General features: G+C 69.5%; 54 protein-coding genes, 1 tRNA gene and 1 pseudogene (2 of these 56 running past the window's edge). 31 read left to right on the forward strand and 25 right to left on the reverse strand.

What is annotated here, in order from left to right:
• Positions 1-437 carry the 5' portion of an outer membrane protein assembly factor BamE gene (locus ACMT1E_RS13360; protein WP_414900843.1) on the reverse strand. The gene continues 52 nt to the left of window position 1, outside the view, so 437 of the gene's 489 nt are visible here — the first part of the coding sequence; its start codon is at positions 435-437; its stop codon lies off the left edge, out of view.
• 106 nt (positions 438-543) lie between these two features.
• Between ACMT1E_RS13360 and ACMT1E_RS13365 the strand changes: the two genes are divergently transcribed.
• Entirely contained in the window at positions 544-1,065 is a 522-nt protein-coding gene (locus tag ACMT1E_RS13365) for a ubiquinol-cytochrome C chaperone family protein (protein ID WP_414900845.1), read from the forward strand.
• On the forward strand, positions 1,062-1,583 hold the full coding sequence (locus tag ACMT1E_RS13370; protein ID WP_414900847.1) for a YceD family protein: 522 nt from the start codon (positions 1,062-1,064) through the stop codon (positions 1,581-1,583). Before ACMT1E_RS13365 ends, ACMT1E_RS13370 begins: the two co-directional genes overlap by 4 nt.
• 27 nt (positions 1,584-1,610) lie before the next feature.
• Here the strand turns inward: ACMT1E_RS13370 and ACMT1E_RS13375 are convergent, their stop codons facing one another.
• The 4 genes from ACMT1E_RS13375 to gspL form a co-directional block, all read right to left on the reverse strand.
• Positions 1,611-2,831, reverse strand: coding sequence for a type II secretion system F family protein (locus ACMT1E_RS13375; protein WP_414900848.1), 1,221 nt, complete (start codon positions 2,829-2,831; stop codon positions 1,611-1,613).
• A 385-nt stretch (positions 2,832-3,216) separates the two neighbouring features.
• Complete coding sequence (gene gspE, locus ACMT1E_RS13380) at positions 3,217-4,677, reverse strand: type II secretion system ATPase GspE (protein WP_414900849.1); 1,461 nt, start codon at positions 4,675-4,677, stop codon at positions 3,217-3,219.
• Positions 4,674-5,126, reverse strand: coding sequence for a type II secretion system protein GspM (gene gspM, locus ACMT1E_RS13385; RefSeq protein ID WP_414900850.1), 453 nt, complete (start codon positions 5,124-5,126; stop codon positions 4,674-4,676). The genes gspE and gspM overlap by 4 nt, the downstream gene beginning before the upstream one ends.
• Positions 5,123-6,235, reverse strand: a complete 1,113-nt coding sequence (gspL, locus tag ACMT1E_RS13390) for a type II secretion system protein GspL (protein ID WP_414900851.1) — start codon at positions 6,233-6,235, stop codon at positions 5,123-5,125. Before gspL ends, gspM begins: the two co-directional genes overlap by 4 nt.
• 59 nt (positions 6,236-6,294) lie before the next feature.
• On the opposite strand from gspL, the gene gspG reads away from it, so the two are divergent.
• The 8 genes from gspG (at position 6,295) to ACMT1E_RS13430 (ending at position 16,910) form a co-directional block, all read left to right on the forward strand.
• Positions 6,295-6,771, forward strand: coding sequence for a type II secretion system major pseudopilin GspG (gene gspG, locus ACMT1E_RS13395; protein ID WP_414900852.1), 477 nt, complete (start codon positions 6,295-6,297; stop codon positions 6,769-6,771).
• A gap of 3 nt (positions 6,772-6,774) precedes the next feature.
• Entirely contained in the window at positions 6,775-7,257 is a 483-nt protein-coding gene (locus ACMT1E_RS13400) for a prepilin-type N-terminal cleavage/methylation domain-containing protein (RefSeq protein WP_414900853.1), read from the forward strand.
• Entirely contained in the window at positions 7,254-7,607 is a 354-nt protein-coding gene (gspI, locus tag ACMT1E_RS13405; RefSeq protein ID WP_414900854.1) for a type II secretion system minor pseudopilin GspI, read from the forward strand. Before ACMT1E_RS13400 ends, gspI begins: the two co-directional genes overlap by 4 nt.
• Positions 7,604-8,248 carry a type II secretion system protein N gene (locus ACMT1E_RS13410; protein ID WP_414900856.1) on the forward strand — a complete coding sequence of 215 codons (645 nt, stop codon included), beginning with the start codon at positions 7,604-7,606 and terminating at the stop codon, positions 8,246-8,248. Before gspI ends, ACMT1E_RS13410 begins: the two co-directional genes overlap by 4 nt.
• Before the next feature lie 8 nt (positions 8,249-8,256).
• The gene (gene gspD / locus ACMT1E_RS13415) at positions 8,257-10,293 is read left to right on the forward strand and encodes a type II secretion system secretin GspD (protein WP_414900857.1); all 2,037 of its coding nucleotides are present in this window, start codon (positions 8,257-8,259) and stop codon (positions 10,291-10,293) included.
• 431 nt (positions 10,294-10,724) lie between these two features.
• Positions 10,725-12,113: an amidohydrolase family protein gene (locus ACMT1E_RS13420; protein ID WP_414900859.1), complete on the forward strand. Its 1,389-nt coding sequence runs from the start codon at positions 10,725-10,727 to the stop codon at positions 12,111-12,113.
• The gene (locus ACMT1E_RS13425) at positions 12,110-13,546 is read left to right on the forward strand and encodes an amidohydrolase family protein (RefSeq protein ID WP_414900860.1); all 1,437 of its coding nucleotides are present in this window, start codon (positions 12,110-12,112) and stop codon (positions 13,544-13,546) included. The genes ACMT1E_RS13420 and ACMT1E_RS13425 overlap by 4 nt, the downstream gene beginning before the upstream one ends.
• Positions 13,547-13,946: 400 nt before the next feature.
• Complete coding sequence (locus ACMT1E_RS13430) at positions 13,947-16,910, forward strand: TonB-dependent receptor domain-containing protein (RefSeq protein WP_414900862.1); 2,964 nt, start codon at positions 13,947-13,949, stop codon at positions 16,908-16,910.
• A 140-nt stretch (positions 16,911-17,050) separates the two neighbouring features.
• Here ACMT1E_RS13430 and ACMT1E_RS13435 read toward each other — a convergent pair whose 3' ends face one another.
• The 5 genes from ACMT1E_RS13435 to ACMT1E_RS13455 form a co-directional block, all read right to left on the reverse strand.
• Complete coding sequence (locus tag ACMT1E_RS13435) at positions 17,051-18,922, reverse strand: 2OG-Fe(II) oxygenase family protein (RefSeq protein ID WP_414900864.1); 1,872 nt, start codon at positions 18,920-18,922, stop codon at positions 17,051-17,053.
• Between the two features lie 61 nt (positions 18,923-18,983).
• Positions 18,984-19,418 (reverse strand): hypothetical protein, encoded by a 435-nt coding sequence (locus ACMT1E_RS13440; protein ID WP_414900865.1) that lies wholly within the window; start codon positions 19,416-19,418, stop codon positions 18,984-18,986.
• A complete protein-coding gene (locus ACMT1E_RS13445) occupies positions 19,415-19,894 on the reverse strand; it encodes a hypothetical protein (protein ID WP_414900866.1) in 480 nt (159 codons plus the stop codon). Before ACMT1E_RS13445 ends, ACMT1E_RS13440 begins: the two co-directional genes overlap by 4 nt.
• Positions 19,891-20,655, reverse strand: coding sequence for a hypothetical protein (locus ACMT1E_RS13450; RefSeq protein WP_414900867.1), 765 nt, complete (start codon positions 20,653-20,655; stop codon positions 19,891-19,893). The genes ACMT1E_RS13445 and ACMT1E_RS13450 overlap by 4 nt, the downstream gene beginning before the upstream one ends.
• Positions 20,656-21,681: a hypothetical protein gene (locus ACMT1E_RS13455; protein WP_414900868.1), complete on the reverse strand. Its 1,026-nt coding sequence runs from the start codon at positions 21,679-21,681 to the stop codon at positions 20,656-20,658.
• Between the two features lie 179 nt (positions 21,682-21,860).
• Here ACMT1E_RS13455 and ACMT1E_RS13460 point away from each other — a divergent pair, with 179 nt between their 5' ends.
• Entirely contained in the window at positions 21,861-22,652 is a 792-nt protein-coding gene (locus tag ACMT1E_RS13460) for a DUF2189 domain-containing protein (RefSeq protein ID WP_414900869.1), read from the forward strand.
• Here the strand turns inward: ACMT1E_RS13460 and ACMT1E_RS13465 are convergent, their stop codons facing one another.
• The 4 genes from ACMT1E_RS13465 to ACMT1E_RS13480 form a co-directional block, all read right to left on the reverse strand.
• A complete protein-coding gene (locus tag ACMT1E_RS13465) occupies positions 22,653-23,999 on the reverse strand; it encodes an efflux transporter outer membrane subunit (protein WP_414903436.1) in 1,347 nt (448 codons plus the stop codon).
• Between the two features lie 59 nt (positions 24,000-24,058).
• Positions 24,059-27,220, reverse strand: a complete 3,162-nt coding sequence (locus tag ACMT1E_RS13470; RefSeq protein WP_414900870.1) for an efflux RND transporter permease subunit — start codon at positions 27,218-27,220, stop codon at positions 24,059-24,061.
• A 3-nt stretch (positions 27,221-27,223) separates the two neighbouring features.
• Positions 27,224-28,384 carry an efflux RND transporter periplasmic adaptor subunit gene (locus tag ACMT1E_RS13475; protein WP_414900872.1) on the reverse strand — a complete coding sequence of 387 codons (1,161 nt, stop codon included), beginning with the start codon at positions 28,382-28,384 and terminating at the stop codon, positions 27,224-27,226.
• Positions 28,385-28,627: 243 nt separating this feature from the next.
• Positions 28,628-30,157, reverse strand: coding sequence for a M23 family metallopeptidase (locus tag ACMT1E_RS13480; protein ID WP_414900873.1), 1,530 nt, complete (start codon positions 30,155-30,157; stop codon positions 28,628-28,630).
• 199 nt (positions 30,158-30,356) lie between these two features.
• Here ACMT1E_RS13480 and ACMT1E_RS13485 point away from each other — a divergent pair, with 199 nt between their 5' ends.
• The 6 genes from ACMT1E_RS13485 (at position 30,357) to ACMT1E_RS13510 (ending at position 35,932) form a co-directional block, all read left to right on the forward strand.
• Entirely contained in the window at positions 30,357-32,861 is a 2,505-nt protein-coding gene (locus ACMT1E_RS13485) for a helicase-related protein (protein WP_414900874.1), read from the forward strand.
• A complete protein-coding gene (locus ACMT1E_RS13490) occupies positions 32,851-33,120 on the forward strand; it encodes an RNA-binding S4 domain-containing protein (RefSeq protein WP_414900876.1) in 270 nt (89 codons plus the stop codon). The genes ACMT1E_RS13485 and ACMT1E_RS13490 overlap by 11 nt, the downstream gene beginning before the upstream one ends.
• An 86-nt stretch (positions 33,121-33,206) precedes the next feature.
• A complete protein-coding gene (fdxA, locus tag ACMT1E_RS13495; protein WP_414900877.1) occupies positions 33,207-33,545 on the forward strand; it encodes a ferredoxin FdxA in 339 nt (112 codons plus the stop codon).
• Positions 33,546-33,773: 228 nt separating this feature from the next.
• Positions 33,774-34,316: a CarD family transcriptional regulator gene (locus ACMT1E_RS13500; RefSeq protein WP_414900879.1), complete on the forward strand. Its 543-nt coding sequence runs from the start codon at positions 33,774-33,776 to the stop codon at positions 34,314-34,316.
• Between the two features lie 117 nt (positions 34,317-34,433).
• A complete protein-coding gene (locus tag ACMT1E_RS13505; RefSeq protein WP_414900881.1) occupies positions 34,434-35,168 on the forward strand; it encodes a head GIN domain-containing protein in 735 nt (244 codons plus the stop codon).
• A gap of 50 nt (positions 35,169-35,218) precedes the next feature.
• A complete protein-coding gene (locus ACMT1E_RS13510; protein WP_414900883.1) occupies positions 35,219-35,932 on the forward strand; it encodes a GIN domain-containing protein in 714 nt (237 codons plus the stop codon).
• Positions 35,933-35,955: 23 nt separating this feature from the next.
• Here ACMT1E_RS13510 and ACMT1E_RS13515 read toward each other — a convergent pair whose 3' ends face one another.
• A complete protein-coding gene (locus ACMT1E_RS13515; RefSeq protein WP_414900885.1) occupies positions 35,956-38,349 on the reverse strand; it encodes a TonB-dependent receptor in 2,394 nt (797 codons plus the stop codon).
• A gap of 179 nt (positions 38,350-38,528) precedes the next feature.
• On the opposite strand from ACMT1E_RS13515, the pseudogene ACMT1E_RS13520 reads away from it, so the two are divergent.
• A pseudogene (locus tag ACMT1E_RS13520) lies at positions 38,529-38,897 on the forward strand (IS3 family transposase); the annotation flags it as partial.
• 502 nt (positions 38,898-39,399) lie between these two features.
• Here ACMT1E_RS13520 and ACMT1E_RS13525 read toward each other — a convergent pair.
• Positions 39,400-39,612, reverse strand: coding sequence for a helix-turn-helix domain-containing protein (locus tag ACMT1E_RS13525; RefSeq protein WP_414900887.1), 213 nt, complete (start codon positions 39,610-39,612; stop codon positions 39,400-39,402).
• A gap of 105 nt (positions 39,613-39,717) precedes the next feature.
• Here ACMT1E_RS13525 and ACMT1E_RS13530 point away from each other — a divergent pair, with 105 nt between their 5' ends.
• Positions 39,718-40,341 carry a hypothetical protein gene (locus ACMT1E_RS13530; protein WP_414900888.1) on the forward strand — a complete coding sequence of 208 codons (624 nt, stop codon included), beginning with the start codon at positions 39,718-39,720 and terminating at the stop codon, positions 40,339-40,341.
• 140 nt (positions 40,342-40,481) lie between these two features.
• Here ACMT1E_RS13530 and ACMT1E_RS13535 read toward each other — a convergent pair.
• The 6 genes from ACMT1E_RS13535 to ACMT1E_RS13560 form a co-directional block, all read right to left on the reverse strand.
• A tRNA-Lys gene (locus ACMT1E_RS13535) sits at positions 40,482-40,557 on the reverse strand.
• Between the two features lie 67 nt (positions 40,558-40,624).
• Positions 40,625-41,734, reverse strand: a complete 1,110-nt coding sequence (rodA, locus tag ACMT1E_RS13540) for a rod shape-determining protein RodA (protein ID WP_414900889.1) — start codon at positions 41,732-41,734, stop codon at positions 40,625-40,627.
• A complete protein-coding gene (mrdA, locus tag ACMT1E_RS13545; protein ID WP_414900890.1) occupies positions 41,731-43,683 on the reverse strand; it encodes a penicillin-binding protein 2 in 1,953 nt (650 codons plus the stop codon). Before mrdA ends, rodA begins: the two co-directional genes overlap by 4 nt.
• Positions 43,680-44,195 (reverse strand): rod shape-determining protein MreD, encoded by a 516-nt coding sequence (locus tag ACMT1E_RS13550; protein WP_414900891.1) that lies wholly within the window; start codon positions 44,193-44,195, stop codon positions 43,680-43,682. Before ACMT1E_RS13550 ends, mrdA begins: the two co-directional genes overlap by 4 nt.
• Positions 44,195-45,082, reverse strand: a complete 888-nt coding sequence (gene mreC / locus ACMT1E_RS13555) for a rod shape-determining protein MreC (protein ID WP_414900893.1) — start codon at positions 45,080-45,082, stop codon at positions 44,195-44,197. The genes ACMT1E_RS13550 and mreC overlap by 1 nt, the downstream gene beginning before the upstream one ends.
• 135 nt (positions 45,083-45,217) lie before the next feature.
• Positions 45,218-46,261: a rod shape-determining protein gene (locus ACMT1E_RS13560; RefSeq protein ID WP_414900895.1), complete on the reverse strand. Its 1,044-nt coding sequence runs from the start codon at positions 46,259-46,261 to the stop codon at positions 45,218-45,220.
• A 135-nt stretch (positions 46,262-46,396) separates the two neighbouring features.
• Between ACMT1E_RS13560 and mutL the strand changes: the two genes are divergently transcribed.
• Both mutL and ACMT1E_RS13570 read left to right on the forward strand, forming a co-directional pair.
• Positions 46,397-48,151, forward strand: a complete 1,755-nt coding sequence (gene mutL / locus ACMT1E_RS13565) for a DNA mismatch repair endonuclease MutL (protein ID WP_414900897.1) — start codon at positions 46,397-46,399, stop codon at positions 48,149-48,151.
• A complete protein-coding gene (locus ACMT1E_RS13570) occupies positions 48,148-48,480 on the forward strand; it encodes a YnfA family protein (protein ID WP_414900899.1) in 333 nt (110 codons plus the stop codon). Before mutL ends, ACMT1E_RS13570 begins: the two co-directional genes overlap by 4 nt.
• A gap of 7 nt (positions 48,481-48,487) precedes the next feature.
• On the opposite strand, the gene ccmB is transcribed toward ACMT1E_RS13570, so the two are convergent.
• From ccmB to ACMT1E_RS13585, 3 genes are read right to left on the reverse strand one after another with little or no spacing between them, the layout of a single operon-like run.
• Complete coding sequence (gene ccmB / locus ACMT1E_RS13575) at positions 48,488-49,129, reverse strand: heme exporter protein CcmB (RefSeq protein WP_414900901.1); 642 nt, start codon at positions 49,127-49,129, stop codon at positions 48,488-48,490.
• Positions 49,126-49,713, reverse strand: coding sequence for a heme ABC exporter ATP-binding protein CcmA (ccmA, locus tag ACMT1E_RS13580; protein WP_414900903.1), 588 nt, complete (start codon positions 49,711-49,713; stop codon positions 49,126-49,128). Before ccmA ends, ccmB begins: the two co-directional genes overlap by 4 nt.
• A complete protein-coding gene (locus ACMT1E_RS13585; RefSeq protein WP_414900904.1) occupies positions 49,710-50,123 on the reverse strand; it encodes a metallopeptidase family protein in 414 nt (137 codons plus the stop codon). The genes ccmA and ACMT1E_RS13585 overlap by 4 nt, the downstream gene beginning before the upstream one ends.
• Positions 50,124-50,165: 42 nt before the next feature.
• On the opposite strand from ACMT1E_RS13585, the gene ACMT1E_RS13590 reads away from it, so the two are divergent.
• The 10 genes from ACMT1E_RS13590 to tolB form a co-directional block, all read left to right on the forward strand.
• The gene (locus ACMT1E_RS13590; protein ID WP_414900905.1) at positions 50,166-50,456 is read left to right on the forward strand and encodes a 4a-hydroxytetrahydrobiopterin dehydratase; all 291 of its coding nucleotides are present in this window, start codon (positions 50,166-50,168) and stop codon (positions 50,454-50,456) included.
• Between the two features lie 93 nt (positions 50,457-50,549).
• A complete protein-coding gene (locus ACMT1E_RS13595) occupies positions 50,550-50,957 on the forward strand; it encodes a hemerythrin domain-containing protein (protein WP_414900906.1) in 408 nt (135 codons plus the stop codon).
• 309 nt (positions 50,958-51,266) lie between these two features.
• Positions 51,267-51,455, forward strand: a complete 189-nt coding sequence (locus ACMT1E_RS13600; protein WP_414900907.1) for a PspC domain-containing protein — start codon at positions 51,267-51,269, stop codon at positions 51,453-51,455.
• A 76-nt stretch (positions 51,456-51,531) separates the two neighbouring features.
• Positions 51,532-52,071 (forward strand): peroxiredoxin, encoded by a 540-nt coding sequence (locus ACMT1E_RS13605; RefSeq protein ID WP_414900908.1) that lies wholly within the window; start codon positions 51,532-51,534, stop codon positions 52,069-52,071.
• A 32-nt stretch (positions 52,072-52,103) separates the two neighbouring features.
• On the forward strand, positions 52,104-53,135 hold the full coding sequence (gene ruvB / locus ACMT1E_RS13610; RefSeq protein ID WP_414900909.1) for a Holliday junction branch migration DNA helicase RuvB: 1,032 nt from the start codon (positions 52,104-52,106) through the stop codon (positions 53,133-53,135).
• A 32-nt stretch (positions 53,136-53,167) separates the two neighbouring features.
• The gene (locus tag ACMT1E_RS13615) at positions 53,168-53,626 is read left to right on the forward strand and encodes a YbgC/FadM family acyl-CoA thioesterase (RefSeq protein WP_414900910.1); all 459 of its coding nucleotides are present in this window, start codon (positions 53,168-53,170) and stop codon (positions 53,624-53,626) included.
• A gap of 6 nt (positions 53,627-53,632) precedes the next feature.
• Complete coding sequence (tolQ, locus tag ACMT1E_RS13620; RefSeq protein ID WP_414900911.1) at positions 53,633-54,325, forward strand: protein TolQ; 693 nt, start codon at positions 53,633-53,635, stop codon at positions 54,323-54,325.
• Between the two features lie 28 nt (positions 54,326-54,353).
• Positions 54,354-54,782, forward strand: a complete 429-nt coding sequence (locus tag ACMT1E_RS13625) for an ExbD/TolR family protein (protein ID WP_414900912.1) — start codon at positions 54,354-54,356, stop codon at positions 54,780-54,782.
• Positions 54,779-55,636 (forward strand): hypothetical protein, encoded by an 858-nt coding sequence (locus ACMT1E_RS13630; RefSeq protein WP_414900913.1) that lies wholly within the window; start codon positions 54,779-54,781, stop codon positions 55,634-55,636. Before ACMT1E_RS13625 ends, ACMT1E_RS13630 begins: the two co-directional genes overlap by 4 nt.
• On the forward strand, positions 55,636-56,116 hold the 5' end (the start) of the coding sequence (gene tolB / locus ACMT1E_RS13635; RefSeq protein ID WP_414900914.1) for a Tol-Pal system beta propeller repeat protein TolB. The gene runs 881 nt beyond the window's last position; only the first 481 of its 1,362 coding nucleotides appear in the window; the start codon lies at positions 55,636-55,638; its stop codon lies off the right edge, out of view. Before ACMT1E_RS13630 ends, tolB begins: the two co-directional genes overlap by 1 nt.

Genomic DNA, 56,116 nt, shown 5'->3' on the forward strand with positions numbered 1-56,116 from the left:
ACGCGGCCGATATTGCCGAACAGGTCCTCGAAGAAGCCGCGCTTGCGGCCCAGTGTCGGCGTGGTCTTGCCGAACGGCTTGATCGATGCGATCTGGTCCAGCCCGGTCTTTTCGACCCCGACGACGTTGCCGGCCGGGTCGAATCTGACGTGCAGCACTTCCTGCGCGGTCGGCCGCGGCTGGGAAAAGGCGAGCTGGCGGGTATCGCGCGAGAAATAATACCAGTCATTGTCGGTGAACTGACCGACAAAGGTCGGACGACCGAGCGTCTTGTCGACCGATTCCTTGTTGTCGATGCCGGGCTGGACGGTCGCAACCAGCGTCTGGTCGAGAAAATAGCCCTGGTGCCCGCGAATCTGCGCCGCGCAGCCGCCCAGCGTGCCCGCCGCCAGCAGCAGCGCGGCCAAGGGGGCTGCCCGTCGGGTCATCGAAACCATGCCTGTCTCCACCTCACACGCGGGCTGTTGCATCCTGCGCCCGCAGCCTCAATATGCGCGGATGCGTGCTCTCACAAGAGCGCCTTCCCAGCCGGAGCCGCCACCCTTGTCGATTCTCGACCGCCTGTTCCGCCGCCGCGACGATCGCTCGGCGCTGGTTCCCCTCTACCATAACATCGTCATGGCCGCGCGCCAGCCCCACTGGTACCGTGACGGCGCGGTACCGGATACGATCGACGGCCGTTTCGACACGCTGTCGACGCTGCTCGCGCTCGTGCTGCTGCGGCTGGAGGACGACTCGGCGGCGCGGGCGGAAACCGCGCAGCTGACCGAACTGTTCGTCGCCGACATGGATGGGCAATTGCGCGAAATCGGCATCGGCGACCTTGTCGTCGGCAAGCATGTCGGCAAGATGATGGGCGCGCTCGGCGGCCGGCTCGGCGCGCTGCGCGATGGGCTGGCGCCCGACGGCGCCTTCGCCGACGCGCTGGTCCGCAACCTGTGGCGGGGTGAGGCACCGCCGCCCGCCGCCCTCGCCACGGTCGAGGGGCGGCTGCGCGCCTTTTCCGCCGCGCTCGCCGCGACCGATACGCCGGCACTGCTCGCCGGTGCGCTGCCGACGCCATGACCGCGCCGGAATTCTCCCGCCCGATCGCGCTCGACACGATCGGAGACGTGCCGCGCACGGTGACGGTCGAAGCCGACGAAGCGGAGCGCGCCGCGCTGGCCGCCCGCTTTGGCCTGGCCAGCATCGCCCGGCTGGCCGCGCGCGCAACCGTGTCCCTCCGCTCCGGCTTCCCTTATGCCGAAGGAGCCGTCACCGCCGCCGTCACCCAGAATTGCATCGTCACCGGCGACCCGCTGCCGGTTGCGGTCGAGGAGCCGTTCGCCCTGCGCTTCCTGCCGACGGACATGGCCAGCGATTCGGAGGTGGAGCTCGACGCCGCCGCCTGCGACACGATGTTCCACAGCGGCGGCGCGATCGACCTTGGCGAAGCGGCGGCGGAGACGCTGGCGCTGGCGCTCGACCCGTTCCCGCGCGGCCCCGGCGCCGACGCCGCGCTGAAGGCGGCCGGGGTGATCGGCGAGGACGCCTACACCCCCCTCAACGCCTTCGCCGCGCTGCAGGCCCTGAAGAAGACGTAACGCCCGCCACCGTCACCGCCGCGCGCTCTACCCCGCGACCAGGTCGTTCAGCCCGATGATCGGCAGCAGGATCGCCAGCACCATCAGCAGCACGACGCCGCCCATCAGCAGCAGCACCGCCGGCTCGACCAGCGCGACGATCGTCGCGACCAGCGCGTCCAGTTCGCGTTCCAGCTCGGCGGCGGCGCGGCCCAGCGCCTCGCCCAGCTGGCCGCTATTCTCGCCGCTGGCGACGATCGCGACAAGCATCGGCGGAAAGGCGTCGGCCTCGCCCATCGCTCGCGACAGGCTCGATCCCTCCGTCACCCGCTGCGCCACCGCCAGCGCCTGCGCGCGGATGAAATGGTTCGGCGTCACCGCCGCCGCCGCCGCCAGCGCGTCGACCAGCGGCACCGCGCTCTGCACCAGCGTCGCCAGCGTGCCGCCGAACCGCGCCGCGTTCATCTGCCGGCTCAGCCGCCGGAACGGCTTGCGCGTCGCCAGCGCCCGGTGCAGCCGCAGCCGGTTGTCCGGCACCCGCAGCCAGCGCAGCCAGAAGAACCCGCCGATCAGCAATGCCAGCAGCAAATACAGCCCGTAATTCTGCAGGCCGGAACTGAGCGCGATCAGCAGCCGGGTCAGCAGCGGCAATTCCGCCCCGCGCGACACGAACACGCGGACAATGTCGGGCACGACATACAGCATCAGCAGCACGACCATGCCAAGCGCGACGCTGGCGAGCAGCGCCGGATAGAGCAGCGCCAGTTGCACCTTCTGCTGGGTGCGGTGCCGCCGTTCGACGAAATCGGCGAGGTGGGCCAGCACGTCGGACAGCCGGCCGGACTGCTCGCCGGCGGCGATCGAGGCGCGGTAATATTCGGGGAAGGCGGCCGGGTGGTCGCCCAGCGCCTGCGCGAACGTCCGCCCTTCCAGGATCGCGCCGCGCACATTGACCAGCAGCGTGCCGACCGCGGCGCTTTCCGCCTGTCCAGCGACCAGCGCCAGCGCCTCCTCGATCCGGACGCTGCTGCCGATCAGGGTCGAAAGTTGCCGCGTTGCCGTCGCCAGCGCGCGCGGGCTGATCCGCTTGCGGGAAAACAGCGCCAGCCCCGACGCCGCCGTGGTCGCCTCCCGCGTCGGCGCGATCGCGGTCGGCAGCAACGCCCGCTCGCGCAGCGCCCGCCGCGCCCCGGCCTCGCTCGCCGCCTCGATCACCCCCTTGCTCGCCTTGCCCCGCGCGTCGACCGCCCGATACAGAAACGCCGGCATCAGCCCGCCCCCCGCCCGGCGCGGGCGCGGCCGATCGGCAAGCCCATCAAGCCTCCCGCCCGCCCGCGCCCCACATTCCCGTCCATCCCGAACCCGGCCAGAGACCGCACTGCCCCCCAACCGCCCGCAAACCGAGCCAACCCCACACCGTCCATCCCGAGCGCAGTCGAGGGACGCACAGACCCACGGCCCCCCAGCGCCAACCCACCCCCACACCGTCCATCCCGAGCACAGTCGAGGGACGCACGCTCCCGCGCGAACCCGCTCCCTCGACTGCGCTCGGGATGGACGGAGAAGCCGGGTCCATAATACCCCAAAGCCCAGGCCCCCCGCGCCCCGACCGCGCGCGGAACGGGCAGGGCCGCGCAAGGCACCACGCCCGCCATCACCCTTCGTCCCGCACCGCGCGCGCCACTTCCTCGGCGGTGGTCAGCCCGGCGCGCAGCTTCGCCACCCCGTCGTCGAGCAGGCTGGGCGAATGGCGCCGCGCCGCCTGGGTCAGCTCCGCCTCCGACGCGCCGTCGTGGATCAGCGCGGCGAACGCATCGTCGACGGCGACCACCTCGTAAATAGCGGTGCGGCCGCGATAGCCTTCATTGTGGCAGGCCGGGCAGCCCACCGCCCGCCACAGCGGTTCGCCGACCGCGATCTCCCCGCCGGTCAGCACCCGGTCGGCTTCGCCCGCGGTGTCGGCGCGGCGGCAATCGGGGCACAGCCGGCGGACCAGCCGCTGGGCGATCAACCCGACGACCATCGGCGCCAGCAGATAGCGTTCCACCCCCATGTCGATCAGCCGGGTGACGCTGCCGACCGCGCTGTTAGTGTGGAGGGTGGACAGCACGAAATGGCCGGTCATCGACGATCGCACCGCCGTTTCCGCCGTCTCCTGATCGCGGATCTCGCCGACCATGATGACGTCGGGGTCCTGCCGCAATATCGCGCGCAGCCCGCGGGCGAAGCTCATGCCGGTGCGGCTGTTGACCTGCGTCTGGCTGATGCCGGGCAGCTCGTACTCGATCGGGTCCTCGACCGTCATGATGCTGCGCTTGCGGTCGTTCAGCCGGTTCAACGCGGCATAAAGCGTCGTCGTCTTGCCCGATCCGGTCGGCCCGGTGACCAGCAATATGCCGTTCGGCCGCTCGAGCAGCCGGGCGAACACCGCCTCGTCGCGCGCGCTCATCCCCAGATTCTGCAGGTCGAGCCGAACCGCGTCGCGGTCGAGCAAGCGCATCACCACCCGCTCGCCATGCTGGGTGGGCAGGGTGGAAACGCGCACGTCGATCTCGTGCCCGCCGACGCGCAGGGTGACGCGCCCATCCTGCGGCACCCGCTTCTCGGCGATGTCGAGCCGCGCCATCACTTTGATCCGGCTGACCAGCAGCGGCGCCAGCGCCCGCTTCGGCTCGATCATGTCGCGCAGCACGCCGTCGATGCGGAAGCGGACGACGACGCGCTTCTCCTGTGTCTCGATATGGATGTCGGACGCGCCCTCGCGGCTCGCCTCCAGCAGCAGCGCGTTGATCAGGCGGACGACCGGCGAATCGTCGCGCTGGTCGAGCAGGTCGTCGACCGTCGCCGCGCTCTCCGCCAGTGCCGCCAGATCGGTGTCGAGCGCGGCGGCAAAGCCAGCGGCGGCGTTGGCGCTGTCCTGATAGGCGTCGCGCAATGCCGCATCGAACGCCGCCTCGTCGAGCGGCACGAAACGGATCGCCGGGCCGAACAACCGCTGCACCTCCAGCCGGGCCGCAAGCGGCGCGTCGGCCAGGTGCGCGCATTCGGCGCCGTCGTCGCGGACGATGACGCCATGCCGCCGGGCATAGCCATAGGGCAGGGTGGCCGCGCTCACCGGAACACCAGCGTCACGGAAACCACGCCCGGCGCCGCGCCGCGCGCGATCCGCGTTTCGGCGACGGTCACGCCGGCCTGCGCGTCAAGCGCCGCCAGCCACTGCATCACCGCCGGAAACGGCGCTGCCTCCACGATCGCGCGGGTCCGCGCCCCGTCCGCTTCCGATCGGGCTACGGTCACCCCGGCCTGCGCGGCGGCGGTCTCGACGATCGTCGCCGGCGGGCCGGACAGTTGCGCCGGCCCCTGTCCCGTCGCAGGCGCGCTGCGCAGCCGCGCGTTCAGCCGCTCCAGCGTCGCGATCTCGGTCCGCGTCTCGGCGCGGGCGGTGAAGAGCGGCTTGACGATGCCCAGCCACAGCACGCTCGCGGCCAGCAACCCGCCAAGCACGCCAAGCAACAACCGCTCGCGCGGTTCGCGGTCCCTCCACCACATCAGCAGCGCGCTCATCGCCCGCCCCCCGCGCCTTCGGCGCTCAGCGTCACCGTCGCCAGCATCCGGCCGCCCTCCTGCGTGACACCGCCCGGCGCCGCCTTCAGCCCGGCATCGGCCAGCGCCGCGCTGACCGCCGCCAGCTTCGCCGGGTCTCCGGCGGCAACGCCCAGCGTCACCGTCCCCGCCGCCTCGTCGAGCACCACCGTCTCGATCGTCGCCGCGTTTTTGACCGGAGCCAGCGCCTGCCCCAGCCGCGCGAACAGCGGCAGCGCCCGGCCCGGCGCCGTGTTGCCGCCGGCGGGCAGCAGCGCGCTCGCCTGGGCGATCAGGTCGTCGGTCGGCGCCGCGCCCGGCGCCCGCCCCTGGATCAGCGCCGCCGTTTCCGCCCGCGCCGCCGCCGCCGTCCGCTTCAGCGCGATCAGGTCGGCGCCGGCGATCAGCAGATGGGCGGCGGCGCCCACACCGACGATGATCGCCAGCCGCCGCGCCCAGCCGGGCAGGCCGGTCCGCGCCGCAGCATAGGCCCCTTGCCGCAGGTCGAGCGCCGGCGCCGTCACGCCGCCTCCCGCCGCCGCCCGGTCGATCCCTGGCTGCCCGGCCGCCTGCCAGGCCGCATCGAACGCCGCCTCCGCCAGCGCAAAGCCGCCGCCATCGTGGGTGCGGACCAGAACCCGCCCGTCCGCCGCCGCCACCGTCCAGCGCCCGTCGTCCGGCACCGGCAGGGTCAGCGCGTCGGGCACGAAGGCGGCATTGCCCAGCCCGGCGGCCGCCGCCCGCGCCAGCCAGTCGCGCATCACCGTGTGCCGCACCACTGCGGCCAGCCAGCGCCCGTCGCCCGCCGCATCGCCCAGCGCGATATGAACGGCGTCGATCGGCTCGGCGATCTGCTCCTCCAGCGCGAAGGGCAGCGCCGCCAGCCGCTTCGTCCGGTTCGGCAGCGGCAGCGATACCACGCTCAACAGCACCTGCTCGGTCGGCACCAGCACCGTCGCCGAACTGTCATAATCCGGGTCTACGGCCACCGCGCGGTCGGCCTCCAGCCGCCACAAACCGCCGCGCGGCCCGGCATCCGGCGGGACCGGGGGCGGCGCGGATGCCGGGATCGGGCGCGCTGGCGTTTGCATGCGGAGGCTCTATACAGAAGGCCATGACGGTGTTGCCAGAGTTTCTTTGTGACAGTTCCGTGTCAGACCCGCGGAAAACCGCCACAAATCCGCCTGCCCGCACGCCGGGCGCACCCCCCGCCGAACGCGGCCTGACCCTTGTCGAGATGATCGTCGTGCTGGCGATCATCGCGCTGGTCGCGGCGCTGATCGTCCCCAACGTCATCGGTCGGCCGGATCAGGCGCGGGTGACCGTCGCCAATACCGATCTGAAAACGATCTCGGCGGCGCTGAAGATGTACCGGCTCGATACCGGCGGCTACCCGACGACCCAGCAGGGCCTCGCCGCACTGGCGAAACAGCCGCAGGGCGCCGACGCACCGGCCAACTGGAACCCGGAAGGCTATCTGGCTGACGTACCGGTCGATCCGTGGGACCGGCCCTATCTTTATAAAAGCCCCGGCGATTCGGGCGCCGGTTTCGAACTCGGGTCGCTCGGCCGCGACGGCAAGCCGGGCGGCGAGGGCGTAGACGCCGACCTTGGGGTGGTCGGCTGAACCATGCGCCCCGCCGCTGCCGAGCGTGGCCTGACCCTAGTCGAAATGCTGGTGGTGCTGGCGATCATCGGCATCGCGTCGGGTATTGCCGTGCTCGGTTTCGGCAGCGGGCGCGGCGTCAATGTTCAGGCGGAAGCGCGCACGATGGCCGCCCGCCTGTCGCTCGCCGCCGATATCGAAATGGTGCAGGACCGCCGGTTGCTGCTCGCGTGGGACGATCACGGCTACAGCTTCCTCGGCTGGGATCCGAATACCCGCCGCTGGCTGCCCGAAACCGGCAACAGCCTTGCCGGCCGGCATAGGATGCCACAGGGCTTCCGCTTCGCGGTCGACGGCGCCTCGCCGGCACCGCTCGCCAGCGACGGCACCGGCCAGGGCATCGTCGCGCGGATCAGCGATGGCGGGCAGGCGTGGCAGGTGCTGTTCGACGGATTCGTCGCGGTCGCGGTGCCCGCACCGGCGGGAACGGCAGCGGGCGCGGCATGACCGAACGGGGCTTCTCGCTGATCGAAACGCTGGTCGCGCTGCTCGTCCTCGGCGTCGCCAGCGTCGGGCTGATCCGCGCGACCGAAGGCCATGTCGACGCGACGCGCGGGCTGGAGGACCGGGCGATTGCCGGCTGGGTCGCGGAGAACCGGCTGGCGGAACTGGCGCTGCCCGGCTCCCCGCCCGCCGGCCCGGTGACGATGATGGACCGGCGCTGGACCATCGCCGTCACCGAACGCCCAAGCGCGGACCCAGCGCTTCACGCCGTCACCGTCGCGGTCACGCCGGAAGGCGGCAAGGCGCCGCTCGCTACACTCGACGGCTTTGTCGATCGTGGGGCCATCCAATGAACGCGACGCTCACCCCACGCCGGATCGGCCGTGCGCTCGACCTCCTCGCGCTCCTCGTCGTCGTCTCGGTCGCGCTCGCGCTCGCCGCGCTAACCTGGCGGCTGGCGCTGGGGGCTGGCGCTCCGCCCACCGCCGTCGCCGCGCCATCGCCCGCCCCGGCACCGGTCGACATCGCGCCGCTCGTCGCACTCGCCCCGTTTGGCAATCCGGGCGCCGGTGGCGGACCGGCGGCGCCGCCGACCACCCTGCCGCTGGTGCTGAAGGCGCTGTTCTACGCGGCGCCGCCCGCTCCGTCCGCCGCGCTGGTCGCCGCCGGGGGCAAGCCGCCGCTGCGCGTCGCGCCGGGCGATGCCCTCGACGGCGCGACCGTCGTCGCGATCGCCACCGACCATGTCGAGCTGACGGTCGGCGGCCAGCGTCAGGCGCTCTATTTCCCCGGCCGGATGCAAAGCCTGCTCGCCGCCAGCGGTGCCGCGCCGGCCGCCACCGCGCCGCCGTCGCCTTCCGCGCCCGCCCCGGCGCCAGTCGCACAGCCGGCGGCGGCAGCCTCCGCGCCCGTTCTTGACTCGCCGCCCGCCCCGCCTGCAAACCGCACCGAGGCGGGCACGGAACCGCCCCGGCCCCACCCGGATTCGCGTTGAGGGGAAGCATGTTCACCCGTTCCGGCCTCCTGACCACGGCGCTGGCCGTCGCGCTGGCGCTGCCCGCCCCGCTGCTCGCGCAGCCCGGTGACTCCACCGTGTCCGGCGATGTCGTCGTCAACATGCGCGACATCGACATCGCCGACGTCGCCGAACAGATTTCGCGGATCACCGGCCGCACGCTGATCCTCGACCCGCAGGTGCGCGGCACCGTCAACGTTTCGTCGGCGACACCGCTCAGCCCGGAGGGCGTTTGGGACCTGTTCCAGTCGGTGCTGCGCGCGCAGGGCTTCGCGGCGATCCGCAGCGGCCGGGTCTGGCGGATCGTCGGCCAGGCCAACGCCGCGCGCGACGGCGGCATCGGCACGCGCGGTCGTGGCGCAGAGGTCGTCACCCGGCTGATCCGCCTGCACACCCTTGCCCCAGATCAGGCGGTCAGGGTGTTCAAGCCGCTGGTCGCCCAGTTCGGCAGCGTCGAGGCGCTAACCTCGCCCAACGCGATCGTCGTCACCGACTATGCCGACAATGTTCGCCGCATTCAGGGCCTGGCCGCCGCGCTCGACGGCGGCGCCGGCGCGGAATTTCAGGCGATCAGCCTGAAATACGGCACGGCGGAAGATGTCGTGAACGCGATCCGCGCCGTCCTCGGCGACGGCGGGCAGGCCGGCGGCCCGCGCATCGCCGCCGACGCGCGCTCCAACATCGTGCTGATCCGGGGGGAGGCGAGCGCGATGCGCGAGGCGCGGCGCATCGCCACCGCGCTCGACCAGCCGGGCGGCGCGGCGCCGACCACCCGCGTCTTCCGCCTCGCCAACAGCGATGCCGAATCGCTGACAGAGGTGCTGCGCGGCCTGCTCGGTGAAGGCGCGGCGGCAACCAATCCGGTCGCCCGCGCCCTCGCCGGCGGGCGCACGACGCGCGGCCTCGGCACTGGCCGCACCGCCGCCACCGCCGCGACCCCGTCGAGCGCCAGCCTGGCGAGCAGCATCGCCAGCGGCGCGCCGCCCGCGGCCGCCGATGCGGCCAAGCCGACGCCGGAGGGTTTCGCGACGCCGGATCTGGCGATCCAGCCGGCGCCGGAACTGAATGCCATCGTCGTGCGCGGCACCCCGTCGGCGATCGCCCAGCTCGAACCGATCATCACCGAACTGGACGTCCGCCGCCCGCAGGTGATGATCGAGGCGGCGATCGTCGAGATCAACAGTGACGATGCCGAACAGCTCGGTGTCCAGCTCGGCCTTGGCAGCGCCGCGCCGCCGGGCATCGGCTCCGGCGGCGCCACCAATTTTTCCAGCCTCGACGTGCCGTACCGGACGCTGCTGTCGGCGCTCGGCTCACCGGCCGCCGTCGGCGTCGGCAACGGCCTCAACGTCAATGTCGGCAACAGCGACTTCCGGCTGCTGATCCAGGCGCTCGGCACCTCGACCCGCGCCAATCTCTTGTCCACGCCCAGCCTGACCGTGCTCGACAACGAACCGGCGGAAATCGTCGTCGGCCAGAACGTGCCGTTCCGCACCGGCAGCTTCGGAACGGATGGCAACAGCGTCAACCCGTTCACCACCATCGAACGGCAGGACGTCGGCATCACCCTGCGCGTCGTGCCGCGGGTCAATTCCGGCGACGTGGTCAAGCTGGAGGTCAGCCAGGAAGTCTCTGCGCTGACCAACGCGGTCACCGGCGCCGCCGATCTCGTCACCAACCGCCGCAGCATCCAGACGACGGTGCTCGCCGACAATGGCGAGACGATCGTGCTCGGCGGGCTGATCAGCGACGACAGGATGCGGGTCAACAGCAAGGTGCCGCTGCTCGGCGACGTGCCGCTGCTCGGCGAACTGTTCAAGGCGCGCAAGGAAAGCCAGGCGAAGAAGACGCTGTTCGTGTTCCTGCGCCCGACGATCCTGCGCGACACCGCCGCCGCCGTCGCCGCCACCCGCGCCAAATATGGCCGCCTGCAGGGGGAGGAGGCGAACCTGTCCCGCACCCGCAGCCTGCTGCTCAGCCCGCCGCCGCCACGCCTGACCGTCGAGATCGACGGGCTGTACTGAACCGCCCCCGCACGACTCGGCCGGCACCGCGCCGACGCCTCCCCGCCCCGCCAACCCGGATTCGGCACCGCCTTTTCCGGCGCGCGGGCCTGCGTGCGCGCGGATTCCGGGCAGCTTGAAGATACATAGCATTTTCATATTGTTTTTCATGAATTGACCGGTCATAACATGTGCGGGGCCGGCGCTGCGGGCGCGGTGACGGCTACCGCGTGACAAGGCAGGCGCCCGTGTCGCCATGAAGCGTGTTCCGACGGGGCCGGGGCATGAAAGCAATGACATAGCAGAATGCAGGTCCGCTCCCCCAGCCCGTCGGCAGGATCGCCCGGTCATGCCGGAACAGGGGGGCAGGGCGTCGCAGAAGGGCCGATTTATTTTAAACCTATAGCAATTCCGGCGGTAGATCGGATTGCTTGGCAAGAAGGGGATCTGACATGCGCCTATCCATTCTCCTGTCAGCGGCGGCATGCCTGACGCTGGGCGTCGCGGCGCCGGCCACCGCCGAGCGCGTCGTCCAGCCGGGTCAACCGCCGCAGCCGACACCGCGCACCGCCACAACGGCGATCATCCACGCCGGAAAGCTGATGACGGAGCCGGGCAAGCCGGTGCTCAATCAGGCGACACTGGTGACCGACGGCGGCAAGATCCGGTCCGTCCATCAGGGTTTCGTCGATGCCGCCACGCTCGGCCTGCCGGCCGACACCCAGGTCGTCGATCTGTCGAACAAATTCGTCCTGCCCGGCTTCATGGACCTGCACGTCCACATCACCGGCAGCGGGCTGGTCGGGCGGATGTCCGGGTTGAATCTGCGCCAGGAAAATGCGTTTTTCGCGCTGAACGGCGCGACCAACGCGATGACCACGCTGCAGGCCGGCTTCACCACCATCCGCGATCTCGGCGCGACCAACGAGGCGATTTTCTCGCTGCGCGACGCGATCAACCTCGGCATCGTGCCCGGGCCGAAGATCGTCGCGGCGGGCGAGGGACTGAGCCCGACCAACGGGCACGGCGACGCCCATAACCTGAAACGCGCCTTCCTCGACGCCTCGCCGCGCGACAGTGTCTGCGACGGGCCGGAGGATTGCCGCCGCGTCGCCCGCCAGCAGATCAAGTTCGGCGCCGACGTGCTGAAGGTCCACGTCACCGGCGGCGTGCTCGACCCATCCGACGCCGGTACCGAACAGCAATTCACCGATGAAGAGCTGAAGGCGATCGTCGAGGCCGGCCATTCGATGGGCCGCAAGGTCACCACCCACGCCCACGGCAAGGGCGGCATCGATGCCGCCGTCCGCGCCGGCTACGATTCGATCGAACACGGCATGTGGGCCGACGAGGAAAGCCTGAAGCTTATGAAGGCGCGCGGGACCTACCTGATCCCGACGGTCTGGCCGATCAGCTATGTCGGCACAACGCCGGAAGCGGTGATGAAAGGGCCGATGGCCAACATCAACCCCAACTCGCTGGCCAAGCTGTTCAAGCTCGGCGACCAGCCGAAAAAGCTGGTCCGCATGGCGATCAAAATTGGCACGCCGATCGCGCTCGGCACCGATTGCGGCATCGCGCCGCACGGCACCAACGCGCAGGAAATGGTCGAATATGTCGACGCCGGGATGACCACGGTCGAGGCGCTGAAAACCGGCACGGTCAACGCCGCCGACGCCGCCGGCCTCAAGGACCGCGGCCGGCTCGATCCGGGCATGGCCGCCGACGTGATCGCGCTCGACGGCGATCCGGTCGCCGACATCAACCAGGTGATGAACGTCAATTTTGTGATGCGTGATGGCATCGTCTTCAGGCGCGACGGGCAGGAGGTGCGCAAATGAGCTGGAAGGGAACCGTTCTTCGTCGTCTCGCGGTCTGCGCGAGCGTGCTTCCGCTGGCGCTGGCCGCCCCGGCGCTGGCCGAGGATTTCGTCATCGAGAATGTGACGCTTGTCGACGGAACCGGCCAGCCGAACCAGGCGAAGATGTCGATCGGCATCGACAAGGGGCGGATCAGCTTCGTCACGCCGACGGCGGCGGCGCCCCGCGTGTCGGGCCGCCGGATCGACGGCAGCGGCAAATATCTGATGCCGGGGCTGATGGACGTGCACATCCACCTGAAGGGCGCGCGCGGCGGCGACGGCCGGCGAATGGTCGGCGTCGATCCGAAGAACCCGACCGCGCCGGTCCCGCCGGCGGCCAGCGCCGACGCGCAGGCGGCACACGCGGCCGGGCTGCAGGCGCTCGCCAGCTACCTCTATTCCGGGGTTACCACCGTTTATGACGCCGGCAACGTGCCGGAACATATCTTCGGCCTGCGGGCGGAGGAACGGGCGGGCAAGATCCTGTCGCCGCGCATCCTCGCGACCGGCTATGTCGCGACCTATCCGGGCAGCCACGGCGACAGCGGCGGCATGGCGATCGACAACTGGACGGAAGACAGGCCGAAACTCGTCAAATATCTCGAAGAGCAGAAACCCGACATCCTGAAGCTGACGCTGGAGGAACATGGCTGGGGCACGCGCCCGCTGATCCCGCTGCTGCCGCTCGACCTGATGCAGGAGATCATCCTCGAAACCAACCGCCACGGCATCCGCACCACCGCGCACACCTCAAGCGAGCTGCGCGCGACGGAAGCGATCTTCGCCGGCATCGACAGCCTCGCCCACCCGGTGATCCAGTCGCCGATCAGCCCCGAATTCGCCAAGCTGATGGGCGCCCGGAAAATGCCGATGGCAACGACGCTGACCATCGGCGAGGGCTATAGCCGGCTGGTCGAACATCCCGAATATCTCGACCAGCCGCTCTATCAGGCGTCGTACAGCAAGGCGGAGATCGACGAACTTCGCACCAAAACGCTGCCGGCATGGAAGGAGCGCGGCTGGACCTGGTGGATGAAGCTGATGACGCCGATCGCGCAGGAAAACATGCGCCAGATCGACGCCGCCGGCGGCATCATCGCCATCGCCACCGACCAGACCTTGGGGCCGGCCGTCCACCGCGAGATGGAACTGCTTCAGGCGGCCGGCATTCCGGCGGCGAAAATCGTCCGCATCGCCACGCTGAACGGCGCCCGCCACATCGGCCGGGAAGACGATCTGGGGTCGATCGAGCCGGGCAAGCTGGCCGACATGGTGCTGCTCGACGCCGACCCGACGGCCGACATCGACAACGCCAAGAAGATCGTCTGGGTGATGAAGAACGGCGCGCTGATCGACGAGGACAAACTGCCGCTCGCCGGCGGTCCCCGGCCGCTGCGGCGCGCGGCGCGCTGACCCGCGCTGGGCCGTGTCGGGCAATCGGCACGGCCTGTCCCCGCCACGGGCGGGACGGACAAAAGCCCTTGCGTTCGTTCGCGGAAGTTGTATATGATTTTACATATAGTTTATACACATGAATTTACATGTGCGTGGCGCCGGACCCCGCGCTTCGCGGCAACCGGCGACGGAAGGGATGGCGTCTGATGGATTTGAGAAAAGACTAGATTATCGGCGTTTCCCGGGGGGCGGCAGGCCCTTCGCTGACCCGCCTGCCGGCGGCAGCGAAGGCGCCCCACCGGACAGGCGGCCAGGGCCAGAAGCCGTAACACGGCCGGCCCCGGCACATCGGCCACCACTGGCCGAGACAGTGCGTCCGCACGGGCGCGCGTGACCTTATGCAAAGGGGGGTTATGCCATGAACAACACCGCACGTACCAACATCCGCACCCGGTTCCTGACCACGGCAGCATCGACGCTGCTGGTCGCCGGCCTCACGACGCCGGTCTATGCCCAGTCGGGCGGCGGCACGTCCGAGAGCCAGCCGGACGAACCGGTCATCGTCGTCACCGGATCGCGTATCGCCAGCGCGGCGCTGACCGCACCCAACCCGATCTCGCAGGTGTCGTCCGAGGAATTCACCCTGAGCAGTTCGGCCACGGTCGAGAATGTGCTCAACACCCTGCCGCAGGTCGTGCCGGGCGAATCCGGTTTCACCAACAACGAGAGCAGCGGCGTCGCGACCGTCAATCTTCGCGGCCTGGGTGAGCAGCGCAACCTGATCCTGGTCAACGGCCGCCGCTACATCTTCTTCGACGCACGCCAGGTGACCGATCTCAACACCATCCCGACCGCGCTGGTCGACCGGGTGGAACTGGTCACCGGCGGTTCGTCGGCGGTCTACGGTTCGGACGCCATCTCCGGCGTCGTCAACTTCGTGCTCAAGAACAATTTCCAGGGTCTGGAAGCAACCGCCCAATACGACATCACCGGCCATGGTGACGGGGCCAAGCTGAACCTCGACGTCATCGTCGGCGGCAATTTCGCCGAGGATCGCGGCAACGCGACCTTCTACGTCAATTACTTCAAGCGCGACCCGACCATGGCCGACGCGCGCGCGCGTTCCACCTGCTTCCTGGAGGATGCGGTCGTCGCCGGCTCGCCGACGCTTCAGTGCGGCGGCAGCGCCGGCATCCCCAACGGCCGCTTCGCCGGCCTGCCGCTCGGCGCCCAGCTCGCGGCACGGCCGCAGGTCGGGGCGGCGCTCGATGCGCTCGGCCTGACCGGCATCGACGCGAACGGCTTCAAGCTGGACGATACCGGCGCCATCCCGTCGCGCTTCGTCGTCCCCGGCGACCGCTACAATTTCAACCCGGACAATTACCTTCAGCTTCCGCAGGAACGCCGCATCCTAGGCGGCATGGTGAATTATCACATCACCGATTCCGTCGAAGCCTATATGGAGGGCATCTACACCAACAACATCGTCGAAACGCAGTATGCGGCGACGCCGGTCGGCGGCAGCTACCGCTTCCAGGTCAACAGCCCCTATCTGTCGCCGGGGCTCCAGAACCTGCTGCGCGCGCTCGACGATACCGAAACCAGCGCCGCCACCCGCGGCGACGGCTTCACCACGCTCAGCATCGGCCGCCGCATTTCGGAAGGCCGGGTGAGGACCTCGCAGTTCGAACGCAATGCCTGGCGGCTGGTCGGCGGCCTGCGCGGCGACATCGGCTCGGCCAGCGACAGCTTCCTGACCGATCTGAAATTCGACGCCTATTATTCCTATGCCCGCACCCGCAATGTCACCAATTCGGAAGGGGTGATCCTGCAGGCGGCGTTCACCCAGGGCGTCACCACCGTGTTCCGCAACCCGACCACCGGCGCGACAAGCCCGTTCCCGTTCGCCGGCGTCGCCAATGGCGGAGAACTGGTCTGCGAAAACCCAGCCAATGGCTGCGTACCGCTCAACATCTTCGGCCCGAATATTTCCGATGCGGGCATCGGCTTCATCACCGGCCGCACGACCAGCAGCCAGGAAGCGAAGATGCAGGTGGCGACCGGCGTCATCACCGGCAAGCTGTTCGAGCTTCCCGCCGGCCCGGTCGGCTTCGCCGCCGGCGTCGAATGGCGTGACGTTTCCGCCTTCTTCATCCCGTCGCAGGGCGGCGTCGGCGATACCGGCCAGATTTCCGGCGGCGGCTACAGCATCAAGGAACTGTTCGGCGAAGTCCGCGTGCCGGTATTCGACGGCTTCGAACTGAACGGCGCCTTCCGCTATTCCGACTATTCGCTCCGCAATGTCGGCGGCGTGTGGACCTACGGCGGTGGCGCCACCTGGCAGATCATCCCGGAACTGATGGTCCGCGGCCAGTATCAGCGCGCCGTCCGCGCGCCGAGCGTCGACGAGCTCTACCGCGCCCAGTCCGGCATCTCCGAAGCGGCGACCGATCCGTGCGCGCTGCCGACGGCGGCGACCAACGCGACGATCCAGGCGCTGTGCGTCGCCACCGGCGTGCCGTCGGCCGCTGTCGGCAACAGCGGCATCCAGCCCAGCTTCCAGTTGCGCGGCATCGTCGGCGGCAACCCGGATCTGGAGGAAGAAACCACCGACACCTTCACGCTGGGCGCGGTGTTCCGGCCAACCTCGCGGATGAGCTTCACCGTCGACTACTATAACATCTCGATCAAGGACGCGATCTTCCGCGCGCCGCTGAACAGCGTTCTCGACCTGTGCTATAACGTGTTCCAGGACGCGACCAGCTTCTACTGCCAGTCGGTCGCCCGCCTGCCGGACGGCACGATCGGCAACCCTGGCGGGGTCAGCGCGCCATTCGACAATATCGGCGCGATCAAGACCGACGGCGTCGACGTCTCGGCGGCCTACACCTTCGACGTCAGCACGCTGCTCGGCGGCGACAGCAAGTTCAGCATCGCCGGTTCGGTCAACTGGCTGAACAAGTTCGAACTGAACCCGGTCGCGGCGATTTCCAGCCTGGTCAATGCCTGCCAGGGCGCGTTCGGCCTGACCTGCGGCGAACCGCTGCCGGAATGGAAGGGCACCGCCCGCGCCACGCTGAACGTCGACGACTTCACCGCCAGCATCCGCTACCGCTACCAGGGCAAGGTGACGGACGACCGGGTGACGCGCGGCCTGCTGACGGCCAGCCAGCTCGCCGTGCCGGTGATCAAGCCGGAACATTATTTCGACCTGTCGCTCAGCTACGACATCAAGCCGCTCACCCTGTTCGGCGGTGTCGTCAACATCTTCAACAACAAGCAGCCGCTGATCGGCAGCTCGCAGGAACAGCTTAACACCTTCCCGAGCACCTACGATCCGCTGGGCGTCCGCTTCTACTTCGGGGCGACACTGAAACTCTGACCCGGCGTGCGGCGCCACCCCCGGCGCCACTCTTCCCTCGCCGGCTATCGGGTGCCGGGCGGTCACGGGCCGCCCGGCCCTTTTCGTGCGGGCGGGTGGGGGCGCGGGCCGGTGCCGCTTCCGCCCAAGACGCACAAACTCTACCCCCGCTCCGGCACCACGTCGAAGGCAATGGTCGTGCGGTGGGCGTCGTCGTCGAACGGCACCGTGCCGTGGTAGAAATAGGACGGGAACAGCACCAGCTTGCCCACCGCCGGGCGGATCGCCCGCGCCACCCGCTCGCGCGCACCCAGCGCCAGCGCCGTCTCGCCAAACTTTATCCAGCCCTGCTGGCCATCGCCGCGCGCCACCGCCGGCGGCAGGCCGACATAGTAGCAGGAACTGATCCACCCTTCGGAATGGACGTGGTTCAGGTGGAAACCCTGCCGCCGCAGCCGGACGGACCATGACCCGGAAAAGCGGAACCCGGCCGCCTTGCGGCGCAGGAATGGATGGTCGGCATCGTCGGGCAGCGCGGCGATATAGGCGCCGACCGCCTGTTCGATCATCGCCTTCACCGCGCGGATCTCCGGCGCCGGCTGGTCGAACAACTCGCCCATCGTCTGGGTGCCCTGGCGCAGCGTCTGCTCCAGCGGATATTCGCTGGTCACGTGCAGCCTGACCAGCGCCGCCTCCAGCCGTTGGTTGAACGCCGCCGCCCCGCCCCATTCCGCCGGCGGCTCCAGCGTCTGCTCGGCGATCAGCCGGTTATAATCGTTCAGCCGCTCGGCGCGCGGGTCGCCCAGCAGGCGCCAGGCCAGCGCCTGGAACGCGATCGCCTGCTGGTCGTCGGGGTGGTGCTCGATCACCGGCGCCAGCGCCGCCAGCGCCTCGTCATAGCGTTCGCGCACGATCAGCGTCCGCACCATGTCCAGCCGCGGGCCTTTCCGCTCCGGCGCGGTGGCAATGGCAGCGGCAAAGGCACCCAGCGCCCGGTCCTCCGCCCCCGCCGCCGCCAGCGCCTGCCCCAGCCGTTCGTGGACCTCGCCGCCGCCGACCCCGCGCGCCAGCGCCGCTTCCAGCATCTGCGCCGCCTCTCCAGTCCGCCCGCCCAAACTCAGCCGGTTGGCGAGGTCGGCGAGCAGTCCGGCATCGTTCGGGTCGCGCTGCAACGCGCGAGCGTAGCTGGCGAGGTAGTGTCCGTGGTTGCCGGTCTGCCAGTAGAGCCGGTTGAGCGAATCATGGCTGTCGCGGTCACCGGGGTTCAGCGCCACCGCCCGCTCGTAGCAGGCCGCCGCCGCGTCCAGCCGGCCAAGGTCGTAATGGCAATGGCCAAGGTTGTAGTGGATGGCGGCGGTGTCCGGGCTGGCCGCCGCGCATTGCTCCAATATCGCCGCCGCCTCCGCCGCCCGCCCGGCCAGCCGCAGCGCGATCGCGTAATTATGCAGCGTCGGCACATGGCCAGGCCGGATCGCCAGCGCCGTCTGGAACGCCTCCAGCGCCGCCGGCAACCGGCCCAGCGCGCGCAGCGCCCGGCCCAGAGCAGACCACGCGCCGCCGCTCCGCTCGTTGGCCCGCGTCGCCGCCTCCAGCACCTCCAGCGCCGCCGCCGCGTCGCCCACCGCCAGATAGGCGAGACCAAGATTGGTCAGCGCCTCGCCAAAGCCCGGCCGCCGCCGCGCCGCGTCGCGATAGGCGGCGATCGCCTCGTCCGCCCGCCCCAGATCGCGCAGCGTATTGCCCAGCGTGTTGAGCACGTCCGGCTGGTCCGGCCGCGCCGCCAGCGCCCGCTGGAAATACCCGACCGCCGCCGCATTGTCCTTGCGCCCCCGCGCGATCATGCCGAGCAGCTGCAGCGCATCCGGCTGGTCCGGCGTCGCGGCCAGCATCTTGCGCAGCGCCTGTTCGGCGGCACCGGTCTGCCCGGCGCGCGCCAGTGCCAGCGCCCGTTGCAACGTGTCGCCGCTCATCGCCGCTGTCCGTTTGCCCGGCGGCGCATCGCCATAGAACCGCTCCTTCGCTTGCCGCCGCATCGTGCCAGATACACCGCGCAAACCCAAGGGAATCACCGCATCGCCCCACGCGGCTCAGGCGCTACTCCACCCGCCGCACCACCCGCCGGTCACCCCGGCGAAATGTCGCGCGGCTCGATGTCAGCGCGATCAGCCGCCAGCCGTCGACCCGGTCGCCGACCTTCAGCGTCCGTGTCCGCCCGCCGCCGATCCTGACCATCGCGCGGCCGGCGCGCGGAAAGCGGCCGACGATCCCGGCCAGGTCCGGCCCGTCGTCGGTCTGCGCGGTGTCCGTCTCCACCGCCGGCGGCCGGGTGTTGCCGAACGGGTGGCGCGCCGCCAGCCTGTCGAGCGGCACCGCGTCGGCGACCTGCATCGTCGCCGGGCGCGGCAACGGCGCGGTGGGCGGAGGCGCCCCGCCCACCCGCAGCAGCCATAGCGGCACCGCCAGCGCAGCCAGCGCGGCGGCACCGACGATCAGCGTCGGCGTCCGGTCGGCGGGCACCGGCGGCTTCATCGCGGCTGCCACAGCGCCAGCAGCGTGCCGTCCAGCCGCACCCCGCCCGCCGCCTCGTCCCGCGCCAGCGTGAACCCGGCAAAGCGCACCCCCGGCCGCGCCGCCTCGATCCGCGCGACGAAACGCAGCAATGCGTCGCCGTCGCCATGGGCGCGCAGCGCCAGCCGGATCAGCACCGGGTCGCCGACGACCGGCGCCGCCACAATCCCGTCGACGGCAATGCCCCGCGCCGCCGCCCGCAACGCGGCGGTCAGCGCCGCGATCGCCGCTGCCCGATCGCCCTCATGACGGGTCACCGCCGCCGGCCAGCGCATCGTCGGCGTCACCCCCGCCTCCGCCCGCGCCTCCAGCAGCGCGCGGTGTGCGCGCAGTTCGCGCAATTCGGCCAGCCCGGCACGGGCATGACGCCCGGCCAGCGCCACCGCCGCGCCCCACGCCGCAAGAAGCAGCGCAAGCAGAATAAGCGCGCGGTTCACGGGCGCGCCTCGAACCGGCTGCGAATGCCGCGATCGGTCACCGGCCATTGGCCGGTGCGACGGAAGCCGGGCAGCGAAACACGGTCCGGATCGGCGGCGTCGATCTCGATCGTCACCAATCCGCTGTCGTCGCGGCGGATGGCGTGGATCGCGGCGCCCGCCGGCATCGCGCGGATCGCGTCGGCGGCCAGCGCGCTCAACGGCGGCCGGGCCAGCGCCGGGCGCAGCCGCTCGGCCAGCGCCCGCTGCACTTCCGCCCGCTGCGCCGCGCCATTGTCGACCGCCGCAATCGCCCGCCTTTCGCTGGCGGCAAGCACCCCGGCGACGAACGCCGTCGTCAACGGTATGGTCAGGATCAGGCCGAGCGCGGCGAGCAGCGCGATCACCGTCCGCCGCGCCGCAGGCGTAGAGCCGCTGCCGCCTTCCACCAGCACGAAGCGTTCATGGCCGTCGCGGGCAATCACCGTCGGCCCGCCGATCAGTGGCGCCTTGCGCCGCGCCGCCGCGATCGCCGCCTTGCGCGCCATCGCGACCCGCACCTGCCGCCGTCCGCCGGCACCGGTGGTGACATGGGCGGTCCAGCGCAACTGCTCGGGCGGAATCGGCGCCATCGCTGCGACAATCGCCGCAACCCGGCCACCGGGCGGCAACGGCGCGGTCATGACATGGACGTCGGCCGGCGCCAGTTCCACCACCTCCGGCTTGCGCTCGCCCTTCGGTGTCAGCCGCCCGGCGAGGGCGTCGACCCACCAGGCCAACATTCAGCCGCCCACCAGCAACGCGACCGCGCCGGCGAAAGCGGCAATGCCCGCCGCCTGCGCCCAGCCGCCCCAGCGCGCCACCGCCGCCGCCCGGTCCGCCCCGGCAATGCCCAGTCCATAGCGGATCACCCGCGCGACCACGCCCCCTGCCGCCGCCGCCAGAGCGGCCAGCCACAGCGCCCCCGCCGACGCGAACAGCGCCGTTGCCGCCAGTGCCCACGCCGCAGCAGGGGCAAAAGCGGCAACCAGCGCCGCGCGCTCCTCCGCCGCCGCGCGCATCCGCCCGGCGGCGACACGCAGCGCCACCGCCAGTGCATGCGGCCCGTCCGCCGCCGCCAGCGCCGCCAGCGCCGGCCCGCCGATGCGCGGTTCGCCCGCAAACATCTCCGCCGCCGTGGCGCCACGCTCGGCAAGCCGGGCCAGCACCGCCCGTTCCGCCGGTCGCACCGCCGCGGCCAACGTCGCAATTCCGGCCGCAAGCCCGCCTTCGCGGGCGCAGGCATCGGCAATCCGTTCGATCAGGGCCGGGGTCAGACTGGGGCTGGCGCGTTCGATCAGGCTGACCGCGCGGGGCGGCGGCGGTGCCGGCGGCGGCAGGCCCAGCGCCTGTTCAATGGCGCTGAGCGGCGCGACACACGGCGTCACCGGTCGCCCGGTCGCAAAGCTGAGCGCGGCCAACGTCTCGGTATCGGTCGGGTCGGCCATCGCCGCGACCAGCCCGGTCGGGCCGTCGGCGAACAGGAAAGTCGCCCGCCGCGCCAGCAACGCACCGTTGACCCCGGCCGGGCGCGGCCGGGCCGGATCGACACTGTCGGCCAGCGGCAGGCCGGTCACCGCGGCAATTGCCGCCGCCATCGCCGCATCGGCGACATGGCCGTTGCGGACCAGCCAGGTCGTCGGTCGTTCGCCACTGTGCAGGCAGGCGGCGCGCGCCTGCGCGACCCCGCCCGAATCGACCACGCCACGCGCGATCAGCGCGGCGAGCAACGCAGCCTGGTCGGCGGCGGGCGCGGGTAGGGTCGCCATTCCCCCGCCTCTAGCGCGCTTCGCCCGCCATCGCCACCCCGCCGCCACGGCCCGTCTCGTTACGCCACCGTATCGGCGGATTTGGGGAACGGCGCAAAACGGCGTATAGAGGGCGGGTCAGGTCGGGCGGTGCGCCCGCGACGCGCACCGCTTCCCGGCCCAGCGACGGGAGAATGGCGATGGACACGGCACTGCCTGCTTCCTCCACTCCGGTTCCCGGCACCCCGACGCTCAGGCGCATCGGCACCGCCGATCTGCGCTGGGCGCTGGCGGCGGGCTGGCGCGATTTCCGGGCGCGGCGCGGCGACCTGATCTTCGCCGGGCTGCTCTATCCGGTCATCGGGTTGCTGGTCAGCGGTCTGGCGCTCGACCGGCGGCTGTTCGCGCTCGCCTTTCCGCTGATCGCCGGCATTTCCATCCTCGGCCCGGCGGTCAGCGCCGGCTTCTACGAACTCGCCCGGCGGCGGGAGGCCGGGCTGGATTCCGGCTGGCGCCATTTCTTCGATCCGGTACGTGGTCGCTCGCGGGTGCCGTTGGCGACGCTGACGCTGGTCCTCGCGGTGCTGTTCATGGCATGGCTCGCCGCCGCCTGGGCGGTCTACGGCGCGACGATGGGGCGCGCGCCGCCCGCCGATGCCGCCGCCTTCGCCGCCCGGCTGTTCACCACGGCGGACGGCTGGACGATGATCCTGCTCGGCAATCTCGTCGGGCTGGCCTTCGCCGTCGCCACCCTCGCGATCAGCGCGGTGTCCTTCCCGATGGTCGTCGACCAGCCGGTCGACGCCGGCACGGCGATGGCGACGTCGCTGCGCGCCTTTTCGGCGAACCGGGCGGTGTGGCTGAACTGGGGGCTGCGCGTCGCGCTGATCCTGTTCGTCGCGGCGATCCCGCTGTTCGTCGGGCTGGCGGTGGCACTGCCGGTGCTCGGCTATGCGACCTGGCACCTCTACACCCGGGCGGTCGCGCGCTGATCAGCCCCCGGCCGGCGCCGCCATGTCGACCAGCTGGTCGCCGCCAAGCGCGCGGTAGACGGCAACAAGGTTGGCGGCACGCGCCAGCCGCGTCGCGGCGACGGTGCGGCGCGCCTGATACAGCGTGCGCTGGGCGTCGAGCAGGGCAAGGTAGCCGTCGATCCCCTGTTCGTAACGGGCGGTGGTCAGGGTCAGTGTATCGACCGCCGCTTCCTGCCGGCGGATGTCGGCGGCAAGCTGCTCGTCGATCGTCGCGCGGCGGGCCAGCGCGCTGACCACGTCGCTGAACGCGGTCTGGATCGCCTTCTGATACTGGGCAAGGGCAGCGTCGCGCTGTGCCTTCGCATAAGCAAGGTTGCCGCGATTGGCCCCGCCGTCGAAGATCGGCAGCGTCGCCTGCGGCGCCACCTGCCAGGTGAACGCGTCACCGGTGAACAGCGCGGACAGCGCGCCGCTGGCCAGCCCGGCAACCGCCGTCAGCGAAATGGTCGGGAAAAAGGCCGCACGCGCGGCGCCGATCCGGGCGTTGGCGGCGCGCAGGCCGTATTCGGCCTGCACCACATCCGGCCGGCGCAGCAGGATACGTGAATCCAGCCCGGCCGGCACCACCGCCAGCAGCCCCTCGACTGTCTCAATCGCCGCCGGCAACGCCGCGTCGGCAACCGGCGCGCCGACCAGCAGCTCCAGCGCCGCGCGGTCCTGCGCAACCTGCGCGGTCAATTGCGCCTTGTCCGAACTGGCCTGCGCCAGCACCGTTTCGGCCTGGCGCAGCGCGGTGCGCGGCGCGACGCCACCTTCCAGCCGGGCACGGGTCAGCGCGACGCTACGCGCCGCACTCGCCTCGGTTTCGGTGGCGATGGTCAGCAGGCTGCGGTCGGTGGCCAGCGCCAGATAGGTGACGGCGACTTCCGCGACCAGGCTCAGTCGCGCCGCGCGCAGCGCCGCCTCGGTTCCCAGATAATCGTCGAACGCGGCGGCGCTCAAACTGCCGAGCCGCCCGAACAGGTCAACCTCGAACCCGCTCAGCCCGCCGTTCAGCGTATAGGCCTTGCTGATCCTGTCGCCGCTTTCCCCGACGCTGCCGCGCCCGCTGACGTCGACCGGGGGCAGCAGTCGCGCGTCCGCCACCCGCGCGGTTGCGCGCGCCGCTGCGACATTGGCGACGGCGCGGCGCAGGTCCTGGTTGTTGGCCAGCGCCTGGTCGATGATCGCCTGCAGGGCGGGGTCGGCGAACATCGCGCGATAGGTCAGCGTCGGCAACGCCGCCTCATCGGCGCGCAGCTCCGCCGCCCCGGCCGGCCAGGACGGCGGGATCGCCGGTTCCGGCCGCTGATAGGCGGGCGCCATGCTGCACCCGGCCAGCGCGGTCACCGCCGCCAGCGCGGCCAGCCGGTTGCGGAGGCGGGTCACGCCACCGCCTCCGTCGCCGGGGCATGGCCACGGAACAGCCGCCGGACCAGCACGAAGAACAGCGGCACGAAGAAAATGGCGAGCAGCGACGCGGTCAGCATCCCGCCGATCACCGCCGTGCCGATCGCGATCCGGCTCTGCGCGCCGGCGCCGGTCGACAAAGCGAGCGGCAACACGCCGAAGATGAACGCCATGCTGGTCATCAGGATCGGGCGCAGGCGGATGCGCGCCGCTTCCAGCGCCGCGTCGATCGGGCTTCGCCCTTCCTTCTCGGCGCGCTCGGCGAACTCGACGATCAGGATCGCGTTCTTCGCCGACAAGCCCATCGTCGTCAGCAGGCCGACCTGGAAATAGACGTCGTTCTCCAGCCCGCGCAGCGCCACCGCCAGCGTCGCGCCAACCAGCCCGAGCGGAATGACGAGGATCACCGCCAGCGGGATCGACCAGCTTTCGTACAGCGCGGCAAGACACAGGAAGATGACGAGCAGCGACAGCGCATACAGATAGGGCGCCTGCCCGCCGGACAATTGCTCCTGATAGGACAGGCCGGTCCAGGCCAGGGCAACCCCCGGCATCTCCGCCACCAGCTCGGCCATCCGCTTCATCGCGTCGCCGGAACTGCTGCCAGCGGCGGCATCGCCCTCGATCTCATAGGACGCAACGCCGTTGAAGCGGCCCAGCGTGTTGGGCGTCTGCTCCCAATGGGTGGAGGCGAACGCGGAAAACGGCGCCATCTCGCCGGAAGAAGCGCGGACGAACCACGCACCCAGATCCTCCGGCCGGCTGCGGAACGGCGCATCGCCCTGGACATAGACGCGCTTCACCCGGCCGCGGTCGACGAAGTCGTTGACGTAATTGCCGCCCCACGCCGCCGACAGGGTCGAATCGACATCGGACTGCGCAATGCCGAGCGCGGCCACCTTCTCCTGATCGACGGAGACCGACAGGGTCGGCGAATCCTCCAGGCTGTTCTGGCGTACCGAGGTCAGCACCGGGTCGGCATTGGCGGTGGCGAGCAGCGTCGCCAGCCGCTGCTTGAACTCCTCGCGGCTGAGGCCGCCGGCATTGAGCAGTTCCATCGAGAAACCGCTCGACTGGCCAAGGCCGCGGATCGGCGGCGGGTTAAGCACGAACACCTGCGCGTCGCGCAGATGGGCGAGCGCGGCATTGGCGCGGCGGTTGATCGCGGCGGCGCTGTTGTCCTTGCCCGGCCGCTCGTCCCACGGCTTCAGCGACAGGAAACCGCGCCCGGCATTCTGGCCCTGCCCGGCCTGGCTGGCGCCGCTGACCGTATAGACGGTGGCGATATTGTCGCTTTCCTCCTCGCGGAAATAACGTTCGATCTCCAGCGCGGCGGCCAGAGTGCGGCTCTGCGTCGCGCCGGGCGGCAACGTATACTGGAGCGACGCCCGCCCCTGATCCTCCGCCGGAAGGAAACCGGTCGGCAGCCGGATGAAGGTAACGACCAGCACCGCCAGCACCGCCGCGAACACCAGCAGGGCGGCCGGCACCCGTTCGAAGATCGCCCGCACCGCGTCGCGATAGCGCTTCGACATCCGCGCGAACCAGGCGTTGAACCGGTCGCCGGCACGGCGGGCGCCGGCGACGAAGCGGTTGCCACCCTCCGCGTCGTCCGTAGCGCCGGCGGGCCGCCGTTTCAGCAGCGACGCGGTCAGTGCCGGGGTCAGGATCAGCGCGACCAGCACCGACAGCACCATCGACGACACCATGGTGATCGAAAACTGTTTATAGATCACCCCGGTCGATCCGCCGAAAAACGCCATCGGCAGGAACACGGCGGACAGCACCAGCGCAATCGCGACCAGCGCGGTCTGGATCTCGCCCATCGACTTGATCGTCGCTTCGCGCGCGGTCAGGTGCGGCTCCTCCTCCATCACCCGCTCGACATTCTCGACGACGACGATCGCGTCGTCGACCAGCAAGCCGATGGCAAGAGCCAGCCCGAACAGAGTCAGGGTGTTGATCGTGAAACCGGCGGCGGCGAGGATGCCGAACGTGCCGAGCAGTACCACCGGCACCGCGATCGCCGGGATCAGCGTCGCCCGCCAGCTTTGCAGGAACACGAACATCACCAGCACGACGAGGATGATCGCCTCGATCAGCGTCTTCACCACCTCGATGATCGACAGGCGGATGAAGGCGGTGGAATCGTTCGGCAGAGCGTAAGTCACACCGGGCGGAAAACTGTTGGCCGCCCGTTCCTGGATGAAGGCGCGCACCTGGCGCGCGGTCTTCAGCGCATCGGCGCCGGGCGCGAGCTGCACGGCGATGCCGGCGCCGGGGTGGCCGTTCAGCCGGCTGACGGTGGAATAGCTCTCGCTGCCCAGCTCGACGCGGGCGACATCCTGCAACAGCACCTTGGCGCCGTCGCTCTGGGTTTTCAGGATGATGTTGCGGAACTGTTCGGGCGTGCTCAGCCGCGACCGGGCGGTGACGACGGCGTTCAGCATCTGGTCGTCGGGTGCCGGCTGGCCGCCGATCTGGCCGGCGGCGACCTGGGTATTCTGCGCCTGAATCGCCTGGATCACATCGCGCGGGATCAGCTTGTAATTGGCCAGCTTGAACGGATCGAGCCAGATGCGCATCGCATATTGCGATCCGAACACATTCACGTCGCCGACGCCGTCGATCCGGCTGATGTCGTCCTGCAGAGTACTGGTCAGGAAATCGCTGACGTCGCGGCTCGTCATCCGATCGGTCTGGTCATAGATCGACAAAACCATCAGAAAATCGGCGTTTGACTTGGTGACCACCAGCCCTTGCTGCTGCACCTGCTGGGGCAGCCGGGGCAGCGCCTGCTGCACCTTGTTCTGTACCTGCACCTGGGCGATGTCGGGGTCGGTACCCTTAGCGAAGGTGACCGACACGTTGACCCGCCCGGCCGAACTGGACGAGGACGAGAAATACAGCAGCCCGTCGATGCCGGTCAGCTGCTGCTCGATGATCTGGGTAACGCTGTTCTCGACCGTTTCGGCCGACGCGCCGGGATAGGCGGCGCGGATGTTGACCGACGGCGGCGCGATGTCCGGATATTGCTCGACCGGCAGGGTCAGGATGCCGCCGAGCCCGACCAGCATCACGACAATCGCGATGACCCAGGCGAAGATCGGCCGGTCGATGAAGACGCGCGACAGCATGGGTTAACTGCCCGCGCCGCGGCCGGTGGCGGCCGGGGCGGCCTTCGACCCCGCCGGCACCGGTTTCACCTTTTCCCCCTGCTTGATCCGCCCCAGCCCCTCGACGATCACCCGGTCGCCCGCCTTCAGCCCGGCGGTGACCAGCCAGGCGTCGCCTACCGTCCGGTCCGCGACGATCGGCCGCGACACCGCCTTGTCGTCCGGGCCGACCAGCACCACCGTCGCCTTGCCGGTCGGGTCGCGCGACACGCCCTGCTGCGGCACCAGCATCGCGTTTTGCGCGGTCATCTGCGACAGGCTGGCACGCACGTACATGCCGGGCAGCAACAGGCCGGACGGGTTCGGGAAGCGGGCGCGCAGCGTCACCGCGCCGGTGCTCTGGTTGACAGTGACCTCGCTGAACTCCAGCCGGCCGGGCAGCGGATAGTCGCTGCCGTCCTCCAGCTTCAGCCGAACCTCGGCGCTCGACGGGGTGGCGCCGCCGCTCGCCAGACTGCGGCGCAGCGCCAGCAGCTCGGTGCTCGACTGTTGGATGTCGACGAAGATCGGGTCGAGCCGCTGGATCGTCGCCAGCGCCTGCGTCTGGTTGGCGGTGACCAGCGCGCCGGTGGTGACGAGGGACCGGCCGATGCGACCGGCGATCGGCGCCGGCACACTGGTGAAACGCAGGTTGATCCGCGCCGCCTCCAACTGGGCACGGCTTTGGGCGATCGCCGCCTCGGCCTGGCGGGCGGCGGCGAGCGCGTCGGTATAATCCTGCTTGGCGACCGCCTCGATCTCGGCGAGCGGGCGGTAACGGTCGGCCCTGGCCTTCGCCGCGCCATAGACCGCCTGGGCGTTGGCCAGATTCGCTTCCGCCTGGCTGACGGCGGCACGGTACAGGCTGGGGTCTATCTGGTAGAGGGTCTGGCCGGCGCCAACCATGCCGCCTTCGGCGAACTGCCGCGCCTTGATGATGCCGGAAACCTGCGGGCGGACCTCGGACGTCTCGAACGCGGCAGTGCGGCCCGCCAGCTCGCTGAACAACGGCACCGCCTCGGTCTTCACCACGACATAGCCGGCCTCCGGCACGCGGGTCTCGCGGTCGTCTCCGCCCCCGGCGCAACCGCTCAGGACGAGCGCGAGCATCGCCATCGGCAGCACGATTCCCGCCTTGGCCTTCATGCGGGCATTCCTTCTACTATCACAGGGCGCCGCGGGCGCGACCACCCAAACCGCCTACGGAACGACTGCTGCCCGAATCCGGCGGATTCACGCCATCCATCGGCGATTCGGACGCTGGCGATAGGCCATTGGCGGGGCGGAAGGTCAACCCTTGCGCCTGAAAATCAACACGGTTTGGAGATAAAAGCGTCAATCTGGACGGATCAGCTCCGCCATCGCGCCTTTTCGCCCCCGGAAAGCCGCTCAGTCGGCGCCTGACGCGGCCATCGCGGCGGCGGCGGTCGCCGTTGTCGGGGCGCGGGCACGTTCGCCGGGGCGCAGCGCCATCAGTCGGCCGAGCTGCGCCTTGAACGCCCGCAGCTCAGCCCCGGCGAGCTGCGCGGTCGAGGTGAATTTCACCGACAGCGGATTGACCGGCCGGCCGCCGCGATACAGCTCGTAATGCAGGTGCGGGCCGGTCGACAGCCCGGTGGATCCGACATAGCCGATCAACTGGCCCTGTCGGACACGCTGGCCATTGCGCGCGACAATCCGGCTCATATGGGCGTAACCGGTGCCGATATTGCCGGAATGGTTGATCCGCACGTAATTGCCGTGGCCGCCATGGCGCCCGGAAAAGCTGACGACGCCGTCCGCCGCCGCGTAGATCGGCGTGCCGGTCGGCGCGCCGAAATCGATGCCCTGGTGCATCCGGCTGTAACCGAGCAGCGGGTGCATCCGCATGCCGAAGGACGATGTCTGGCGGCCGGTCACCGGCCGCGCCATCAACCCCTTGCGCTCGCCGACCCCGCTGGTGTCGAACCACTGGCTGCGCCCGGCTTCTTCCCAGTTGAGTAGCCGCACCTGCCGCTTGCCCTGGCTGAGGCCGGCGTAGAGTAGCTTGCCGGTCTCGGTCTCTCCCGTCTCGGCACGGCGGTGGGCGACGATGATGTCGAACGTCGCCGCCGACCCGATCGATTCGACCGGCGTCTTGCTGGCGATCGCCTTCAGATAGGCTTCGACCACCTTGGCCGGCGCCCCGGCGGCACGGGCCGACCGGTACAGGCTGGAACCGACCGTCCCCTGAATCCGCAGCGGCGTGTCGTCGACCGCGATCGGGATACGGCGGACGCGGAGCGCGCCGTCGATCCGCTCGACCGCCAGCTTCAGGTCGAAACGGGCACGAAAGCCAAGGCCGTCAAGCGGGCGCGGCTGGTTGCGGTCGGGCCGGCGGCCGAGATGGACGTCGAGGCGGGTGCCGGCGGCAATGTCGGTCAGCGGCACGACGCCGCCGACCAGCGCCGCGACGGCCTTCGCCTCGTCGGCGCCGACCCCGGCGCGCTGGAGGACCCGCGCGAAGCCGTCACCCTGGCCGATCGTCGCGCTGAGCTGGATCGACGGGCGCTCCGGCGTGTCGGTCAGCGGCTGGACCAGTTCGGTCGCCGCCATCCGCCGCCCGGTGTCGCCGCCCCAGGCGAGCGGGGCAATCGCCAGCGCCCGCGCATTCTCCCACGCGGCGGGGGGCATCGGCGCCGGCGTCGCGCCGGGTATCGCGTCGGAAAGACCGGGGGACAGCGCCATCGCGGCGGTGCACAGCGCGCCAAGCGTCGCCAGCCCGCGCCACCAGACCGCCGATCCGATGCGATGGCCGAGGTCGGGCACCAGTTCGACATTGGCGAGGTGGTCGTGAACACGGTCGAGCGGCGATGCAGTGACGACGCGGCGCCCGAATGCGGGCGTGCGGTCAAGCGCTGCGGCGGCTGAGCCGAATCCGAAGTCCTGGCGCTGATACAATGTTGGGAAAGCCCCCGAAATCCGCCCCGGCCGCCTAGCGCGCGGTCCGGCGAAGTACTGTGGCCGGATCACGGTTAAAGTCAAACTAACACAGGCGCGCACGATTTGCCGCTGCGGTGAATCGTTGGCTGCCGGCGATAAAGCGTTCGGCGGCGCCGCGGCGGTTGCGCTTGACGCGCGCATCGCCGATCTAACGGGCATGACTGCGTTCGCGTCCTCCCCGGTGGCGGCGGTGCTCGGCCCGACCAACACCGGCAAGACCCATCTCGCGGTTGAGCGGATGTGCGGCCATTCGAGCGGAATGATCGGCTTTCCGCTCCGCCTGCTGGCGCGCGAGGTCTATGACCGGGTCGTCGCGATCAAGGGCGTGGCATCGGTCGCGCTGATCACCGGCGAGGAAAAAATCGTCCCGCCAACCGCGCGTTATGTCCTGTGCACGGCGGAAAGCATGCCGCTCGACCGCGACGTCGCCTTCGTCGCGATCGACGAGGCGCAGCTCGGCGCCGACCCGGAACGCGGCCATGTCTTCACCGATCGGCTGCTGCGCGCGCGCGGGCGAGAGGAAACGCTGATCCTCGGCGCCGACACGCTGCGGCCGATGCTGCGCGCGCTGCTCCCCGGCACGGAAGTGATCGCGCGGCCGCGCTTCTCCACCCTCGCCTATGCTGGCGAAAAGAAACTGTCGCGCCTGCCGAAACGCTCGGCCATCGTCGCCTTCTCCGCCGAAGAGGTCTACGCGGTGGCGGAAATGCTGCGGCGGCTGCGCGGCGGCGCGGCGGTGGTGATGGGCGCGCTGTCGCCGCGCACCCGCAACGCCCAGGTCGCGCTGTTCCAGGCGGGAGAGGTCGACTATCTGGTCGCGACCGACGCGATCGGCATGGGGCTGAACATGGATGTCGCCCATGTCGCCTTCGCGTCGCTCACCAAGTTCGACGGCCGCCGCCAGCGCCGGCTGACCCTGGCGGAAATGGCGCAGATCGCCGGGCGCGCCGGCCGCCACCAGCGCGACGGCACCTTCGGCACGCTGGCCGGACGGGACACGTTCCGGCCGGAAGAGGTCGCAGCGATCGAGGAACATCGCTTCCCGCCGCTCGACCATCTCTACTGGCGCGACGGCGCGCCGCCGACCGACACGCTCGACGGACTGATCGCCGCGCTGGAACGACGACCGGACCAGCCGGCGCTGCGCGCCGCGCCGGAAGCGACCGACCTTGCCGTGCTGAAACGGCTGGCGGGGGAAGACTGGGTCCGCGCCCGCGCCGCCGACCCGGCGATGGTCACGCGGCTGTGGGCGGCGTGCGGCCTGCCCGATTTCCAGAAGACCGGCGCCGATCAGCACAGCCGCTTCGTCGCCCGTGTCTTCCGCGCGCTGAGCGAGGGGAACGGCCATGTCCCGCACACATGGTTCGCCGACGCGATCGCCCGGCTCGACAATGTCCAGGGCGATGTCGAGACGATCGCCGGGCGGATCGCGGCGGCACGCAGCTGGGCCTATATCGCCAACCGCGCCGACTGGCTGGCCGAACCGGCCCACTGGGCCGAACGCGCCCGCGCGCTGGAGGAACGGCTGTCCGACGCTCTGCACACCGGCCTGACCCAGCGCTTCGTCGACCGGCGAACGACGGTGCTGATGCGCGAGCTCGGCGCCGACGCCGCGCTGCTGCCGGTAACGGTCGACGCCGCCGGGGAAGTGCGCGTCGACGACGAGCCGATCGGCACGCTGACCGGCTTCGCCTTCCGCCCCCTGCCCGACGCGCGGGCGGCGGACCATCGCAAGCTGATCGCCGCCGCCGAGCGTCGGCTGGCCGGCGAGCGCGCGGCGCGGGCGCGGGCATTGGCCGCCGACGGCGACGACGGCTTCGCGCTGCTGACCGAGGCCGGCGCCCCGCCGGCCATCGCCTGGCGCGGGCTGCCGGTGGCGACGCTGGGCAAGGGAAAGGGGCTGTTGCGCCCGGCGGTGCGGCTCGACCGAGCGATCGCCGCCTTGCCGGACGCGCAGCGGGCGGCGATCGCCGCCCGGCTGACGATGTGGGTCGACGCGCAGGTCGCACGGCTGCTCCAGCCGCTGGCACGGATCGCCGCCGCCGGGCGCGACCCGCAGACGCCGCCGCCGCTGCGCGCACTGCTCGTCCCGCTCGGCGAGGCGGGCGGGCTGATCGCGCGGCCGGTGGTCGAACCGGCGCTCGCCGGTCTCGACAAGGTGCTGCGCTATCAGGCGCGCAGGCTTGGCATCACCATCGGCGCGCTCGACATATTCGTCGCCGCGCTGCTGAAACCGGAAGCGATGCGCTGGCGGCTGGCGCTTGGCGCGGCGCTGGCGGATGGGGGCATGCCGCCGGTGCCGCCGGCAGGCGCGGCGCTGCTGCCGTTCGATCCCGTCCATGCGGCCGCCGGCTACCGCCCGCTCGGCGATCAGATGCTGCGCGTCGATCTGGTCGAACGCATTGCCCGCGCCGCCCATCAGGCGCGCGACGGCCGCCGCCGCTTCGCCCCCGATCCGTCGCTAGCGACGTCGATGGGGCTGAGCGCCGCCTCCCTCGCGCGGCTGATGGAAAGCCTGGGCTTCCGTGCCCAGCCCGCCGGGGCGGAGCAGGCGGCGGGCTGGACCTGGGCGCCGCGCCGCCGGGCGCGCGCGTCCGCCGCCATTGCCCGTCCGGGCAATGCCTTCGCCGCGCTGGCGGCGCTCGGTCGCCATGACGGGTGAGGCGCTGCGCCTCGACAAATATCTGTGGTTCGCGCGGCTGGCGCGCAGTCGCGCGGTAGCGCAGGCGCTCGCCGAGGCAGGCCATCTGCGGATCAACGGCCGGGTCGTCGACCGCGCCCATGCGCCGGTCCGCGTCGGCGACGTGCTCAGCTACGCGGCCGGCGGCCGGGTGCGGGTGATCCGGATAGAGGCTATGCCGGCGCGGCGCGGCCCGGCGGCGGAAGCACGCGCCTGCTATACCGACCTCGTGCCGGAGTGATAACGACTTGCAACAGGCCGCAAAACATTGACGGGCGGAGTCGGGCGCAATAGCGGGGGGCGAATGCCCCTTGGAGCCGTGTTGCCATGACCTACGTCGTTACCGATGCCTGCATCCGCTGCAAGTATATGGATTGCGTCGAAGTCTGTCCGGTCGACTGCTTCTACGAAGGCGAGAATATGCTGGTCATCAACCCCAGCGAATGCATCGACTGCGGCGTCTGCGAACCGGAATGCCCGGCCGAGGCGATTTTGCCGGATACCGAAAGCGGGCAGGAACAGTGGCTGGAACTGAACGCCACTTTCTCGACCCAGTGGCCAAACATCACCCGCAAGCGGGAACAGCCGGCCGACGCCGACGAGCATAAGGGCGAGGAAGGCAAGTACGACAAGTATTTCTCGCCGGAGCCGGGCCAGGGCGACTGAGTCGCCTACCACCGCCACACCCGATGAAAGCCCCGCTATTCCGCCGTTTTGACGGTGGGCTGGCGTTTTTGCTGCGAATCTGTTAAATCAGTCGCCGATCGCAACGCATGTCCCTCATCGCGTCCGCAAGAAAGGCTGTTCTATCCCGCCCTCACGAGTGCCTTGCGCCCTTCAGGCGAATGCTCTCGCGCGGATGCGCATCCCAATTCAAGAAAGGTCGCTAAGCAAATGGCTGCAAAGGCGCTGAGCTTCGATGTCGGTGATTATGTTGTCTATCCCAAGCACGGTGTCGGTCGGGTCGTCGAACTCCAGCGACAGGAAATAGCTGGGATCAACCTCGAACTATACGTCCTGCGCTTCGAAAAGGAGCGGATGACCCTGCGGGTGCCGACCAACAAGGCCGAAAGCGTCGGCATGCGCAAGCTGTCGTCGGACAAGACACTGCAGGAAGCCTTGCAGACGCTGACCGGCAAGCCGCGGGTGAAGCGCACCATGTGGTCGCGCCGCGCGCAGGAATATGAAGCAAAGATCAACTCCGGCGATCTGGTGTCGATCGCCGAGGTGGTCCGCGACCTGTTCCGCGCCGACGACCAGCCCGAACAGAGCTATTCCGAACGTCAGATCTTCGAGGCCGCCGCCAGCCGGCTCGCCCGCGAACTGGCCGCGATGGAACAGGTCGACGAACCGAAGGCGCAGGCCAAGATCCACGAGATCCTCGACAAGGCCGCCGCCATCCACAACAAGGCCAAGGAAAGCGCGGTCGAAGCCTGACCGGCAGTCCCAGCGAACAGGTCTGAAAAGGGGCGGTCCGGCGGGCCGCCCCTTTTTTGTGGACCCACTCCCCATCCTTGCCGTATTATGACGGCAATACAGCAAGGAGATACCGCCATGCGCATTTTCGCCGCCGCGCTGCTCGCCACCGCGCTGGCCGCCTGCACCCCAGGCAGCGCCAGTAACAGCCAGGCCAGCGGCCAGACCACCAGCCGCAGCTTCCCCGCCAGTGGCTTCGACCGCATCCAGCTCGCCGGGTCGGACCGGGTGATCGTCAGGGTCGGCGAACGCGAATCGGTGACCGCCACCGGCGACACCGCCGTGCTCGACCGGCTGGAGATAGAAGTCCGCAACGGCCGCCTCCGCATCGGCCGCAAGCGCAACAGCGGCTGGGTGCTGTTTTCCGACGGGTCGCGCGGCCACGCCACCGTCACTGTCACCCTGCCGAAACTGACCGAAGCGACGATCGCCGGATCGGGCGACATGGACGTCGACCGCGCGTCGGGCGACCGGTTCGACGCCGGGATCGCCGGATCAGGCAATTTGCGTCTCGCCGCGCTGGACGCCGGCAGCGCGTCGTTCGACATCGCGGGGTCGGGCGACCTCGTCGCCGCCGGCACCGCCGGCACGATCGCCGTGTCGATCGCGGGATCGGGCAATGTCGACGCCGCCGCGCTGAAAACCCAGCGTGCAAAGATTTCGGTCGCCGGCTCGGGCGGCGTCCGCGCCGGTGTCGACGGCGAAGCGGATGTATCGATCATGGGGTCGGGCGACGTCGCGATCACCGGCAAGGCCAGTTGCCGGGTCTCACGCATGGGGTCCGGCACGGTGCACTGCCCCGCTCAGGGCTGAGCAGCGACAGCGCCGTTGCGGCGGCCCGCGCCGGCGGGCATGGTCGGTGGATGCCATCGCGCCGCGCCCTGCTCTCCGCCATCCTGTTCACCGCCGCCGCGACGCCCGCCGCCGCCGCCGAACGGACGATCGGCATTACCAGCTTCGACCGGATTCTGGTCGAGGGGCCTTATGCGGTCACCGTCGTCACCGGCCGGGCGGTCTCGGCGCGGGCAACCGGCGCGCTGCGGGGGCTGGACGGCCTGTCGCTCAGCGTTGACGGCACGACGCTGCGGGTGCGGGCAACCGGCAGCGCCTGGGGCGGCTATCCGGGCGAAGCAGCCGGGCCGGTGCGGCTGGCGCTGACCACCCCGTCGCTGTCCGTCGCACGGGTTCTCGGCAACGGGGCGCTGACCGTCGATGCGATGCGCGGCCCCCGGGTCAGCCTTGGCGTCGAAGGCGCCGGCACCCTCGTCGTCACCCGGGTCGATGCCGATCGCACCGATCTCGCGCTCGCTGGATCGGGAAGCCTGACCGTCGCCGGCACCGCCAAGGCGGCGAACGCCGTGGTCCGCGGCAACGGCGCGCTCGACGCGGGCCGGCTCGCGGCGAACGATCTCACCGTCAACAGCCAGGGCGGCGGCCAGCTCACCGCCCGCGCCGGCCACGCCGCGACCGTCATCGCCAACGGAACCGGTGACGTGACGATCCTCGGCGCCCCCGCCTGCACCGTCCGGCATCAGGGGTCCGGCACCGTCCGCTGCGGCGACGGCCCGCCGCGCTGACCGCGGCAGGCCCGCGCCCACACCTAGAACGCCGCCTTCACGGTCAGGCCATAGGTCCGCTGGTCGCCCGGCTGGCCGATCACCAGCCCGGTATTGCCGGACTGGACCGACAGGAAGTCGAAATAATTGACGTTGAACGCGTTGCGCACCCAGCCATAGACGTCCCAGCCCCCGGCGGCGCGGAAGCCAAACCGCAGGTTCGACAGCGCATAGCCCTTGATGTCGGTGTAGCGCGAGCGTGACGGGTTGGACGAGAATGTCGACCGGTAACTGCCGTCGAAACCGGCATAGACATGGCCGTCCTGCCCCAGCACATGCGCCGGCACATTATATTCGCCCCCATAGGACAGCGCCCATTTCGATACGCCGGGCAGGATCTGGCCCGATATGTCGCAGAACGGCAGGCTGGGGCCGCCCGGCGTGCCGGCCGGCGCCGGTGTCTGGCCGGCGGCGACAGCGGTGCCGCCGGCCAGTTCCGGTGGGCAGGGCGCATCGACGAACTTCGCATATCTGGCGTCGGTGAACGCGCCGTTCGCGTACAGGCTAAGCCGCTCGCTCGGTCTTAGCGCGAAATCCGCCTCGATGCCCCTGACCCGAACCTTCGCGGCATTGGCAAGATAGCCGCGGATCACGCCAAGCTGCCCGTTGGTGACGGTCGCCTGAAAATTCTTCACGTCGGTCCAGAAGCCGGCGATGTTCAGCGTCGCCCGCCGGTCGAGGAACTGGGTCTTCAACCCGACCTCGAAGTGGTTGACGCTCTCCGGCTTCACCGTCTGCACCGCCAGGATCGGGTTGTTGGCGGCGTCCAGCGGCAGGCCGGACAGGTTGATGCCGCCCGACTTGAAGCTCCTGGCATAGGTCGCATAGCCAAGCACGTCCGCCGCGAAATCGTACGACAGGGTGAAATCGTAGGACAGGTTCCAGTCGCTGAACTTCGGCTGGTAACTCTGCGGCGCCAGCACCCCGCGCTGGTCGGAATTGAGCGTGGTGCCGCCGCTCCCCGTCACCACCGTCGCGATGTAGGACCCGCTCTTCTTGTCGTAATTGACGCGAAGGCCGGGCTGGACGCGCAGCCGGTCGGTCAGCTTCCAGGTCAGCTGGCCGAACGCGGCCAGGCTGGTGTTGCTGAAATCGATATCGTTGTCGGACCGCAAACCGTCGAGCACCGTCGGGTCGAAAGCGGCAGGCCGCGCCGGGTTGATCAGCCAGCGGCTCGCTGCCGGCCCCTGCACCTGCACGCCCGACGTGTGCACCGTCTGGTGGAAACCGAACAGGCCGACGACATAGTCGACCGCGTCGCCGAACCCGGCATAGCGGATTTCCTGCGTCCATTGCCGCTGCTTCGACGGGTTGGCCGACACGGTGGTGATCGGCAGGCCGATGAAGTCGCGGTCGTTGGACGGGTCCCAGTTCCAGAACCGCCAGGCGGAAACGGAGGTCAGCGTCCCCGCCCCCAGCTCCCATTCGGCGCGCAGCGACACGCCGCCCAGCGCCTGCTTCGCCTTCAGATCGCCGTCGAGGTCGGTCACCCGGTCGAACGGGTTCAGGCTCGGCGGCGCATAGTTGAACGCTGCGGCCAGCGCCGCATATTGCCGGTTGAGCGGCCGCTGCGTCGCGCCGGTCCGCACATAGACCTGGCCGCAGCATTCCGGGTTCTGGCGGTTATAGTCGCCGGCCAGCGTCAGGTTCAGCGTGTCGGTCGCGCGCAGCAGCACCTGCGCTTTCAGCCCCAGATTGTCCTGCGCGTTGATCCGGTTGCCGGTCGCGACATTATACAGCGTACCGCGCCGGTGGGTGCCGGCGGCGGCGATGCGGATCGCCAGCCGATCGTCGATCAGCGGACCGGACACCGCCGCCTTGGCCTGCACGAAACCCAGATTTCCATAGCTGACCTCAATCCGCCCTTCCGGCGAAAAGCTCGGCGGACGGCTGGTGATGTTGATCGCCCCGGCGGTGGTGTTCTTGCCGTATAACGTGCCCTGCGGCCCACGCAGGATCTCGATCTGCTGGACGTCGAGGAAGTCGAAGGTCGTGGCGGCGCTGCGCGCATAGAACACCTGGTCGACATACAGGCCGACGCCCTGCTCGATACCGTCGTTGGTCAGCCCGAACGGCGCGCCCAGCCCGCGGATGTTGGCGGCGGAATTGCGCGGGTTGCTCGAAAAGAACTGCACCGTCGGCTGCAATTGCTGCAATTTGCCGACGTTGAAGCTGCCGGTCGCCTCCAGCGCGGTGTCGTTGACCACCGAAACCGCCAGTGGCACCTTTTGGATCTTCTCTTCGCGCCGCCGGGCGGTGACGACGATGTCGCCGCTCGCCGGGTCTGTCGCCGCCACCGCTTCGGCGGCCGCCTCGGCGCCCGGTGGCGCCAGCAGCGCGGCCAGACCGGCGCCGGCCATCAGCAGATATCTGTGCATGTCGTCCTCCCTTTTGAGGAGAGAAACATAATCTCATCTATTTTAGTAGAGAAATAGCGGAAAATCTATCTTTCCGCAAAGCCCCGCTTCGCGACGTTGCCAAGCCTTAGGCCGTGTTGCCAAAAGGGATTCGGTCGAATTCTATCAAGCTGACCACAGTTGAGAAAGACTTGGTGAGCCGGCGAGTGATCCGGTATCGATCGTCGCGGCCGGACGATGGCCCGCTGCGGCAGCGGCTGCGCGAGCTGGCCGCTGAACGTCGCCGGTTCGGCTACCGGCGCCTTGGCCGTCTGCTGGCGCGGGAGGGCATGACGCCCAACCATAAGAAGCTGCCGAAGGTCTATCGCGAGGAGAAGCTATGGGTCCGTCGTCGCGGTGGCCGCAAGCGCGCTTTGGGCATGCGGGCACCGGTGGTGCTGCCGGACGGCCCGAACCAGCTCTGGTCGCTGGACTTCGTCTCCGATACCCTGACTTACAGCCGGCGGTTCCGCATCCTGTGCGTGGTCGACGACTACACGCGCCGCGCTGGGGCGCGCACTCGGGGTACCCTCGTTCGCCGCCACTTTGCGGTCATGGAGGAACAGCAGGCGATTGATGCGGCGCTGCTCTACATGGAGCTTGAACGGCTCAAGCGGGCCGCTCCCGCCATCAACGCCATGCTGGCGCGCTTGCGCCCTGCCGCCGCGCCCATGCCCGCGTCTTTGGTCACTCCCGAGCCTCAGCCAGTCGCGCCCGCCGTTCTGGCGCCGCCTGCGATTCGTCCCGGTGCGCCCGACATGCCCTTTGACCTGCGCCAGCGCCTCGGACTGCGATAACCACAATGGCGGGCATCCGGGCCTTGCAGAAGCACATGGCGAAGCTGGAGGATGCCGAGAAGCCGCGACCGTCCCCGTTCGCCGTTCTCTATGGCTCGTTTGACGCATGGGTTGAGCGCGAGGTGCTTCCCGGTATCGAAAGCGGGGCACTGGACCATAGGGATATGGTTGCCGTTGTCGCTAGCCTCCGCCGCTGGGAGCAGGATGGCACATGGAGGCAGGCATATGCAGATGACTACTCGGGTTGAAGCAGTTCCGCAGGCTTCGTGCCAAGCGCCGTCGCGATCCTGACCAGAACCAGAACGGACGGGTTGCGCTTTCCACGTTCTATGCCACCAACATAGGTAAGGTCGATCTCCGCCGCGAACGCCAACTGCTCTTGCGTCATATCGGCGTGCTGGCGGAATCGCCTCACATTTTTTCCGACAATGCCGCGCCAATCGTCCATCTCGCGATGGATGGGGACCGGGTATATATTCTCTAGGGAATGTAGTCCCTATTAATCGTTTGTTGTTAGAATGAGCATTGTTTCGGGCTTTTTGTGGGATGGGTTATGGAAGTTTTGGCGATCATTGTGCTGCTATGCGCGTTCATCTGGTGGCAGGTGAGCAGTAAGAAGAAGCGGGCCCTCGCGAAGCGCAATAATATGGAAATGATGCTCGGAGCGAGCAGGGAGTTCGTACCCACTTTCGTAGAAACATTTTGCGAAAACGAGTATGGGTTGGGTGTGGATACAGAGAACAATCGCCTCGCTGTTGTGGCCGGTAAGAACCGCCGAATCTTCAATTTTGAACAGATTATTGACGTTGAAACCCTCGTCAACGGGCGATCAGTTTCACGCGGAGGCGGCGTCAAGAACTGGGGGGCTACGACGGATACCGTTCTCGGCGGCATTGTCGCTTCAGGTAATGTTGCCGGGAGCGTCGCAGCATTGGTTGCTGCACACAACAGCAAGATTCAGTGCCTTTCGCTTCGCATTCTGACTGACGAACTGGCTGAGCCGTGGGTTGAGATGAAGGTGTTTGATGTGAAGGAACGAAAGCCGGTTAGTGACCCTGGCGTTCAAAAAGCCATGCGTCAGTGCGAGGATTGGGACGGCCGACTACGGGCACTGTTAGTAGCATCCCGCAAGACGAAGGTTACACCGGAATCCGCAGCGAACGCTTCATTCGCCTGACGCTGCCAGCATCCTACGCCTTCTGGTGTAGGGTGCTGCTGAGCCGCTAGAGCGGCTAGAAATACGCTAGAAAGTAAAAAGCACCGACCTGCGGTGCCGTGTTGGACCTTCGCTAAGTAACTGTTTTTGCTAGGGGATTTTGGTGGACGCACTAGGGCTCGAACCTAGGACCCGCTGATTAAGAGTCAGCTGCTCTACCAACTGAGCTATGCGTCCACACGGGAGGCGGCGGAATGGTGGATTGGGCGCGCGCAGTCAAGCCGTAAGGGCAAATTTTATCGCATCAGCCGATCCGGCCGCGCCGCGGCTGGCGGTCGAGCGACATCAGGATGCCGACGCAGATCATCACCGTCATCATCGCCGATCCGCCGAACGACACCAACGGCAACGGAATGCCGACGACCGGCGCCAGCCCCATCACCATCATCAGGTTGATCGCGACGTAGAAGAAGATCGTCGTCGCCAGACCGGCGGCGGCCAGCCGGGCGAAACGGCTCTCCGCCCGCAGGCCGACGCGCACGCCCCAGTTCACCAGCAGCATGAACGCACCGATCAGGAGCAACCCGCCGAACAGCCCCCATTCCTCCGCCATCGTCGCGAACACGAAATCGGTATGGCCTTCGGGCAGGTAATCGAGGTGGCTCTGCGTGCCGTTCAGAAACCCCTTGCCGAACAGCCCGCCCGATCCGATCGCGATCTTCGACTGGCTGATGTGATAGCCGGTGCCCAGCGGGTCCGATTCCGGGTTAAGGAAGATCAGCACGCGGTTGCGCTGGTAATCGTGCATCATCGAAAATGCGATTGGCAGAGACCCGGCTACCGTCGCCACCCCGGCAACGAACAGACGCAGCGGCAACCCGGCAAGGAACATGACGGTGATGCCGCCGGCCGCGATCATCGTCGCGGTGCCAAGGTCGGGCTGGAGCAGCACCAGCCCGGCGGGCAGCGCGATCATCGCCGCCGCCGGCCAGATCGCGTGCATGGTGCGCAACTCGGTCGCCGGCAGCAGGGTGTAGAACCGGGCCAGCGCCAGCACGATCGCCGGCTTCATGAACTCGGACGGCTGCAGGCGAACGATGCCCAGGTCCATCCACCGCTGGCTGCCACCGCTGACCTTGCCGATCAGCTCCACCACGGCCAGCAGCACGACGACGACGATATAGGTCGGAAAGGCCACCTGCTTCCAGAAATCCTCGCGCAGCCGCGACAGCGCGATGGCGACGATCAGAAACACCAGAAACCGCACGCCCTGAGAGATCGCCCACGGCTTCATGTGCCCGCCGGCCGCCGAATAGAGCACCGCCACCCCGAAGCCGGTGATCGCGACGACCAGCAGCAACAGCTTCCACGGCAACTGCTTCAACGGCGTCGGGACGATGCCGGGCCCGCTCATCGCCCGCCCCCTTCGCCCGGGTCGGGGCCGGTGGCGGCCGGGTGGCGGGCGGCGCGGAACGCCTGCGCCTGCGCCGCCATCCGCTGGGCGATACCGCCGCCCCACTCCGCTTCCAGCCGCTCCAGCCGGGCCAGCGCCTTCTCACGGTCGAACAGATAGCTGACGACGTCGCTGGCAATTGGCGCGGCGGTAACGATGTGGCCGCTATGTTCGAGAATGCACGACACCGCATACAGCGGCACGTCCGCCGGGGCGAAACCGATGAACAGCGAATGGTCGCGCAACCGGAACGGCAGCGCCGCGTCGCCCAGCACGCCGGTGCGGCGTTCGGCCATGGTGATCCGGCGGACCTGCGCGGTGCCGGTCTTGCCCGCCATCAATACGTCGGGCACCAGCAACCGGGCGCGGCCGCCGGTGCCGCCACCATTGACCACCGCGTCCATCGCGTCATGGACAATGGCCAGGTGCTCCGCCGGCACCGGCAACGGATCGGCCACCGGCTGCGCGCCGGTCGCCAGCAGGCGCGGCGCGAACATCCGGCCGGACCCGATCCGCGCCGCCATCACCGCCAGCTGCAACGGGTTGGTCAGCATATAGCCCTGGCCGATCGACGCGTTGACCGTGTCCGCCGCCGTCCAGTCGCGCTTGTACTTCGCCTTTTTCCACGCGCTGTCCGGCACGGTGCCGTAACGCTGCGACGCGACCGGCAGGTCGTAGCGCTCGCCCAGCCCGACCAGCCGCGCCATGCGCGCGATCGGATCGTAACCGATGCGGCGCGCCATGTGATAAAAATAGACGTCGCAGCTCTGCGCCACGGCCTTGCGCATGTCGACCATGCCGTGGCCGCCGCGCTTGTGACAATGGAACAGGCCGCTGCCGACGCGATAGGCGCCGGTGCACAGCACCGACTCATGCGGCCCGACCCCGGCCTCCAGCAGCGCCAGCGCGTTCATCGGTTTGACCGTCGATCCCGGCGGGTACAGCCCCTGCAGCACCTTGTTCATCAACGGCAGATGGTCGTTCTGCGACAGCATGTCCCATTCGTCGTGGCTGATGCCGTCGGAAAAACTGTTCGGGTCGTATGCGGGCATCGACGCCATCGCCAATATGTCTCCATTGGCGCAATCGATGACGACGACGGAACCGGACGCGGTGCCCAGCCGCCGCGCCGCGTAACTCTGCAGGCCCGCATCGATCGCCAGCCGCACCGTCGCACCGGCGACATCGGGCCGGGTGGTCAATTCGCGGACGATCTTGCCGTGGGCGGTCACCTCGACCCGCTTGGCGCCGGGCTTGCCGCGCAACGACGGCTCCAGCGTCTTCTCCAGCCCCTCCTTGCCGACCTTGAAGCCGGGGGTGATCAGCAGCGGGTCCTTCGCCTTCTCATACTCGGCGGCGGACGCCGGGCCGACATAGCCGACAAGATGGCCGACAGCCGCACCGTCCGGGTAGAAACGGGAAAAGCCGCGCCCCGGCATGATACCGGGCAGGTCGTTCAGCCGCACACTGACCGCGGCATAGCGGTTCCAGTCGAGATTCTCGGCGATCTGCACCGGCTGGAAACGGGCGCCACCGTCGAGGTCGTCGCGGATGCGCCGCATCTCATCGTCGGACAGCGCGAGCAGCCGCTGCACCGCCGCCAGCGTCTTGTCGCGGTCGACAAGCCGTTCCGGGATCAGATCGACGCGGAAATCGGTGCGGTTGATCGCGATCGGCTTGCCGGTGCGGTCGACGATCCAGCCCCGCCGGGGCGGCACCAGCGTCAGGTTGACGCGGTTGCTTTCCGACAGAAGGCTGTACCGCTCATTCTCGACCACCGACAGCCAGGCCATCCGCCCGGCCAGCAGCAGGCCGACACCGCCCTGCGCCGCGCCCAGCACCAGCGCCCGCCGCGTGAACACGAAACCCTGCGTCGCATCGGTAATGACGCGCTTGCCGAACAGTTTCATCCCGGCAACCGCCAGCGGTCGAGCAACGCGCACAGCCGGACGGCAAGCGGAAAAACCAGGATCGATACGACGATCTGCGGCACGACGACCAGGACCAAGCCTCCGCCTCCGGTAGCGAGCGCGATCACGAAGCCGCCGGCGATCACCAGCGTAATGACGGCGGCGGCAACGAACCAGTCCTGCCAGTAATCGCGCCACAGCAGCCATTTGTCGACCATGTCGAGCAGCAGGAAAGCCAGCGTCCAGGTCAACATCGCACTGCCCGGCGGCTGACCGCTGAACAGGTCGTCCCATGCGCCAAGCGGCAGCGCCGCCCAGATCCGCCAGAATTCCGGGCGCAGCAGCCGCCAGGCGATCAGCATCAGGAATCCGGCGGGCGGCACCAGCGGTGTCTGCACGATCACCGGCAGCAGGCTGATCAGCGAACCGGCCATCGTCGACAGGATCGGCACCGCCCGCGCCCGGACGCTCAGCGTCAACGGGCTGGTCTCCATGCTGATGATCCGCGCCATCAGCGCACCGGGGCGGGCGGCGGCGGCGCCAGCGGCTGCTGGACGGTCGGCTGGTACGGCGCCTCGACCAGCGCGAAGTCGATCCGCGACGGGTCGGCCAGCGGGCGCGCCAGCGCGTCGTCGCCGGCGACCCGGACGATGATCGCCACCGGGATATCGGGGGCATAGATGCCGCCGACGCCGGAAGTGACAAGCACGTCGCCGACCCGGAACGGATTGTCGCCGGCGCCGAGCGCCCGGACGTCGACGGCACCGCTGCCGGTGCCGGTGGCGATCGCCGGCAGGCCGTCGCGAGAGCGGCGGACCGGCACCATCGTCCCGCCGTCGGTCAGCAGCGCGACCTGCGCGCTCGATCCGCCGACGGCGACGACCCGGCCGATCAGCCCGGTGGCGGCGCGCACCGGCATGCCGGCGCGAATCCCCGCGTCACGCCCGGCACCAAGCACGGCGAAGCGGCGGCTGCTGGTCACCGACGAACTGACCAGTCGGGCGACGGCGACGCGCGCCGGCGCCTGCTCGACAATGCCAAGCAGCGCCTTCAGCTTGCGGTTCTCGATCTCGATCCCGTGGGCGCGGGCGACTTCGGCGCGCTGGCTTTCCAGCTCGGCGCGCATCGCCTGGTTCTTGGACGCGGCGAACACGTAATCGGACAGTTGCGACACGATCATGCCGCTGCCCCGCGCGATACCGCGCCCGGCGGATGAAATCGGCGCCGTCGCATCGCTGACGACGGTACGGACCGCGCCGAAGCCGGTCGGGTCGATCGCGGCGACGACCAGCATCAGCAGCGCGAACAGCGCCCCGCCGATCGCGACGACATAGCTGAGGAACAGGCCATACTGCGCCCGGCGCGAATAACCGGGACGGCGGTTTTTCGGCGGGGTCATCGCCGCGGGCCTAGGCGCGCGTCATCCTCGCGGAGGCGGAAAGCCGGGAGCCGCCGGCCACGCGGCGCATGCCGGCAGCGTCTCCGAAGGTCCGACGACGCGGGAATGAACGGGGGTATGCGGCCGCCATGCGCCTCACGCGCTCAGCAGGACGCCGCGATAGATCGGGTCCTCAAGCGCCCGGCCGGTGCCGAGCGCAACGCAGGTCAGCGGGTCGTCGGCGACGGTCACCGGCAGGCCGGTCTCGTCGCGCAGCACCTCGTCGATCCCTTCGAGCAGCCCGCCGCCGCCGGTGATGACGATGCCCTGGTCGACAATGTCGGCGGCCAGTTCCGGCGCGGTGTTCTCCAGCGCGATGCGCACGCCCTCGATGATCGTTCCGACCGGCTCGCTCAGCGCCTCGGCGATCTGGCCCTGGTTGATCTCGATCTCCTTGGGTACGCCGTTGACCAGGTCGCGCCCCTTGATCTGGATGGTCTGGCCGACGCCGTCCGCCGGCGGCTTGGCGATGCCGACTTCCTTCTTGATCCGCTCCGCCGTCGCCTCGCCGATCAGCAGATTGTGGTTGCGGCGGACATAGCTGACGATCGCCTCGTCCATCTTGTCGCCGCCAACGCGGACGGAGGTGGTGTAGGCAAGGCCGCGCAGCGACAGCACCGCCACCTCGGTCGTGCCGCCGCCGATGTCGACGACCATCGACCCGATCGGCTCGGTCACCGGCATGTCGGCGCCGATCGCGGCGGCCATCGGTTCCTCGATCAGCCAGACCTGGCTGGCGCCGGCGTTGGACGCGGCGTCGCGAATCGCCCGGCGCTCGACCTTGGTCGACCCCGACGGCACGCAGATGACGATCTCGGGAAAGCGCCAGGGCCGCGACTTGCCGCCGTGCACCTTGTGAATGAAGTGCTTGATCATCTGCTCGGCGACGTCGATGTCGGCGATGACGCCGTCGCGCAGCGGCCGGATCGCCTCGATCGTGCCGGGGGTCTTGCCCATCATCAGCTTGGCGTCGTCGCCGACCGCCTTGACCCGCTTGATGCCGTCGATCGTCTCGATCGCCACCACCGACGGCTCGTTCAGAACAATGCCGCGCCCGCGCAGATACACGACGGTGTTCGCCGTGCCGAGGTCGATCGCCATATCGTGGGACATGAATTTGAAGAAGCGGGTGAATGCCATCGGTATCCTGTCCGTACTGCGTGCCGGCGATGCCCCCGCGCCGTCCTGATCCGTCGCCCGTTGCGGGTGCCGCGACACAAAAATTCGGTAAACGCCGGGGTGCGAAGTCAGGTCGCTTGGGCTAGAGCCTGTCGCATGTCAATACGCCGCCTGCCACCGCATCTTGTCAACCGTATCGCTGCCGGTGAAGTGGTGGAAAGGCCCGCCAGCGCGTTGAAGGAACTGGTCGAGAACGCGGTCGATGCAGGCGCCACCCGCATCGCCGTCCGCATCGCCGCCGGCGGCACAGATCTGGTCGAGGTGACCGACGACGGCTGCGGCATGACCCCGGCGGACATGGCGCTGGCGCTGGAGCGCCACGCCACCTCCAAGCTGCCCGACGACCGGATCGAGGCGGTCGCAACCCTCGGCTTCCGCGGCGAGGCGCTGCCGTCGATCGCCAGCGTCGCGCGGCTGACCATCGAGAGCCGCCCGCGCGGGGCGGACGGATGGAGCCTGACCGTCGACAATGGCGATCGGGTGGCGGACGGCCCGGCCGCGCTGCCGCCGGGCACCCGTGTCCGCGTCGAATCGCTGTTCGCCAGGGTGCCGGCGCGGCGCAAGTTCCTCCGCTCGCCCCGGTCGGAATATGCCGCCTGCCTCGACACCGTCCGCCGGCTGGCAATGGCCCGGCCCGATATCGGCTTCTCGGTCGAACATGACGGCCGCACGGTGCTGACCGTCCCGCCGGGGGAGGATCAGCCGGCCCGCGTCGCCGCGCTGACCGACCGCGCCCTTGCCGCCAACAGCGTCGCCGTCGACCTGGAGCGCGAAGGGCTGCGGCTCGGCGGCGTCGCCGGACTGCCGACCTTCAACCGCGGCGTCGCCGACCACCAGTATCTGTTCGTCAACGGCCGGCCGGTGCGCGACCGGCTGCTGGTCGGCGCGGTGCGCGGCGCCTATGCCGACGTGCTGGCGCGCGACCGCCATCCGGTCGTCGCGCTGTTCCTCGACGTTCCGGCCGACGCGGTCGACGTCAACGTCCACCCCGCGAAGACCGAGGTGCGCTTCCGCGATCCGGCCATGGTGCGCGGGCTGATCGTCAGCGGCCTGCGCCACGCGCTCGACGCCGCCGGCTTCCGCAGCGTCCAGCGCCCGTCGGCGGCGGCGCTCGGCGCCTGGCAGACGGAGGCGCCGGCCCCGCTCGCCGCCCCGTCGCCCGCGCCCGCCCTCCCGGCCCAGCATGCGGTGTGGGACCGCCCGGCCAGCTTCGCCGCGCCGCCGATGGCGCGGGCCGAACCGGCCTACGCCCCGCCGCCCGCCACCACCGCCCACCCGCTCGGCGTCGCGCGCGGGCAGGTGGCGAAAACCTATATCGTCGCAGAGGCGGAGGATGGGCTGGTCATCGTCGACCAGCATGCCGCGCACGAACGGCTGGTGCTCGAACGGATGCGCCGGGCGACGGCGGACGGCGCGGTCGCCCGGCAGGCCCTGCTCCTCCCCGAAGTCGTCGAGCTGGACGAACCGGCCTGCGACCGGCTGGAGGCGCGCGCCGCCGAGCTCGCCGATCTGGGGCTGGAACTGGAACGCTTCGGCCCGGCGGCGGTGCTGGTGCGGGCGATGCCGGCGCTGCTCGGCACCAGTGACGCAAAAGGGCTGGTCGCCGACCTCGCCGACGAACTCGCCGCCTTTGATCAGGCGCTGTCGCTGAAGGAACGACTCGATCTGGTCGCGGCGACGATGGCCTGCCACGGCTCGGTCCGCGCCGGGCGGCTGCTGTCGGTAGCGGAAATGAACGCGCTGCTCCGCGAAATGGAAGTCACCCCGCACAGCGGCCAGTGCAATCACGGCCGCCCGACCTGGGTGAAGCTGCAACACGCCGACATCGAAAAACTGTTCGGCCGCAAATGACCGCGCCAACCCTGCTGATCTACCTTGCCGCGGCGCTGGCCGAAATCGGCGGCTGCTTCGCCTTCTGGGCATGGCTGAAGCTCGGCCGCTCCGCGCTGTGGCTGGCGCCCGGCATCGCCGCCCTCTGCCTGTTCGCCTGGCTGCTGACCCTTGTCGACGCCGATCACGCCGGCCGCGCCTTCGCCGCCTATGGCGGCATCTACATCGTCAGCGCGCTCGGCTGGCTGTGGCTGGTCGAAGGCGCCCGGCCGGACCGGTGGGATGTCGCTGGCGCGATGCTCTGCCTGCTCGGCGCGGCACTGATCCTGTGGGGACCGCGCGCGCGCTGATATCGGCTCAATCGCGGGCCGCGCGCAGCGCCGCGCCAGCGACGAACGGCGTCGCGGCGACGATCAGCAACGCCGTCGCCGCCAGCAGCTTCAGCGCCCCGGCCCCCATCGGGTCAAGCATCCCGGCGCCGAAGATCAGCACCGGCACGACCAGCGGCAGCATCAGCAGCCCGGCGAGCGCCCCGGCGCTGCGCAGCCCGGCGGTCAAAGCCGCGACCGCCACCGCCAGCGCCGCCAGCGCCGGGGTGCCGGCAAGCAGGCCCAGTTCGACCCGCCACAGCGCGTCGCCGTCCATGCCGAACAGCACGCTTGCCGGCAGCGCCGCCAGCATCAGCGGCGGGCCGAAACCGATCCAGTGGGCGACCATCTTGGCCAGCGCGACCATTTCGTCGGGAATGCCGCGCAGCGCATATTGGTCGATCACGCCGGCCGCCCGGTCCGGTTCGACCAGCCGGTCGACCGGCAGCAGCGCGGCGAGCAGCGCCGCCACCCACAGCGTGCCGCCGCCGATCCGCGCCAGCAGCGGCGCGTCCGGCCCGACCGCGAACGGAAACAGCGTCGCGACCAGCAGAAAGAACAGCAGCGGCAGCAGCAGCCCGCCGCCGCGCCAGGCATTGGCCAGGTCTCGCAGGATGATCGCGCCGATCATCGCCCCGCCCCGCCGAGGATGATCGCCTGCGGGTCGGTGATGCCCAGCGCCTGATGCGACGCCGCGACAACCACGCCCCCCGCCGCCCGGTGGTCGGCGATAATCCGCTCCAGCCGCACCAGGCCGTCGCCGTCCAGCCCGTTGGCCGGTTCGTCGAGCAGCCACAGCCCGGCGCCGCTCGCCACCACCCGGGCCAGCGTCGCGCGCTTGCGCTGGCCGGTCGACAGCATCCGCACCGGCACCGGCGCCAGCGCGGTCAGGCCCAGCGCATCCATCGCCGCCGCCAGCCGCGCCCCGCCGCCGTCCAGCCGCGCCCAGAAACCCAGCGCGGCGGCCAGCGGCAGCCGGGCGTCGAGCGCGATCGCCTCGTCGGCGAGCGCGATACCGCCCGCCCGCGCGATCTGCCCCGCCGTCGGCGCCAGCAGCCCGGCAGCCAGCCGCAGCAGGCTCGACTTGCCGATGCCGTTCGGGCCGGACAGCACCGCCGCCGCCCCGGCCTCCAACACGAAGTCCATGTCGGCGAACAGCATCCGCCCGCCGCGCGCGCAGGCGACACCGCTGAACACCAGCCGCGCCGCGCTCACCCCGCCAGTTCCTCCAGCGCGTGCATGTCGGCGTCCGACAGGCCGAAGTGATGGCCGACCTCATGGACCAGCACATGGGTCACCAGCGCCTCCAGCGTCACCCCGGTTTCCACCCATTCATCGAGCAGCGGGCGGCGATAGAGGAAGATCATGTCAGGCAGCGCGCCGCTGTCCATCGACGATTTCTCGCTGAGCGGCCGACCCTGATAAAGCCCACTCAGCGAAAACGGGTCGTCGATCCCCATGCTGTCGAGCACCACGTCGTCGGCAAAATCCTCGACCTGGACGACGACATCGCCCAGATGCGCGCGGAATTCCGGCGGCAGCCGGTTGAGCGCGGCCAGCGCCAGCGCCTCGATCGTCGCGATATCCGGCGCCAGCGTCGCCGCCGATTGACCTTCGGGTTCCATCGCTGCGACAGTGGCGCAAATGGTGCACGGAAGGAACCCGGCATGATCGAACCGCTGAACGACGAAGACCGGATCGATGCGCTCGACCGGCTCGACGAGTGGGATTACGACGACGCCCGCGACGCGATCACCCGCCGCTTCGTGTTCGACGATTTTTCCGCCGCCTTCGGCTTCATGACCCGGGTCGCGCTGCTCGCCGAAAAGATGGATCATCATCCGGAATGGTCCAATGTCTGGAATCGCGTCGACGTCCTGCTGACCACCCACGATGCAGGCGGCCTGTCCTCCCGCGACGTAGCGATGGCCGACGCGATCGAGGCGCTGCTCGGCTGACCGCCGCTCGCCAAAACGGACTTTTGTTAGGCGCTGGATAACATTTGCGGATTCATAGCGGGGGCATCCAATCGCCCCGGGGGACTCGCGACCATGTCGATCCGTACCATCCTGTCGGCCGACCATGCGGAACTCGAACGGCTCTGCGCGGACATGATCGCGCTGGTCGACCGCCCGGCGCCCGGCGACATCGCCGGGATCGCGGCGCTGCGCTGGCAACTGGCCCGGCGGATCACCGCGCATCTCGCGCTGGAGGACGAATATATCTACCGCCCGGCGGCCGACGGTACGCTGCCCCGGCTCGGCGCCGCCGCCGCGGCGGTGAAGGACGAACTGGGCGAACTCTACGCCGCCTATCAGGCGCATATCGCCAGATGGCCGGGCTATCGGCTGACCGCCGACTGGGCCACCTTTCGCGCCGAGGCGACGGCACTGCTCGCCCGGCTGCAGGCGCGCATCCGCCGCGAGGACGCCGAACTCTATCCGCTCCTTCCTGAATAGCCATTCATCGGCGCTCGCCACCAATATTCGGTGATATTTTTGGCAATTTTCGCCGCCACTCCCGATTTTCCCCGCTAATTTCGCTCGTTTCCGGCATTTGGCACGCTCTCTGCAATCTCCCTGGTATCCCGTCCGGATGATCCGGACCCGACAACCTAGGAGACAAGAAATGTTCACGATCGCCAAACTGCAGAGCCTGGTCCTGTCCGCCACCGCCGCCCTGTTCGTCGCCGCCGTCATGGTCACCGCCACCGTCGGCCCGGTTCCACCGATCGCCTGACCGCCCACCGTTTTTCGGGGACACCAGCCATGCCCGCCCACTTCACCCTCGACAAAAGCAACGCCCGGCTGATGGGTGTCTGTTCCGGCTTCGCCCGGATGACCGGCACCGACGTGACGCTGATCCGCGTCGGTCTGGTCCTGCTCACCTTGCTCGGTCTCGCGCCCGCGACGATCCTCGCTTATCTGCTGATCGGCATGGTCGCCAACGCCGGTTGACCCGCCTGCCCTCTGGACCCGGCGGCGGAGAAGGCTCAGGATCGCGCCGCCCATCCCGGGACTCGAGGATCGCGCCATGTCATACGCCCGTTTCGCTCTCGCCGCCGCCCTGTGCGCCGCCGTGCCTGCCGTCGCCGCGCTCACCCCCGGCGCGAAGGCGCCCGATTTCACCACCCAGGCCTCGCTGGCCGGCAAGGCATCCGCTTTCACTTTGTCCAAGGCGCTGAAGAACGGGCCGGTCGTGCTCTATTTCTTCCCGGCCGCCTTCACCCCCGGCTGCACCGCCGAGGCGCATGAATTCGCCGAAGCAACCGCCGAGTTCGCCAAGCACGGCGCGACGGTCGTCGGCCTGTCCGCCGACCCGATCGAGAAACTGAACGAGTTCTCGGTCAAGGAATGCCGCAACAAGTTCGCGGTCGGCACCGCCAGCCCGGCGATCATTGCCGGCTACGACGTCAAACTGCCGGCGCGCGAGGGGCTGAGCAACCGCACCTCCTACGTCATCGCGCCGGACGGCAAGATCATCTTCACCCATTCGGCGATGAACCCGGTCGGCCATGTCACCGGCACGCTCGACGCGGTGAAGAAGTGGGACGCGGCGCGCAAGAAGGGCTGACGCCGACACCGGAAAGGCGCTAGGCGGTAGCGATGACCGACAGTGATCGCCTGATCGCCGCCCAGCGCCGGCCGGAGGATGTCGATGCGGCGCTGCGTCCCAAGGCGCTCGACGAGTTCATCGGCCAGCAGGCCGCGCGCGAAAATCTGCGCGTGTTCATCGCCGCCGCGCGGGCGCGGGGCGAGGCGCTCGACCATGTGCTGTTCTTCGGCCCGCCCGGCCTTGGCAAGACCACCCTCGCCCAGATCGTCGCGCGCGAGATGGGGGTCGGCTTCCGCGCCACCTCCGGCCCTGTGATCGCCAAGTCGGGCGACCTCGCCGCGCTGCTGACCAATCTCGAGGACGGCGACGTGCTGTTCATCGACGAGATCCATCGCCTCGCCCCGGCGGTGGAGGAGGTGCTCTACCCGGCGATGGAGGACCGTGCGCTCGACCTGATGATCGGCGAAGGGCCGTCGGCCCGCTCGGTCCGCATCGACCTCCCGCGCTTCACCCTGGTCGGCGCGACGACGCGACAGGGCCTGCTGACCACGCCGCTGCGCGACCGCTTCGGCATCCCCGTCCGGCTGGCTTTCTACAGCATCGCTGAACTGGAACAGGTCGTCCGTCGCGCCGCGGGGCTGCTTGGCCTGGCGATCGCCGAGGACGGCGCGCGGGAAATCGCCCGCCGTTCGCGCGGTACGCCACGCATCGCCGGCCGGCTACTGCGCCGGGTCCGTGATTTCGCCGACGTCGCCGGCGTCGCGACCGTCGACGCGGCAAGCGCCGATCGCGCGCTGACCCGGCTGGAGGTGGACGCACTGGGCCTCGACGCGATGGACCGGCGCTACCTGACGATGATCGCCGACATCTATCAGGGCGGGCCGGTCGGCGTCGAAACCCTGGCCGCCGGCCTGTCCGAACCGCGCGACACGATCGAGGAGGTGATCGAGCCCTATCTGATCCAGATCGGCCTTGTCGCCCGGACTGCCCGTGGCCGCTGCCTCAACGGCCGGGCGTGGACACATCTCGGCCTGCCCCCACCGGCCACGGCCGGCCAGGACGCTTTGCCGTTCGAGGGTTGAGCCACCCGGCATAATCGCTAAGGACCAAAGCTATGGACCTGGCCAGCGACCCCCTGCCAGCAGCCGGTCGCTTCATCGGCGCCGAGCATCGCTATCCGTTGCGCGTCTATTTCGAGGATACCGACCTGTCCGGCATCGTCTATCACGCCGGCTATCTGCGTTTCATGGAACGGGCGCGTTCGGACATGCTGCGCTGCGCCGGGATCGACCAGCGCGGAACCTTCGACCGGGGTGAAGGCGTTTACGCGGTCGCGGACCTTTCGATCCGCTATCTGAAACCGGCGCGGCTTGACGACGACCTTGTCATCGTCAGCCGATTGAACGAATTGCGGGCGGCGACGTGCTTCATTCATCAAACAGTCAGGCGCGGCCCGGAAATCTTGACCCAAGGTGCCGTCCGCGCCGCGTTCCTGTCCCTTGATGGCCGACCCAGGCGGCAGCCGCCCGCCTGGATCGCAATTTTCGAGCGGCTGATGACGGAGGGCGATTAGCCAGCAATGGACCTGTTCGTGAATAGCGATGCCGCGACCCTGTCGCCCGTGGGCCTTTTCCTCCAGGCCGACTGGGTGGTGAAAATGGTGATGCTTGGGCTGCTCGCCGCCAGCATATGGAGCTGGGCGATCATCATCGGCTTCGGGCGAAACCTCGGGCGCATGGCCCGGCGTTCCGCCCAGTATGAGGCGGATTTCTGGAAAGCCCAGGATATCGATCGGTTCCACGACGCCAACGGCCGCGTCGACCTGCCCGCCGCGCGGGTGCTTGACGCCGGGGTCCGCGAATGGCGCCGCTCGACCAACGGCAAGCGGGTTGACCGCGAAGGCATCCGCTCGCGCCTGCACATGACGATGGCGGCGGCGATCGGCGCAGAGATCGACAAGCTGTCTGGCCGGCTGACCTTCCTCGCGACGATCGGCAGCGTCGCGCCGTTCGTCGGCCTGTTCGGCACGGTGTGGGGCATCATGCGCGCCTTCACCGGCATCGCCGCTGAAAAAAGCTCCAGCATCGCGGTTGTCGCCCCCGGCATCGCGGAGGCGCTGTTCGCCACCGCGATCGGCCTGTTCGCCGCGATCCCCGCCGTCATCGCCTACAACCGCTTCAGCCACAGCCTGGACCGGCTGGAGGCGCGGCTCGGCCGTTTCGCCGACGGTTTCCACGCCACCCTGTCGCGCGAGCTGGACGCGGAGGCATGATGCGGGACATGCCATCGGAGGCGCCGGCATGGCGATGAATGTCGCAAGCCGCCGCCACGGCCGGCGCCGGGCACCGATGTCGGAAATCAACGTCACGCCGTTCGTCGACGTGATGCTGGTGCTGCTGATCATCTTCATGGTCACCGCGCCGCTGCTGACCGCTGGGGTGGAGGTCAACCTGCCGGACAGCCGGGCCGGCGCGCTCGACCAGGAACAGAAGCCGGTGATGATCTCGCTCGACCGCAACGGCCGGATCTTCATCGGGGAGGACGCGGTGCCGGTGGAGGCATTCCCCAACCGGCTTGAGCAGATGGCCGCCGGCGGCAATCCGCCGCAGGTCTATCTCCACGCCGACCGCGCGCTTGATTACGGCACGGTGATGCGGGTGATGGGCGAACTGAACCGCGCCGGCCTGAACCGGATCGCGCTGGTCAGCACCGGGACCGACGCGAAATGATGACCCGTGCCGAAAAGACCGGGCTTGGCGTCGCGTTCAGCGGCCATGTCGTGCTTTTCGGCCTGTTGTCGGTCGGCTTTCTGGCAACGCCCAACCCGATGAAACTGCGCAACGACCCGGTCGAGGTCCAGTTCGTCGACGAGATCGGTCTCAAATCCGCCTTCCCGAAGCCGGCGATCGAGGAACCGGCGCCGTCCATCGCGCCGGAAATCGGCATGGCGCAGGACAGCCCCCCGCCGGCGCCGCAGCAGGCGGAACCGGCGCCGCCTGCGCCGGCGCCCCGTGCGGCGCCACAACCGGCGCCCATTCCCGCTAAGCCGACGCCCGAAAAGCCGACCCCGGCCAAGCCGCAGGCAAGCGCACCGCCGACCAAAAACCCGGCGCGGGATACCGGCCGGGCGACGGCGGCGACGCCACAGCCGCGCCGCGGCTCGCTGCTCGGCGATGATTTCCGCAAGGGCCTTGCCGCCACCGCCCGCCGCCAGGCGACCGGGGAAACGCCGCGCGCCGCCGTCGTCGGCGCACAGGCGCTGGCCAGCCTCGGCGCGGCGATAGCCCGGCAGATCAGACCCTGCTACGATCTCGGTCCGCTTGGCGGCACGTCGGCGATGGACATCGTCGTCAAGGTTCGGCTGCAGCCGACACGCGAAGGGGTCGTCACCCGCCAGCGGCTGGAAATCACCGGCTTCAGCGGTGTCGACGGGTCGAACAGCATGTACCAGGCGCGCATGGCGGAGGTGGCACGTAATGCCGTGCTCAACCCGCGCTGCTCGCCGCTCGAACTGCCCGCCGAACTCTATGAGGGCGGCTGGCAGGACATAACGCTCAATTTCATTCCGCGTCAGCTTGGCTGATGCCGTGTTCTAGTCGGAGGAGAGGCCCAGTGAAGCAGGCCCGGTTGAATCAGATCGTAGTTGCGGCTTTTGCCGCTTTTGCCCTCGCCAGCCCGGCGGCGGCGCAGATCGAAGTCGACATCACCGGCGGCATCTCGTCGCCGATGCCGATCGCCATCCCGGCAATGCCGACGCCAACGGCGCAGACGACGGCGGCCGGCGCCACCGACGCACTCGGCCGGCAGGTGGCGGAAATCGTGACCAACGACCTGAGGAACAGCGGCCTGTTCAAGCCGCTCGGCCCGAACCAGTTGAAACCGGTCGGTTTCGATCAGGTGACGACGCCGGATTTCCCGTTCTGGACGCAGACCGGCGCGCAGGCGCTGATCCAGGGCTTCGTCCGCGCCAACGGTGACGGCACGCTGACCGTCGGTTGTTATCTCTACGACGTGTTCGCCAAGACCGAACTGACTCGTCAGGGCTTCATCGTCCAACCGCAAT

Source organism: Sphingomonas flavalba, assembly GCF_047553045.1.
Classification (GTDB): Bacteria; Pseudomonadota; Alphaproteobacteria; order Sphingomonadales; family Sphingomonadaceae; genus Sphingomonas_L; species Sphingomonas_L flavalba_A.

Bases quoted from the DNA above. Each gene is read 5' to 3' on its own strand.
- ACMT1E_RS13370 (WP_414900847.1), top strand. From the start codon at position 1,062: ATGACCGCGCCGGAATTCTCCCGCCCGATCGCGCTCGACACGATCGGA.
- ACMT1E_RS13375 (WP_414900848.1), bottom strand. From the start codon at position 2,831: ATGCCGGCGTTTCTGTATCGGGCGGTCGACGCGCGGGGCAAGGCGAGC.
- gspM (WP_414900850.1), bottom strand. From the start codon at position 5,126: ATGAGCGCGCTGCTGATGTGGTGGAGGGACCGCGAACCGCGCGAGCGG.
- gspL (WP_414900851.1), bottom strand. From the start codon at position 6,235: ATGCAAACGCCAGCGCGCCCGATCCCGGCATCCGCGCCGCCCCCGGTC.
- ACMT1E_RS13400 (WP_414900853.1), top strand. From the start codon at position 6,775: ATGCGCCCCGCCGCTGCCGAGCGTGGCCTGACCCTAGTCGAAATGCTG.
- gspI (WP_414900854.1), top strand. From the start codon at position 7,254: ATGACCGAACGGGGCTTCTCGCTGATCGAAACGCTGGTCGCGCTGCTC.
- ACMT1E_RS13410 (WP_414900856.1), top strand. From the start codon at position 7,604: ATGAACGCGACGCTCACCCCACGCCGGATCGGCCGTGCGCTCGACCTC.
- gspD (WP_414900857.1), top strand. From the start codon at position 8,257: ATGTTCACCCGTTCCGGCCTCCTGACCACGGCGCTGGCCGTCGCGCTG.
- ACMT1E_RS13420 (WP_414900859.1), top strand. From the start codon at position 10,725: ATGCGCCTATCCATTCTCCTGTCAGCGGCGGCATGCCTGACGCTGGGC.
- ACMT1E_RS13425 (WP_414900860.1), top strand. From the start codon at position 12,110: ATGAGCTGGAAGGGAACCGTTCTTCGTCGTCTCGCGGTCTGCGCGAGC.
- ACMT1E_RS13430 (WP_414900862.1), top strand. From the start codon at position 13,947: ATGAACAACACCGCACGTACCAACATCCGCACCCGGTTCCTGACCACG.
- ACMT1E_RS13435 (WP_414900864.1), bottom strand. From the start codon at position 18,922: ATGCGGCGGCAAGCGAAGGAGCGGTTCTATGGCGATGCGCCGCCGGGC.
- ACMT1E_RS13440 (WP_414900865.1), bottom strand. From the start codon at position 19,418: ATGAAGCCGCCGGTGCCCGCCGACCGGACGCCGACGCTGATCGTCGGT.
- ACMT1E_RS13450 (WP_414900867.1), bottom strand. From the start codon at position 20,655: ATGTTGGCCTGGTGGGTCGACGCCCTCGCCGGGCGGCTGACACCGAAG.
- ACMT1E_RS13455 (WP_414900868.1), bottom strand. From the start codon at position 21,681: ATGGCGACCCTACCCGCGCCCGCCGCCGACCAGGCTGCGTTGCTCGCC.
- ACMT1E_RS13460 (WP_414900869.1), top strand. From the start codon at position 21,861: ATGGACACGGCACTGCCTGCTTCCTCCACTCCGGTTCCCGGCACCCCG.
- ACMT1E_RS13465 (WP_414903436.1), bottom strand. From the start codon at position 23,999: ATGGCGCCCGCCTATCAGCGGCCGGAACCGGCGATCCCGCCGTCCTGG.
- ACMT1E_RS13470 (WP_414900870.1), bottom strand. From the start codon at position 27,220: ATGCTGTCGCGCGTCTTCATCGACCGGCCGATCTTCGCCTGGGTCATC.
- ACMT1E_RS13475 (WP_414900872.1), bottom strand. From the start codon at position 28,384: ATGAAGGCCAAGGCGGGAATCGTGCTGCCGATGGCGATGCTCGCGCTC.
- ACMT1E_RS13485 (WP_414900874.1), top strand. From the start codon at position 30,357: ATGACTGCGTTCGCGTCCTCCCCGGTGGCGGCGGTGCTCGGCCCGACC.
- ACMT1E_RS13490 (WP_414900876.1), top strand. From the start codon at position 32,851: ATGACGGGTGAGGCGCTGCGCCTCGACAAATATCTGTGGTTCGCGCGG.
- fdxA (WP_414900877.1), top strand. From the start codon at position 33,207: ATGACCTACGTCGTTACCGATGCCTGCATCCGCTGCAAGTATATGGAT.
- ACMT1E_RS13500 (WP_414900879.1), top strand. From the start codon at position 33,774: ATGGCTGCAAAGGCGCTGAGCTTCGATGTCGGTGATTATGTTGTCTAT.
- ACMT1E_RS13505 (WP_414900881.1), top strand. From the start codon at position 34,434: ATGCGCATTTTCGCCGCCGCGCTGCTCGCCACCGCGCTGGCCGCCTGC.
- ACMT1E_RS13510 (WP_414900883.1), top strand. From the start codon at position 35,219: ATGCCATCGCGCCGCGCCCTGCTCTCCGCCATCCTGTTCACCGCCGCC.
- ACMT1E_RS13515 (WP_414900885.1), bottom strand. From the start codon at position 38,349: ATGCACAGATATCTGCTGATGGCCGGCGCCGGTCTGGCCGCGCTGCTG.
- ACMT1E_RS13525 (WP_414900887.1), bottom strand. From the start codon at position 39,612: ATGGACGATTGGCGCGGCATTGTCGGAAAAAATGTGAGGCGATTCCGC.
- ACMT1E_RS13530 (WP_414900888.1), top strand. From the start codon at position 39,718: ATGGAAGTTTTGGCGATCATTGTGCTGCTATGCGCGTTCATCTGGTGG.
- rodA (WP_414900889.1), bottom strand. From the start codon at position 41,734: ATGAGCGGGCCCGGCATCGTCCCGACGCCGTTGAAGCAGTTGCCGTGG.
- mrdA (WP_414900890.1), bottom strand. From the start codon at position 43,683: ATGAAACTGTTCGGCAAGCGCGTCATTACCGATGCGACGCAGGGTTTC.
- ACMT1E_RS13550 (WP_414900891.1), bottom strand. From the start codon at position 44,195: ATGGCGCGGATCATCAGCATGGAGACCAGCCCGTTGACGCTGAGCGTC.
- mreC (WP_414900893.1), bottom strand. From the start codon at position 45,082: ATGACCCCGCCGAAAAACCGCCGTCCCGGTTATTCGCGCCGGGCGCAG.
- ACMT1E_RS13560 (WP_414900895.1), bottom strand. From the start codon at position 46,261: ATGGCATTCACCCGCTTCTTCAAATTCATGTCCCACGATATGGCGATC.
- mutL (WP_414900897.1), top strand. From the start codon at position 46,397: ATGTCAATACGCCGCCTGCCACCGCATCTTGTCAACCGTATCGCTGCC.
- ACMT1E_RS13570 (WP_414900899.1), top strand. From the start codon at position 48,148: ATGACCGCGCCAACCCTGCTGATCTACCTTGCCGCGGCGCTGGCCGAA.
- ccmB (WP_414900901.1), bottom strand. From the start codon at position 49,129: ATGATCGGCGCGATCATCCTGCGAGACCTGGCCAATGCCTGGCGCGGC.
- ACMT1E_RS13585 (WP_414900904.1), bottom strand. From the start codon at position 50,123: ATGGAACCCGAAGGTCAATCGGCGGCGACGCTGGCGCCGGATATCGCG.
- ACMT1E_RS13590 (WP_414900905.1), top strand. From the start codon at position 50,166: ATGATCGAACCGCTGAACGACGAAGACCGGATCGATGCGCTCGACCGG.
- ACMT1E_RS13595 (WP_414900906.1), top strand. From the start codon at position 50,550: ATGTCGATCCGTACCATCCTGTCGGCCGACCATGCGGAACTCGAACGG.
- ACMT1E_RS13600 (WP_414900907.1), top strand. From the start codon at position 51,267: ATGCCCGCCCACTTCACCCTCGACAAAAGCAACGCCCGGCTGATGGGT.
- ACMT1E_RS13605 (WP_414900908.1), top strand. From the start codon at position 51,532: ATGTCATACGCCCGTTTCGCTCTCGCCGCCGCCCTGTGCGCCGCCGTG.
- ruvB (WP_414900909.1), top strand. From the start codon at position 52,104: ATGACCGACAGTGATCGCCTGATCGCCGCCCAGCGCCGGCCGGAGGAT.
- ACMT1E_RS13615 (WP_414900910.1), top strand. From the start codon at position 53,168: ATGGACCTGGCCAGCGACCCCCTGCCAGCAGCCGGTCGCTTCATCGGC.
- tolQ (WP_414900911.1), top strand. From the start codon at position 53,633: ATGGACCTGTTCGTGAATAGCGATGCCGCGACCCTGTCGCCCGTGGGC.
- ACMT1E_RS13625 (WP_414900912.1), top strand. From the start codon at position 54,354: ATGGCGATGAATGTCGCAAGCCGCCGCCACGGCCGGCGCCGGGCACCG.
- ACMT1E_RS13630 (WP_414900913.1), top strand. From the start codon at position 54,779: ATGATGACCCGTGCCGAAAAGACCGGGCTTGGCGTCGCGTTCAGCGGC.